Origin of the sequence: Arcicella sp. BE140 (assembly GCF_031456255.1) — a bacterium.
Lineage (GTDB): Bacteria > Bacteroidota > Bacteroidia > Cytophagales > Spirosomataceae > Arcicella > Arcicella aquatica.
The window spans coordinates 1-57,671 of sequence record NZ_JAVDUE010000024.1; the positions used below are offsets into that span (position 1 = coordinate 1).

A 57,671-nucleotide genomic window follows, 5' to 3' on the forward strand; every position below is an offset into this window, starting at 1 on the left:
AATAAATCACCTTAGGTGAAATGAAAAATCCACCCAGAATATGAGTGGATTTTATTCTAAATCAATATCTAAAAATAATTTTCAAGGAAAGCCTAGATAGAATACTTGTTAGAAGAATATAAAAAATGCCCTTATCAATAAGATAAGGGCATTTTTGTTTTAATATTTTTGATAATCATTATTTACCAGTCATAAATGTTACTTCTTTAAACGATTGATTACCTAAATAATCAGTACCTGTTATCTTAACAGTGTATTTAGTATTGGCTTTGAAGCCACCAATCGTATTAAGATAGATTTTTGGTGCTTGTCCATTAATACTGTAAGTAATCGATTTTAAACCAGCCAATACATCGGTTCCTGCTAGCGTAAAGCCCACTGTTGATGGATAAATATCAATACCTTGTTTATTCGTATTAATACTACCAACTGTCCAGAAAGTGAAAAGCTCAGGGCCTTCAATATCACTTACAAAGACGAATGAAGCAAAGTTTCTATTGTTTACATTATCGTATCCATAGTAATCAAACTTATGAACACCTTTTTCAGTCATCTTGATTGGTTTAGTATAATCATTCTCAATTAACTTGCCATCAAAATTATACGTAATTTTTTGTAAACCAGACTCTGGGTCGTTTGCTTTTAACTGGATAAAATTATTAGGGCCAAGTAGCATCGTATCTCTTCTTGTAACAATATCACCAATGATTTCATGTTGAAGATTTGGCCCTGTTAAATCTACATACACTTTGCTGATATTATGTTTAAATTCTTCATAACCCGCTCCGTTTAAGCTTGTAGTTTGATTATTTAAATTATCAACAGAGTAATATCTGATATTATGCATACCAGAAATACTTGGTAAATAGAAAGGGTTAGTATAATTAACAAACGGTTGGTTATCAATTGAGTATTTTACTTCCTTAATACCAACTTTGTTGTCTATGGCTGTTAGTTTCAATTTTGTTTTACCAGAAAAATAAACAGTATTATTGGCAATAAATCTATCTCCTAATATATCTGTAGCCATCAAAGGAGAGCTTTTATCTAGGAAGAAATCGAATTTTTTTTCTTTTTCTTGATTGTTTACATTATCCGTTGAATAGTAATACAAAGTATGTTTCCCTTCTGAAAGAACAGCGAAAGGAATACTTTTTCCATCATAAGGCTGTATCGCTCCATCATCGAATTTATAATAAGTACCTTTCAACCCAGAAATACTATCCTCAGTATTGAAATATAATTTACTTGTAAATGAAATAACTTTATCATCAGTAACACCATTTACTGTCAAGTTTGTAAAAGGAGGTGTATTATCAACCGTAAACGTTTCTTGTTGCATTGTACTAGCATTCCCTACATTATCAGTTGCGTAGTATTTCAACACATAGTTGCCTTGTGTGGCTATTTTCTTTTCAGATTTGTATGCTTCAAAGGAAGAGTTGTTGATGGCATAAAAGACTGTTTCTACACCACTTGTTTTATCGTTAGCTGATAAGCTAAAGTTTACAAATGGTCCATAAAAAATCTTTCCTTCAGTATTAACATACTTCTTAGAACCATTGAATAAAGAAATACCCGTTTCAGGTGCAATTCCATCAGCATAGATTTCTAGTCTTACTTCCTGTGGAGGCTCAACAACTGCTCTTGTTTCTGGATCAATTGCATTTTTTGAACGGATATAATTTACCCCTTCAGTATCTAAATAGAAAGGAAATGAATATTTTTGATTAGGAGATTTGTTCAATAACTTCTCCGCATGGTCGGGAGTGGTGGATACCCAGATATAAACTGGTAACTTCTTATTCCAATACAATTTACCTGAAGTACTATCAGTATAATGTTTAGGCTTGCTAGTCTGAGCAACGGCAGCAAAAGCCATTACTATCAAAATAATTGTGTTTAGTATTATGTGTTTACGCATCTTTTGTTTTATTCAAGGTTACGGTAATAGTGGTTCCTACATTTAATTCGCTTTCAACTTTAAGTTTACCTCCACAAATTTTAATAAAGTCATTGCAGAGCACTAAACCTAAGCCAGTACCTTTTTCTTTGTTAGTTCCATAGGTTGATTTATTACTTTTAAGATTAAATAATGTTTTTAGCTTGTCTTCATTCATGCCTACGCCACTATCAATTACTACGATTTCTGCGTTTTCACCGCTATACTTAGCTTGTATTTTAATAGTACCTCTTGCTTTTGTGAATTTGATGGCATTTTGAATCAAATTGCGCATAACAATTTTGGTCATTTCAATATCGGAACTAGCCTTTAATTCAACGGGTACTTCATTGATAAGAACAATCTCTTTTACTTCAGCAATGCGTTGAAGCAAGTTAATGTTTTCTTCAACTATATTATGAATATTTACTGTCTGAATCTTTGGTTTAAGTTCAGCCATTTGTGTTTTTGCCCAGTTCAAAAGATTATCTAAAATTGTTGAAACCTGAGCATTATCGGTTTTTAACTGATTTAAAATTTCTTTCAAATCTTCAGGAATATCGTCATAATAATCTTCTTCTATAATCACAAAGAAGCTTTGTAAAGAGGCAATCGGTCCACGAAGGTCATGAGCGATGATAGAGAAAATCTTATTCTTTACATCGTTTGAAATCGTCAATTGCTCTTTTTGTTCAGCTATTTCTTGGTTTTGCTTAGATAGCTGTTCATTTTGTTTTTTAATCTTTATATTATTCAAATAAACAATTGTAGCAATAGCAAGGACAAATAAAATGATAATACTGGTAATGATAAAAATGTATTTATTCTCTTTTTCCAGTACTGTATTTTGGGCTTGGGCTACTTCGGCATTTGCCTTTTCTATTAATAAATCTCTTTTTTGCAATCCAACAATCATTTCAGCATTGGTAAGATCCTGATAAAGATTGATATTTTTTTGTTTAGCAGTCAGAAGTTGCTTGCCACTTTCTTTGAGCTTAATCTCGTTTTTCTCTAGTTCTAATTCTTTCGTTTTAGCCATAGACTCTGCTAATTGTTTTTTCAAACTTTCGGCTTCTAAGTCACTGGCTAGTTTGGTTACTTCCTTTTTTTGTAATTGGTCATGAAAGGATTTATAAAGACTGAAATACTTGAGGGATTCATCTACATTACCTGCTTTTTCATAAGTTTCGCTCAACATGGCATAAGTACTCGCCATTTGTTTAATATCGTTCAACTCCCTCGCTAAATTCAGTGCTTCGTCTAGGTCATTCAGTGCAAGATTATATTTTTTTATATTGTTATAAACAACAGAACGGTTGATTAATGATGAGATAATGCTGTAAGGTTCTTTCTGAACTCGTCGGGCAGCCAGTGTTTGGGTAAAATGGTACAACGCTTTGTCATATTCTTCGGCATCAGCATACAGCATACCCAAGTTGTTATGAATCATAGCACTACCATTTTTGTTTTCAATTTTTATATTTAGATTTAAGCTTTTTTCATAGAAAGGAATGGCTCGTTTATATTGGTTATAATTCCAATAAATGAACCCTATTTCATTCATCATTCTTGATGCTTCTTTGTAGTTATTTACATCAATAAAATTTTCGTATTGTGCTTGAAATTGTATAACACGCCCAGAATCAGAACGGCTTAAAGGCAATACCTGCGCCTTCAATTGAAAACCAAAAGAAACAAGTATAATTAAAAAGAGGCTACAATATATTTTTATTGGATACATACTCGAACAAAAAGTCAATAATAGGAAGTTAAAATAAACAACGCCCTTTAATACAGTAAACAAAGAGTATTAAGTCATTCAGTTTTTATTAGTTTCGATAAATTACCTTTTAGATAATTAGTGCAATAAACGTTATTTATATCAATTTGACGATGCTTAATCTCTTGAAAATCAAAGTGTAAAACCTTAAATTAGCTGGTTGGTGAAATTTTCATAACTGCAAAGATAATGTAAATTAATTCAAATAATCATGCTGTTTTTTTGAATTAAAAATAACATAAGTTAACGACAATACTATAATTGTTTATACGTTGAAATAAACAGCAAATTTTATGCCATAAGTATTGATGATAGCAACTAAAATGAAAATAGAGGAGCGTTTAAAAGGATGCCTATTATTGTTTGAAATAGCTCTTCCAGACAATAATAGGCACTAAAGAAGGATGTTATTTTTCAGTAATTTCTAAAATCATTGGGCTATTTGGGGCAATGTTCAAGCTATTATTTACTTCAATAGTTTGATTATTAATAATATCTTTTGCTTGGAATGTTGGCTGAATGATTTCTTTGAATTTACTCATGTCTAATGTCTTGGCTTCATTATTATTGTTCAGAATAATCATGATTTTTTGCTTATCATTATACCTGAATTGCACATAAAATCCATTTTCAGGAGCGAAGTGCTTCAATTTCCCTGAATGTATCACAGGCGTGTTTTTACGCCATTTTAATAAAGTGCTGACAAAGTTTTTAGCATTTGTTTCGACAGTACTCATATTCGTATTGGTGAATACATTTTTTTTGTCACCATCCCAACCACCAGGCATGTCACTTCTGATTTCTCCGTGTTCATCACTTTTCGGATTGGTCATTAATATTTCTGTCCCATAATAAATCTGAGGGATTCCTCTAGTAGTCAGCAGAAATACCATTCCATTTTTGAATTTATTATAATCTTCGTGAAGTTGGGTGAAGAAACGACTCATATCATGATTGTCAGGGAAAATTACTAAATCATTCGGGTTAGCATATACAAAATCATTAGCGATAGCCTGATAGAGTCTCACTAAACCTTGATTCCAAACTTTTTCGTCCGTATTCAAGGCTTCAATCAAAGCCGCATTCGTTGGGAAGTCCATCAAACTTCTTAGATACGATACATATCCATTTTTGTTGATTTTACCTTTTTGCCATGCTGATACAATACTTGGATTCAATGACCATTCTTCACCCACAATATTAAAATTTGGATATTCTTCGCCCATTCTTTTACTCCAAACACTCATAAAATTCTTGTCTGGATAAGGCCAAGTATCCATTCTGATACCACCCAAGTCCGCATACTCTACCCACCAAATTGAGTTTTGGATTAAGTAAGTTGCCATAAATGGATTTCGTTGATTCAAGTCAGGCATGGTTGAGTCAAACCAACCGTCGCTGTGCGCGGTAATGTCATATTGAGAAGCATAAGGGTCATGAAGACTTTCACGTCGATGGCTCGAATAAATTACCTTTGGTGAGTCTTGAAAATTTACCCAATCTTTCGCAGGAAAGTCTTTCATCCACCAATGCTCAGACCCACAATGATTCAATACCATATCCATTACTAACTTAATGCCATGTTTTTTGGCTTCTTTTGATAGACGAACATAATCCTCATTTGTCCCGAATCGGGCATCTATTTTGCTGAAATTAGTAATGGCATAGCCATGATATGAAGTTTTCGGTTGGTTATTCTCCACCAATGGATTTATCCAAAGGGCAGTCATCCCTAAGTTTTGAATATAGTCTAAATGCTGAATAATTCCCTCAATATCACCACCATGTCTGCCTGTTAAATTTTTGCGATTAAGGCTGTCTTTGAATAAAGGCATATTATCATTCAGCGGATTTCCATTAGCAAATCTATCAGGGGTAATCATGTACATCACATCACTACTATTAAACCCTATTCTTTCAGCAGACTTACTCTGTCTCTTCAACAATTGGTAGTTATACGTAAATGATTCTTTTTTACTGTTTTTAAAAACGATTTTTACGTTGCCTGCTACTGTCTCAGGGGCAATCAAAAGGTCGATAAATAGATAATTTGGATTTTCTACTTTGTTGACTTTTTTAATAGTTACCCCTTTGTAATTGATGTGAGGTGTAAATTCAGCCATGTTTTTTCCATGAACTAATAATTGTAAAGCAGGATTTTTCATGCCTACCCACCAGTTCAAGGGTTCGATATGTTGAATTTTTTCTTGTGCAAAAAGTCCGTTTTGCATCAAGCATAAACAAAGAAATAGTTGGAATGTCTTTTTCATCGTATTTGTATGATTTAATAGCTAAAAAAAATCTGCATGAGCAAAGCTATGCAGATTTAAGTATTAAATTTATTATGAATTATTTTACTTTAGTTGCCTTATAAGTAGGATTTGCAGCATCTTTCAGATTGAGCTCAAAATCATAAGTACCAGCCACTGCAATAAAATTCTCTCCACCCGATTTTAAAGCACCGCTTGTGCCAATTAATTGAGCCGCCGCCGCTGTAGTACCATAGTTTGTACCCCAATCATCATTTAACCTGAATTTGAATTGGTCAGCCTTCAATACTACGCCTTTCAATACCCACGTTTCAGTACTTAAATCGTACGTGAATTTCTGGTCTGGTTTATCGCCCCAGCCTGTAGACGTAGCAGCACCCACAATTCCCCAAGGAGCATATTTCGTAATAGTATAAGTGAGTTTTTTGAAATCAACCGTAATAAGGTAAGTACCTTTTTTCACTGCGATGTTATCACCGCCTTCTTTCAAAACGCCACCTGCACCACCATAATTTGTTCCCCAGTCGTTGTCCTTACGGATTTTAATTTCTCCGTCAATCAAATTAACAATGCCCGTCCAAAGGTCAACAGTTGGGTCATAACTTAATGGTAAATCTGGTTTTGCACCCCAGTCATTGGCTGCACTTCCTACAATTCCCCAAGCATATTTCTCGATTTTATAAGTAAGGGCTGTTGGGTTTAATGTTATTTTATAAGTACCGGCTTTTACGGCAATATTGTCGCCACCTGCACTCAAAACACCCGCACTTCCACCTAAGTTAACAGTCCAGTCGTTATTCTGACGGAACTTAATTTCTCCATCAGTCAAAGTAACATACGCTACTAAAACATTAGCTACATCTGTTTTGTAGAAAGGCAAATCTGGTGTTGCCCCCCAATTGTTAGCAGCACTACCTACAACGCCCCAAGTAGTACTCAAGTCAAGCTTAGCAGAGTAGGGGGTAGCTTTTAAGCTACCAGTAGTAGAACTCAATACTGTAGATGCTCCTAATGACGACTGCACTTTAATGTCAATGTCACTAGCCGCTCCTGGCAAAAAGCCAAAGCCCAATAATATGGCATTTAATTCAGAAGCCTTGAATACTTTTTTCAAAGCAGTTCCTGTTACTAACGAAACAGCTTTTGTAAAGTCGCCACCCTTTTTATCAATTAATATGGTGTAAGATGGAGCCGCTTTAAAGCCATAGTTGGGATTAGCCCACGAAACAGTTAATACTTCGGTATCTGCTTTATCTTTATCCAAGACAAGATTGCTTGATGATAAAGTGACAACGGGAATAGCATTGGCATCTAATACCGCTATTTCTTCGTCTTTTTTACATCCCCAAGCCAGTACAAAAACAAGGCTCATCAGGAATAATTTTTGTATCGTTTTCATCGTTTGATGTTATTAGTCTAAATGTTGTGCTTTATAGGCAGTAAACGACAATCTATAAACTTTGTTAATTTGCTTATAGCCTATAGCCTACTGCTTATAGCTTTTTAATATCCAGTATTTTGCTTTAAAGTTGGGTTAGCAATAATATCGCCAGAAGCCAAAGGAAATAGAGTACGGAACGCCTCTACATCTTTACCTTCTTTTACACCACCTTTCCATGCCCAGTTATACCCAGAAGTGAATTTTCCAAAACGAATTAAATCTGTACGACGGTGTCCTTCCCAGAATAATTCACGACCTCTTTCATTCAATAAGTCATTTATTGTCAATGTTGAAAGATTCCCTGCACCAGCACGTTTACGAAGTTCGTTCACTAAATTCAATGCCAATGAGTTATCGCCCGTTCCTCCACGCGTAACAGCCTCTGCATACATTAAATAAGCATCTGCCAAGCGGAACAATGGGAAATCTGTATCTGCATATAACGCATTTTTACCTTTTACACCTGTACTTGTTAAGTTTGAAAACTTCACTACCGCATAACCATTTTCAAAAGTACTGAACTCATCGATTTCCAATTGTTGTCCATTTGTGTAGAAAAGTGCTCTTTTGTCGGCTTTGTCATCGAATAGATTCACCAATTGTTTGGTAGTACGGAAACCTGCCCATTTTTGTTCAGTTCCATAGTCAGCAGGATTCATTGCTCCACCTATCGAACCATTAATCGCCAAAGTAGTTACGCCATACGTTTGTGTTTCGTTACCATCAAAATTGATACTGAAAATAATCTCTTTAGAAGTATTATTATCTGCCAAGAAATTAGTTCTGTAATTACTAGCAAGCGTATAACCCGCATCAATTACTTTTTTGGCAACAGCCGCAGCCTCTGTATATTTCTTTTGACCAATATATACTTCAGCATTCAAATATAATTTTGCTAGGGTCATCCATGCAGCAGCTTTGTCGGCTCTACCATATTCGTTGGTTTTTGGGGCAGGTAATTCGGCATCCAAAGCCAATAATTCTGATTCCAAATATGCAAACAATTCAGCACGGGTAGCTTGTTTTGGTAACGTAGCACCTACTTGCTCGTTTTCGGTAATCAATGGTACGTTGCCGTATAAATCAATCGCATGAGAATAAGCCAACGCACGAAGGAAACGAGCTTCAGCACGGTAGTTCTTAATATCTTGCGTATTAGTTACGCCACGGCTACTCAATTTTGCATCTGTTGTTTCACGCAAGAATTCATTAGAAACGGCTACTTGAAACAAAATACGAGAATAGAAAGCCGCTGAAAAAGAGTTGGCTGCCGTCCAGTTCATAGCATGTAAATCAGGTACGCCTGGGTCATTCCATCTACAAACCAATTCGTCAGTCGTAAATTCCTGTAAATACCAATAGGCACGCATATAACTTTGCGAACCGCCGTCATATCCTTTTAAATCAACATCGTTATCGCCATTTTTCAACCCTGATGCCGCTAAACCAGCGTACATTTTAGCTAAGATAAGTTTATAGTTGGCAGGGTCTTTATATACTAATTCTGATACCTGTCCTACATACGGCACAGTATCCAACTCTTTGCAAGAATTCAATGAAAAACAAAGAATTGCTGCGGTTAATACGTTTTTAAATATATGTTTCATGATGATTTTCTAATTAAAAATTAACATTTAAGCCCAAAGAATAAGTACGCGGTCTTGGATATACTTGGTTGCCAATTCCGTCTCTTAATTCTGGATCCAATCCTTTGTAATTTGTAATAACAAATACATTTTGTACAATAAATGATAATTGCGCTCTTACATTTTTGATTTTGATAATATCACTTAAATTGTAACCCAAGTTGATATTATCCATTCTCAAGAATGAAGCATTTTGAATGTAATAATCAGACATACGGGTTTCTACCGTACCAGTCTTAAAGCCAGTTTCTAACACATTGGTAGATAAATTGCTATTGAAACCAGTGTTGAAAAGGTTAGAATAGATACCTCTGTTTGAGAAAATGTTATTGTAAGCATAATTGCCCACATTCGAACGTAGCACAAATCCAAAGCTTGCTTTTTTGTAGGTCATCTGCGATGTAAAGCCAAATAAATAGTTTGGCGCAGCTCCTTTATAACGATAACGGTCTAAATCTGTGATTTTACCATCTCCGTTTAAATCTTCAAAAACGCCTTCTAATGGTTTTCCACTAGCATCATATACTTGTTTGTAAACAAAGAAAGCATTTGGCACATAACCAGTAGAGTGTACTTGTATGGTATTTCCTGTACCGCCTTCAATGCCACCTACTAATACACCTACATAACTAGGGTTATCCACTTTAGTCAAAGCAGTGATTTTTCTTTGATTATAAGTAAAGTTGGCACTAATATCCCAATTGAAATTCTCCGTCAAAACAGGCGTATAGTTTAAAATTACTTCAATCCCTTTGGTTTCTAATGAACCAACGTTGGTCACTACTTTATTACTAAAGTTGGTTCCAGCCGCTACGTCAATTTCATTAATCAAATCAGAAGTAACTTTTTTGTATAAATCAATGCTACCAGAAAGACGTGATTTTTTCAAGCCAAAATCTAACCCAACGTTGGTTGATTCTGTTTGTTCCCATTTGATATTAGGGTCATAAGCATTCGGGCGTAGCAAGGTATAAAAAGTATTACCCAATTGATATTGAATACCCTGACTTGGCGTATAAGCATTTAAGTACGGATAGTCGCCCGAAGAAATATCTTGCTGACCCGTAATACCCCAGCCTAAACGAAGTTTTAAGTCTGTAAAGGTTTGGCTGTCTTTAAATTCGTTATTGATTTTCCAAGCCAAAGCAGCCGACGGGAATGTACCCCAACGGTTATTTTCCGCAAAACGAGATGAACCATCACGACGAAGTGTAAACGTTGCTAAATACTTGTTAGCCAAAGCATAATTCAAACGACCGAAGTATGATAACAAGGCATAATCCGTTTTGAAATATGATTTCGTGCTTGTTACATCAGGGTTTCCGAATGTTGTACCATTTTCTTCTTCTCTTACAAAACCTTGGTTTTCAACCCCTGCCATTACGTTGACAGTCTGGTTTGTAAACTCTTTCACATAGTTTAAATAAAACTGGTTAGTGAAATTATTACGACTCTGCGTATAATATCCTGTCGAACCTCTGTTAGTATATAAGTTGGCTGACACCAAGTTTGATGCAGATTCTTTACCATCCGTATTCGAGCGGTCTAAGCCTAAGTTCCAGTTAGCTTTTAATGCTGGTAAGAATGGGAATTTATAGTCAAACTGGATGTTGGCAATGATACGATTTACCGTAGCTTTATTACTTTTTAAATTTAATAAAGACAATGGGTTAGAAGGTGCCAACGACACAATATTACCATTGCTTTCTAACCAGTTAAAATAGCCACCATACTTCTGATTTTCAACATAAGCAGGTTGGGTAGGGTCAAAGCCAATCGCCGAACCGATTGCACCTTCATCAGCGAAATTGCTTTTTGTTGACGAGGCCTTTACGTTTACATCGATTTTCAAACTATTGTTGAACAACATCGGGCTGATACCAAATGAACCTGAAGTTCTTTCTAAACCAGAAGTCAATAAAATACCGTTTTGGTTGGTATGACCAACTGATACTCGGTAAGGAATGTCTTTCAAAACACCTGTAATACTTAAATTATTATCGTTGCTTAATGCAGTGCGATAGATTAAATCTTGCCAGTTAGTATTGGCTGTTCCTAGTAAAGCTTTCTGAGATTCCGTACCTCGGGCATTCACCACTTCTCTGAACTGATCGGCAGTAAGTACGTCTACATTTTTAGTTTTTACCCCCGCCGAGAACATCGAACTGAAATTCACATTGAATTTATCTTTCTTCGTTCCCTTTTTGGTAGTAATGATAATTACACCGTTTGAAGCACGTGAACCATAAATAGCAGTAGCTGACGCATCTTTCAATACGTTGAATGATTCAATATCGTTTGGATTGATAAAACTCAATGGGTTGGCTGAACCTTTTACTTCGGCATTGTCTAACGGTACTCCATCAATTACAATCAATGGGTCGTTACTAGCACTTAGAGAGGAACCTCCACGAATACGAATCTGACTGGCTGAACCGGGTGCTCCACCATTGGATGTAATCTGTACACCTGCCAATTTACCTGTAATTAATTGTTCAGGAGTAGCAATGTTCCCTTTTACAAAATCAGCGGAAGTAATGCTGGTGATTGAACCTGTTAAATCCTTTTTCTTTTGACTACCATAACCCACTACCACTACTTCTGTCAATGTTTTTAAGTCTTCTTTCAAGGTAACATTGATAGCGGTTTTGTTGCCAACGGTGATTTCTTGGGGTAAAAAACCGATAAAACTTACTACCAAAACAGCTTGCTCGTTTGGAACGGTGATACTAAACTCTCCATTCGTATTAGTGGTTACACCTCTGGTTGTACCTTTAATGGCCACAGATGCTCCTGGAAGCGGACTACCTTTGTCATCTGCTACTTTGCCTGTAACTGTTTGTTCGGCCGTAGCAGATAGATTTACTTCTGAAATGGAATTGTTCTCTTTTAAATCATTCCCTTCCATATTAGAAGATAGATTTTTTTCATTTGAAGCGATTTTTGTCTGCGTACTGCCCTCTGACTTTTTTCCAAAAATCAAGTAAGTATTTTTGCGAACTTTTTTGAAAGCTAAACCATTTGGTGCTAATAAAGCTTCCAATGATTGCTCCAGACTTTTACTAGTACGTACATTTTCTTGCAGAACGGAAATGCCCGAAAGTGTTTTTTCTTCAAAAAGAATATCAACATTAAATTGATTCTTTAGAGAAAGAATAGCATCACGTAGTTTCATTGTTGACGAAGTCTCAGGGCTTCTTTCAACTTTAGGCTTGTTTTGGGCGTATGCCAAAGCTTGCGCAGATAACGGATGGGGTAGGTAACTAAATGCAGTTACCATTCCTCCGATTATCACTAATCGAAATACTCGTTTTTTCATGTGTTTTTAAAAATGTTGGTTAATGGAAATTACTTTTTTTAAGATTGTTTTTATTTTAGTTGTGAATGAGTGAGTTGTGAATTAGTGATTGATTTCTAGTTGTGAATGAGTGAATTGTGATTTAGTGATTGTTTTTTTATCTAATCCACAATTCAATAATTTTGATTTTTGTTTATGTTCTTTTAAAATTCTTTTAAATCTTTTGTCTTTTTTTACCCGCTGATTTATGGAGATTTAATACGCTGATTTTCGCTGATTTTTATAAAATATCTTTTATATCTTAAAGTCCTCTAGTCTAAAATCTAGCGTCTAAAGTCTAAAAATCTTATGTCTTAAAATCTTCCAGTCCTAAAGTCCTCTAATCTCCCTTCACTCATCAATCTCAGAAAGGACCACCGTTCCGTCGCTATTTTTCTGATATTGTAAATTGAGTAATTCTTGTAGAATAGAGATTAAATCATCCGCCTTGTCCGCACTAAAAGTGCCTGTTACCGTACGATTCGCTAATTCTTGCGAGTTTATTTTAATTTGTACACCAAACATTTCAGCGATTTGATAAGAGATTTCCTCCAAAGAAGTATCATCAAAAACAAAGCGGTGAACTTTCCAAGCAGTATAAGAATTGACATTTTTTACAGCCTTGATTTCCGACTTCCCCATTTTATCTAATGACACCAAGTCGCCTGGCTTCATCATGATATAACGTTTTTCAGTGCCATTCAAAAAATTTACCTTTACTTTACCTTTGCTCAAAACCACTTTTGAACCACGATTCCTAGCAAAAACACTAAATTCTGTTCCTAGTACCTCTACTTCTAATTTTTGAGAAGTCCTTACGATAAACTTCTGATTATTAATAGTATGTTTTACCGAAAACTCAGCTTCACCGTCTAGAAACACTTCTCTGATAGCCTCATTGCCAAAGCCGAATCGCTTTAGTTTTAAAGTTGAATTAGCATTTAATGTAACATTACTGCCATCAGGCAAACTAATAGATTGCGTTTCACCATAAGCAGTACGATACTCTTGATAAATCAGATGGTCACGTTGGAAATATAAAGTCAAGCCCGAAAACATTAAAATCACGGCAGCACTTGCCCATTTAAACCAAGCCATTTGCCAAATACTTTTTTCTTCTATCGCATCATATTCGCTTTCTAGAGCTTCTTGAACATCAATGTCTGATTCACTATATATTTTTTGAAAAAAAAATGCCTTAGCCTTGTCTTTATCAGCCAGTATTTGTGGGTATTCGTTTTCGTATTCTTCTAACCATTTATAATACACCTCTTTATTTTCAGGATTGTTAAGCCAATCTGCAATCATTTTCTTTTGCAAAGGACTTGTTCTTCCTGCGAAGTGTTCAAATAAAATATTTTTGCTAAGCGTCGTCATATCGTTGATGATTTGTAAGGTAGTGTTTGAGGCTCTTAGATAAAAAATGTCAGAATCAGTCCGAATAAAGAAGGATTATTCAGGACAACATCTCTTAAATGTACAAGCGCTTTGTTGATATGTGCCTCAATGGTCTTCGTAGCCAATTGTAGTTCATCAGCAATTTCTTTATACTTTTTGCCTTCAAAACGGTTCATCAAAAATACTTTTTGGCATTGTGGCGGTAATTGGGCGATGGCTTGCTCAATTTGTTTTTGCAAGTCATCATAAAAGAGCATTTGGTCTGGCGAGACGTTCGACTCTGGAAGTTGTAAATCGGAATTATCAAAGGCAAAAGATTTATTGCCTTGTTCTTGTTGTAAATATAAAAAACAGCGATTTCTAACGGCTGTAAACAAATAGGCACGGAAAGAAGTAGTGATGTGTAAGAAAACTTGGTTTTTCCAGATGTTGTAAAAGATTTCTGCAATAATATCTTCCGCCACATCTTTTGAATAAACAAACCTTACAGCATGACTACAAAGAGGCTTATAATAACGATTGTATAACAACTCAAACCCCTTTTTAGGGTCTTGGTTGAAAGTTTGTTTGATAAAGAATTCATCATCCATAATTTTCCCAGTCTCAGGTGCTTGAAAAGCCTGAGTTTTGAGAAAATTATTTGTTGATTCAGATGATATATTTTCTAGCATAATTTTAAAAGGAAATTTCCTTGAGATTGTTGATGAAGTGTATTTTAATTGTATAATATTCTATTAAAATAATTCAATTAAGAGCATAGACAAAAAAAAGGGTTGATACCCTTAGTTAAATTCAAAAAAAAATCAATATTCTTCAAATATATCATTTTATTGTACTTAATTTGTTGAAAATCAGCCAAATAAAATATCCGATAATTCCTCCAATTCCATCAGCTACCGTATCAAACCAATCAAAGCTTCGATTAAATTCTTTTGGTAAAATAGCTTGCCAAAACTCAATTAGAATTCCATAAAGAAATCCTAAAAGAATAATTTTCCAAGCTTGTTTGCTATGAAAAAGCCAAAGAAAAGTAAACCCAGCAAAAGCGATGAAATGATTCGCTTTATCGTTTACCATGACAACATCTGTCGGAATGTTTTTACTTGGTAAAGAGCAAAGTATTAAAATGATTATTGTCCAGATAATGGCCAAAGGTTTATAATGCAGGAGTGTTGTGATAGTTTTCATGCACAAATTTACAAAAACTATCGTTTGCGGTCTTTTTAGGAGAGCTATTTAAAATTTAAAAAATCCTTTCCATTAGCTGGTGACTTAAGTCACCAGCTAATGGAAAGGATTAAAAAAAAGTAATATTTTTCATTAAATCGGAAATATATTACATTTTTAATAAAATAATTAATCAATTAGCCTATAAGAGCTTTTATTTTTGTCATTTTTTACTTTACTTTTGAAAGGAAAAATGGTTTTTAATATTTACTCATAAAATTTAATAATGAAAAAACTCTTTATTTATCTGTCGCTTTTGACTTTCTCATTGACGACTTTTGCCCAAAATCAGTACAATATCATTCCTGTTCCTCAAAAGCTAATTCCTCAAACAGGAGAGTTTGTAGTAGGCAAAAATACAAGTATTGTTTCAACTTCTGAATTCAAAGATGTCGCTAATTTCTTGAATGAGCAATTGAATTTGGTGGCTGGTTCTAATAAGAAAGTAGTTATTAAAGAAAATGGGTTAGCTAGCTCGGCTATTCAATTTGTGAAAAATGCCCAATTAGGGGATGAAGCATATACTTTAAAGGCTAGCTCGAAACAGGTAATCATTGCAGCAAAAACCGCTAAAGGTGCCTTTTATGGTGTACAAACTTTATTACAATTATTACCAACACAAGTGTTCAGTGAAGCAAAGGTTGAAGGAATAAAATTAACCGTTCCAAACTGTACAATTGAAGATGCTCCACGTTATGTTTATCGTGGGTTGCATTTAGACGTAGGTCGTCATTTTTTCCCTGTTTCTTTTGTGAAAAAATACATTGATTTAATTGCTTTGCACAAATTCAATACATTCCACTGGCACTTAACAGAAGACCAAGGTTGGAGAATTGAAATAAAAAAATACCCTAAATTAACACAAATTGGTTCGATTAGAAAACAAACGTTAGTGGGCCGTTATGGTTCTGGTAAATATGATGGCAAACCTTATGGCGGGTTTTACACACAAGATGAAATAAAAGAAGTAGTAGCTTATGCCAAAACGAAGTATGTTAACATAGTGCCTGAAATTGAAATGCCGGGTCATGCACAAGCTGCTTTGGCTGCTTATCCAGAACTAGGCTGTAACCCAGATAAAATTTATCAGGTACACACCACTTGGGGTGTTTCTGAAGATGTTTTTGCACCAAGAGAAGAAACTTTTACTTTCTTAGAAAATGTGCTTACAGAAGTAATGGCACTCTTCCCTGGTCAGTATATTCACATAGGGGGTGATGAATGCCCAAAAGAACAATGGAAAGTGAGTCGCTTTTGTCAGGATTTAATGAAGCGTGAAGGCTTGAAAGATGAGCATGAATTACAAAGTTATTTCATCCGCAGAATTGATAAATTCATTACTTCAAAAGGTAGAAAGATGATTGGTTGGGATGAAATTCTGGAAGGTGGTTTGTCGCCAAATGCTACAGTAATGTCTTGGAGAGGCGAAGAAGGGGGAATTGCTGCTGCAAAAGAAAATCATGATGTAATTATGACGCCTGGCTCTTATTTATACTTAGATCATTATCAGGCTGACCCTAAAACAGAACCATTGGCGATTGGTGGTTTCTTGCCATTAGAAAAAGTATATAGTTATGAACCAGCACCAAAAGAATTAACAGCAGAACAGCAAAAATTTATTTTGGGTATTCAGGCAAACGTTTGGACGGAGTACATGGAAACATCTAATTATATTGAATATATGGTTTTCCCAAGAGCTTGCGCTGTAGCAGAAGTCGCATGGTCGCCAAGTGCTTCAAAAAATTATGCTGACTTTACAAAACGTTTGAAAACACACGTTGAACGCCTTGATAAACTAAAAGTAAATTATGCTAAAGGCTTTTTGAGTGTAAAATAGCTTTCGGACATTGGATTTCAGATGTCGGATTTGCCGTTTAGGTTTTTGAATAGAAAACAATAATAGAGAGTATATTATCCAATTTTATTTATCATAGATTATTACTAATCCGATTGTTATTAGCCTTGGCTTTTAACAATCGGATTTATTTTTGCAAATCGATTTGAAATGATAGTCGATAGCTGAAGCGCGAAAGCTCTTATTCACATCCAAAATCCGCTCGCTAAAATTAGTACGCCCATTGCTATTTTTATAACTTTGCGAACTTAAATGATAAATATAGATATTTATTGTACGTTTATTTTTTAATAATCTATAAACCAATGTTTTAGATTAATCTGGCGTTAGCATTTGATGAAATTCTGCTGTTTGAGCGAAGCGAGTCTGTTCGCCAATGCGATTGAAATTTCTTTAATTTCTTTTGAAGTCCACCGTTTCGGTTACTTTTCTTGTGTCTGACGGGCACGCCTAGTGAAGAAAAGTAAGGTCTTTCTAAAGAAAAATACTATTTAGCAAACAAGCTATTTTTGCAATTACTCTTATTTAAAGTTTTATAATATTATAAAACGGCAATGAACGTTTTAGTTCACTCGATACAAATTTTATGAGCAAACCATTCAAAAGAACCACCGTTACAGCAGCGTTGATTTATGCTAACGGCCCTATTCATATCGGACACATCGCTGGTTGCTATCTGCCAGCAGATATTTATGTACGTTATTTACGTGCTACTGGACAAGACGTAAAGTTTATCTCAGGAACAGATGAGCATGGAGTACCCATTACGATTAAAGCCAAAAAAGAAGGTGTTACCCCTCAGGAAGTAGTAGATAAATACTATGGAATCATCAAAGATTCTTTTGAAGAATTTGGGATTTCGTTCGATATTTATTCTAGAACTTCCAACAAAGTACACCATGATATGTCGCAAGATATTTTTAAAAATATCTATGATAAAGGGCAGTTCGTGGAGGAAACTACTGAACAGTATTATGATGAAAAAGCACAGACTTTTTTAGCTGACCGTTATATCATTGGTACTTGTCCTAAATGTGGAAACGAAAATGCTTATGGTGACCAATGTGAACGTTGCGGTTCAACGCTTTCGCCTACAGAATTAATCAATCCTCGTTCGGCATTAAGTGGTGAAAAACCCGTCATGAAAGAAACAAAAAACTGGTATTTGCCATTAGATGTTATGCAACCTGCTTTAGAAAAGTATGTTGAAAGTCATCCAGAATGGAAAACCAATGTAATGGGACAAGTAAAGTCGTGGTTAAATGATGGTTTAAAGCCACGTGCCATGACGCGTGATTTGGATTGGGGCATTAAAGTACCTCTGCCCGATACCGAAGGTAAAGTAATGTACGTTTGGTTTGATGCTCCGATAGGTTATATTTCCATGACCAAAGAATTGACAGAAGATTGGGAGAAATATTGGAAAGACGAAGACACTCGCTTAGTGCATTTCATCGGGAAAGATAATATCGTTTTCCACTGTTTGATTTTCCCTGCTATGTGTATGGCTGATGGTAGATTTATTTTAGCAGACAATGTACCTGCAAATGAATTTATGAACCTAGAAGGTGATAAAATCTCGACATCACGCAACTGGGCAGTTTGGTTACATGAATATTTGCGTGAGTTTGAAGGTAAACAAGATATTCTTCGTTATGTATTGGCGGCGTCTGCACCAGAAACTAAAGATTCAGATTTTACTTGGAGCGATTTCCAAATTCGTAATAATTCTGAATTAGTAGGTATTTTTGGGAACTTCATCAACCGTGCGGTAGTACTTACCGAAAAGAATTTTGAAGGTAAAGTACCCAAGCAAGGAGCGTTGAACGATTACGATAAACAAGTATTAGCTACTTTAGCAGATATGCCTGCAAAGATTGGTGATTCTATTGCTAATTATCGTTTCCGTGAGGCTTTGGCTTTGATGATGGATGTAGCGCGTTTAGGAAACAAATACTTGGCAGATACAGAACCTTGGAAAGTAATTAAAACTGATGTTGAACGTACTGGTACTATCCTAAATATTGGTTTGCAGATTGCGGCCAATCTTTCTATTGTAGCTGAGCCTTTCTTGCCATTCACTGCTGAAAAAATTCGTACGATTTTAAATACTGAAGCCTTCGGTTGGAGTGAAGCTGGTCGTGCAGATTTATTGGCGGAAGGACAAGCTGTAACAAACGTAGGTCTTTTGTTTGAGAAAGTAGAAGATGCTACGGTAGCAGCACAAGTGCAAAAATTAGAAGATGCTAAACAACTGAATCTTTTAGCAGGTAAAGAAGTAACACCCTTGAAAGAGGAAATTCAATATGATGATTTTGCCAAAATGGATATTCGTATCGGCACCATCATTGAAGCAGAAAAAGTAGCTAAAAGCAAAAAGTTATTGAAATTGAAAATTGAAGATGGTATTAAGCAAAGAACTATTTTGAGTGGTATCGGCGAGCATTTTCAACCAGAAAACATCATTGGTCAGCAAGTGAGCTTTTTGGCAAACCTTGCCCCTAGAAAAATGATGGGGATGGAATCTGAAGGAATGATTCTGATGGCAGAAGACAAAGATGGTTCTTTGGCTTTTGTTCAGCCTAGTAAAAAAGTTTGGGATGGAGGAACAGTAGCCTAACCCCAAATTTATACCTTAGTATTACTAGCCTCGGTTCTTGAATCGGGGCTATTTTTTTGAAGAGGGATTAAGTATAGTATCGTAAAATAATAGAGAAATATACTCACTTAATCTTCTTTAAATTTAAAATAAATTTAGGAAATACTTAAAAATAAAATAAGGACAGGAGAAACCCCCGCCCTTATCTGTTTAACCTCTAAACCTATTTAACTATGAAAATTAATACAAATATAAGCTAAATTCTGGTTATTTAAACATTAAATGTCCCATGAATTTTTACTATTTTTTGACAAAAAAGCATTTTAAGTGATAAAACTTGGAAAATGATGTATATACAGACATTTTTCTAAATTAAGTATTCACTTTTTAATGTATCAAAATGATAATTTCTATTTTAAAGCCTCACGATTGATAACAGTTGCTGATGCTTGAGCTACTGGAAACAAAGTAATATCTGCCATTACTACGTGTGCAGGTCGAGTTACAGCAAAGGCAATAATATCAGCAATGTCTTCGGCCTTTAAAGGTTCAAACCCTTTATAAATAGCATCTGCTTTTTGTTCATCTCCTTTAAAACGGACCATAGAAAATTCAGTTTCAACAGCCCCCGGCGCTACGTTGGTTACTTTAATACCAAATGGATTTAAGTCCAGACGCATCCCTTCAGAGATGGCCTCTACTGCTGCTTTAGAAGCGCAATATACATTCCCGTTTGGATAAGTACTTTTGCCCGCAATAGAGCTTAGATTAACGATGTGTCCTTGCTTTCTAGCTTTCATCCAAGGCATAATTACTCTCGAAACATATAGTAATCCTTTTACATTGCCATCAATCATAGCATCCCAGTCGTCTGTTGAACCATCTTGAATAGGACCCATGCCATGCGCATTGCCAGCATTGTTCACTAAAATATCTATGTTCTTTGCTGTTTCTGAAAGCGAGTTCAATGCACTTTCTACTTGCTCTTTGTCTCTAACATCAAAAGTTAGTATTTGTACGTCAACTTTTCCTGAAAGACTTTCTTTTAAAGCTTCCAGCTTTTCAATACGCCTTCCACATATAATTAAATTGATTCCTAATTCAGCAAACGCTTCGGCAGTTGCTTTACCAATACCAGAGCTTGCGCCAGTAATAAGGGCTAATTTTGACATTTTATCTATTTTAATGAAATAAAGTCGATGATTATTTCAGAGGAGAAAATTCTACAGGGGTTAAATACTCAGAAGTAACAGTTACCGTTAAGGAGCCTCCTCCCTTTTCTTCTGATGCTTTGCGAACCGCTATCCATTCAGGGTCATCTCTGAAGGACTTAAATGAGGCTATGCCAGCTTCTTGGCTTTTATGAGCTAAAAAGTAAATTAATGTGTTATCGGCTCCCTGTTCTTTGTCAGTTGGTGTCCAGTAAATAATATTTGTCATACCATGTCTTTCAAACAATTTTAGGGTATGGCTTCTGAATCTTTCTAACAAGAGGGGTAAATTATTGGGCGTAGCTTTATATGTTCTCATCTCAAAAACTCTGTCACCAACACTTTTTAAGTTGTTTGGTGAAAAATCAGTAGTTTTCAAGAAAGTACTTTCTACTTTAGCTACTATTTCACCGTTGGCATTCGTTTCTTTCGCTACTTTTATCCAACCCTTATCGTTTGAAAAGTCTTTCCATGATTTTTCACGAGCTTCACGTGATGGATACGATAACACATAGACCATTTTATGGTCTTTATTATCCAAAGGCAACCAAAAGCCTTCTAAGCGCATTTTATGTTTTTTAAAATAGTGTAAAGTATGTTCTTTAAACCTATTCATCAGAACATCAAATTTGCCCTCACTTGCATAATATACTCTTAATTCATACACACGGCTGTTAGCATCGTCAGTTTTGTTGATAGCTAATATGGAAAAACTTGTCAACATACATACAAGGAAGGCTAAAATTGGGCTTTTCATAGTTTTTTAAAATGGTTAATTTTTATATCCTGTAATTTATGAATTTTAAAGATACATAGCATGAGTAAGTTACTAAAACTTATAAAATTGTCAGTTCTACTCGTCTATTTCTCTTTTTGTTTTCTTCAGAATCATTCGGAAAAAGAGGTCTGTTGCTTCCATAACCTTTGTAATGCAATCTTCTTTCTTCAATTCCTTTACTTACTAAATAATTATAAACTACGCGAGCTCTGTTTTCTGAAAGAGCAAGGTTTAGTCTTGTATCTCCAATATTATCAGTATGGCCACTAATTTCAATCTTGACTTGTGGGGCACTCTTCAATAGTTCAGCTATCTTGTTCAGCTCTTCGTAGGAAATAGATTGCAAAACAAAACTACTTTGTTCAAAATACACATTATCAAGCGTAATTGCTTGCCCAATTTCTATATTTGCCAAATCTTTAATTTTTGAACTTTCAATAGGGGCTTTAGCGGTAGCTACGCTAGGAGGTGGGGAATTTTTTGAATTATTTAACGAAGGTACCTTTTTCAATAAAACAGTATAGAAAACGGCTTTTTTAGAAGACGCATATTTTACTTGTTCTACTTTCAGCTCATAATCTTTTGCAAAGGTCTCAATCTGATAAAGGTCTTTGTCCGCTAAAGCTAAATAATATTCTGAAATATCATCTGAAGTATTTACAGTGAAAGATTTTTTAGTTTTGTTAGCGGTCACCTTAAAAGTGGCACGCAATACTTTCCCACTTGTAGAATCAATTGCCGATAATACTAAGCCCTTGATTTTTTGTTTAGGCATTAAAAAACACTCTAAGTCGGTTTGTTTAATTTTTGATAACTCCTGTTGATACTTTTCAAACCCATTTGTATTGATTTCTAACTGATAAGTATCGTCAGGAGCCAAGCTTACTAGAGCATCTCCATTTTTAAGTCGTTCTATTTTGGGATGATTTGCTTTATTACTAAGATTTGTTACTTCTACTTTGTCAGCAATAACTACTTCACCGTTGAGCTTATTTTTTGCTTTAATGGTTAAGTGTAACAAGCTTTTTTCTAATCGAATGGTGTAATTATACTTCTTGGTAGGGTTAAAATCTGCCATATTAAAAGTACTTTGCTTCGCAATATAGTGTTCGGCAGCAGTTTCAATCGTAAAAATCTCTTGAGTTGTTACCCTAACACTTGCTTTGGCTTCATTTCTAAATACTATATTCCTTTTTAATCGTTCAAGTTTAATATTAATAAATGATTTGACGGGCTTTTCTGTTTCAGCATCTACTACCTCAAAATTTACAGGAAGGCTATTTTTATACAATAAAAAGTTGACAGAATTTCCCTGAGGAGCTTTTACTACTTTCTCTTTTAGTTCAATATAATCTTCGGCATTGATGATAAACTCATACTTGCTTAAAAGTTTTAAATTGGCAGCATACTCCTCTGAATTTGCCTTTTTTGAAGCATTCTTAATTTCGGAGGCATCCAAATCAACAATTTTCACTTGAGCATTTTTGATAGACTCTTTGGTATCTGCATCCAATACTTTAATAGATAGCGGATAACGTTCAAAGACTAGAGGGATAGCAAAATCATGATGCGATGTGGTAGTAAAGTCCTTGATTGAGATATTAGAATGAGCATCAGCATAGCCATCAGCGCGTACCACTACTGACAAGTTGTCTTGTTGCGATAATGAAAAAGAGAAAAAAGGGTTCTTATTGTCAGTGCTACCCTTAAAAACCTCTCCCGTTCTTTCAGAAGTAACTATAAAGTCTGCAAGAATACTTTCTTTCGTAGCTTTATTGATAGCAGTGAAATTTATTGTAATATTTTTAAGTGGAATGCTTGACTTATTTGTCTGATTTTGAGGTAATTGTGTTTTTGTTGAATTATTTTTTAGCGTATCTATTAACTTTTTTTCAATAAAATTCGTAGATATTAAAGGATAGGCACGATTTTTATTACTTAATAAGTTAGGTAAATAATTCTTTGAAGTTGAGTATTTATAATTAATTCCATTTATATCTGTCGATGTCAATAAATTAGTTGAATTTAACAGAGTAGGATAAGTGCTTGGGTCTTTCGAAAAGGCGGATTCCTTTATCAAGCATAATGTTAATGCGAGGAGGGCTGGACTTATCCTAATAGTAGCTTTGTTTTTCATGATTGGATACATACTATACAAAATTACTTAATTTTGATGATTGATTCATGAAAAAAAGAATACAAAGTTAATTTCAAATATATTTTACAGATGAAATACCTAATTGTTGGTCTCGGAAATATTGGACCAGAATATTTGCTTACAAGACATAATGTTGGTTTTATGGTGTTAGATAAGCTTGCGGCGAGTGTAGATGCGAAATTTTCAATGGAGCGATTGGCCTATCACACCGAAATAAAACACAAAGGGAAACAAATTCATTTAATAAAGCCCACCACCTATATGAATTTAAGTGGAAAGGCAGTTAATTATTGGATGAAGGAGTTGAAAATTGAAAAAGAGAATATATTAATCATCACGGATGATATCGCTTTACCTTACGGCAAACTAAGAACAAAAAGTAAAGGTTCGCACGGAGGACACAACGGATTGAGAAATATTGAGGAGGTATTGGGTAGTTCGCAATACGGTCGTTTAAGGTTTGGCGTTGGAGATGATTTTGGTAAAGGAAGACAAGTAGAATATGTTTTAGGAAAATTTGATGGAAGTCAGTTTGCTGAATTGCCAGAGCATCTCGATCGTGCCATAGACATTATTTTTAGTTTTTGTTTACAGGGAATAGACAAGACGATGAACTCGTTCAACCAGTAGTTGTATTATTCTAATATTTTGAAAATAAATTAAAATAATTTACAACAAAATATTTGCAATGTTTTTATTATGCATGCAGAATAATATTCTGATTATTTTTACTTTTGTTTTGCAATTAAGTGTTTTTTGATTGATTTTTAGGTAGTTACTACTAAAATTTGTGCAAGGAATAGGCAATGATATTTGTATATTTATATAATATTGCACAACTTTGCAACGTTATTTATAAAAATGAGTCTTTGTACAAAACCACGAATTATTTTTTTATTAATTTTTAAAAATAATTTCAAAAAGAAACTTTTTTGGCAGAAAATTTGTAGTAGTAATAACAATACAATGATAAAGCTAGTTAATAGATTATCCTTCAATAAGAAAATTATTAGTTGCTCATAAGATTAAATTACATAGCAACAATTAGTATATATAATTAAAAATTTTTCATAGTTAAATAGGTTTAGAGGTAAGATGGAAAGGGCGTTTCTTTTAGAGGCGCCACTTTTTAAAAAGCTAAGTTTTTTGTGAGGTTGAATAAAGAGTTGAAAAAATTTAGTTTATTGATTTGAATAGTTATTTTTCATAGTTAAATAGGTTTAGAGGTAAGACGGGAAAGGGCGTTTCTTTTAGAGACGCCTCTTTTTAAAAAACAATTAGAGAATCGAGGTAGTGAGTGAGATTGAGTAGTATTCTACTAATTTTTTACATTTAAAGTGCAGTTATTTTTCATAGTTAAATAGGTTTAGAGGTAAGACAATAAAGGATATAGCCATTGGTCATGTCCTTTTTTATTTAAAAAGCCCTTTGTAGATGATACAAAGGGCTTTCTTATTTACACTTATGTTGTTTCTGAAGCTTAGTTTATCCCAAACGCTTACGAATAGCTTCATAAAGAATCACTCCTGTAGCTACGGATACATTTAAAGAACCCACACGCCCTACCAAAGGAATCGTAGCCAATTCATCTACAGAGCGCATTAAATCATCTGAAATACCGTCTTCCTCAGACCCCATGATGATGGCTGTAGGAACGGAAAAATCAATGTCATAGATATTTTTTGATACTTTTTCAGAACAAGCTACTACTTGAATACCAGAATTTTGTAAATACCTTACGGTGTGAAATAAATTTTCTTCTCTGCAAACAGGTAAAAAGTTTAATGCACCAGATGATGTTTTCATCGCATCAGCATTAATCTGAGCAGCACCTTTTGTTGGAATAACGATAGCATGCACCCCAGTACATTCGGCAGTACGAGCAATCGCCCCGAAGTTTCTTACATCAGTAATTCTATCTAATACTAAAATTAAGGGTACTTCACCTTTCTCATACACATCTGCTACTATATTTTCAAGTTTAGCATAATTAATAGCCGAGACAAAGGCAATAACGCCTTGGTGATTTTTACGCGTAATTCTATCTAGTTTTTCACTTGGTACTTTTTGAACAGGAATTCCTTTCAAACGCGCAAACTCTAATACTTCTAAACTGCCTAATTCTCTTTGGACCAATAGTTTGTCAATTTCCTTCCCAGAACGAATCGTTTCTAAAACTGATTGAATACCAAATACTATATCTTTATTTTCAGGTTTTGCTTGGTTGAAATATTTGAAGGGCTTTTTTTGTCCATCTGAATGGTTTTCCATTGTTGTTGTATTTAATTGATTATTAATTCTTATCGAACGATAGTTTCTTTTATTTTTTGTAAAGTTCGGAAACTTTTCATTCTATTTTTAATTTTTGATAAAGAAACACAATAAGTGACTCTTTTTTTACGTAAATAAGTACAGTTTCGGATAAAGCTTTTTAAGCGTTTTTACGACCTAAAAATAAGTTTCTGCCTATGCCTTGAATCTAGCAGTAGATTTGCTTATTTATTAAACGGTAGTATTTTTCCAAAAAAATGTTTTATCTTTGCATTGTATCTGTGGAAATATACAAAATCGTTCTTTGAATTCACATTAATATAATCCTTTCTTTAACTACTGTACTTCAGTAGCTTACTTATCATTATTTCATTATCCTGATAAATACCAGGAAACAATTTCCACAGAAAAATCCTAATTACTTAAATATTCAAACATTATTTTTTTTTGTTAAAGTTTCGTCTTTTTTTTCGAGTCGCTCTTTAATTATTGTTCACGTAAGCCAAAAGAGGTTTACCTAAATCCCAAATCAAGGATATGAAAAAATTGATTAAATCAACAGTAACCGTTCTTTTACTGAGTTCAGTACTTTATGCTTGTAAGGTGAAACAGCAACAGAGTAGCCTTTCACACGAGATTCAACAAGCTGTACTACCCCACAAAAGCAATGCCTTACTTACAGCAATGTTAGCTAAAAGTTGGATAATAAATGTAGTGAATTACCAAGCTGATGCTCGTAGAAATGTATTATACGAACGAGGAGTAGCCGCTAATTTACATGATTATTCAAAAGAGGCTTTCAGATTAACAAGTGATGAAGAAGTAGATTATACGGATGGCGCTGGTAAAATTCACCATGGTACTTGGACATTGAAGGATGATGATTCTAAACTATTGATGTCTTTTGAAGATGGAGAAGAAATACAATGGGATATCGTTACGACTGATAAAAACCATTTGGATTTACATCTTGCCATTGATGCCAAAAAAGTAAAATGGAATATTCAAGACTTAAGTCAAATTGATATTCAAACTGCGGTTGTCTTTGCTGGCTTTTATGCTGGAATTGTAGATGAAGATACCCAGAAAGTAAATGTAACCTATCGGATGATGCCGAGAAGCTAAAACATGAGTTATCCCAAATTTTCTTTAAAAATAGTGAGTTTTAGATGATTTTTGAGTTTTTGTAATTTATTCTCGTCCTTACTTTTTGCCTTGATGCAAAAAGTAACAAAAAAATCAAGAATTCCTAAACTCGCTATCGCTCAAACAGTAGGAATTCGTTGTTCATCAATCATAAAAAAGCGGTCGAAAAACTAATTTCGACCGCTTTTTTATGATTTTAAAATTCGGGATGACTCATGTTTATAATAATTCTTTTGTAGGAGACCAGAAGAGTTCTTTAAAATGTTGAATCTTATCGTTTTTCACAATAATTCCTTCTGCTTCAAGTAATTCTTGCATTTTGTTGCCACCAAAGAAAGCTTTGCCAGTTAATACACCATTACGATTTACCACTCTGTGTGCTGGTATTGAATCGTCAGTATGAGAGGCATTCATTGCCCAACCAACCATTCTAGCACCACCCTTTCCACCCAAGTATTCAGCGATAGCGCCATAAGAACTTACTCTGCCGAATGGAATCAGCTTGACTACTTCATAGATATCCTCAAAATTGTTTTTCATCTTACAACTGCTCCCTGTCTCTTGCTTCGTTCAAAAGCTCTTGATACCAAGCTTCGCCATATTTTCTGATTAAAGGTTCTTTTAGAAATTTATATAGCTCAACGCCCAGTTGCTCGCCATGAGAACAAGCATCAGAACAAATGTGCCAACGGTCGTAATTAAGGGCTTCATAATGCTCGTACTTAGTAATCCTGATAGGGTAGAGATGACAAGAAATTGGTTTTCGCCAAGTAATTTTTCCATCAAAATAAGCTTGTTCTATCCCACACTTCAAGGTATTTCTATCATCATAAATAGCATAGGCACATTCCCTGCCTTTGATTACAGGTGTTGAATAATCACCTTCCCAATCTTTTACATAAATGCCTTCTTCCTCAATCGTTTTAATTCCTTCTTGAGAAAGATAAGGCTTTACTTCCTGATAAACCTGATTCATAATAGATAGCTCATCATCATTAAGCGGAGCTCCTAGGTCACCTTCCACACAACAAGCACCCTTACATTTGATAAGATCACAAACGAAGAACTTTTCGATAATGTCGTCGCTAATGACGGTGTCTTCTATCAATATCATAATAAATTTTTATTTTCGTTTATATCTTGGGATGCATTTAGCACCTTAGATAATGAAGCTGTTTAAACTTTCCCTTTCGGGTTAAACTAAGTCTTTTAGAATAGCTTGTTCCAAAATTTACTCAACGTAGCGATGCTATACTTCGTAAATTTTGAAAAAATCAATTCAAAAATACAATACTTTCACCTAAGAAACGGAAAGTTTAAATAGCTTCAATGCAAAATTACAGTAAAATTTAATGTAATGACTGAAATTAGCATAATTAACCCTTCATACTCCACTAATTTAAGAAAAGGTATTTTTTCATATCTTTATTGAGATAATTAAATATTGAAGGTTTAATGTTACTTTAGGTAAATTTTTTATCTTCATTATTTTAATAATAAGCTATTAATCTTTATTAGATTACAACTCAAGAAAATAAATTAATTATGTGGTAAATAGGATGAGAGCTTACTCTTTTCATTTTATTTCTCTTAGAATTTCTAAATTATGAACAAGTATTTTTTGGTAGTTTTAATGCTTTTTTCTTATACTTTATCTAGAGCTCAGTCTTTGCCTCGTAGTATTAAAGTTGGTTCTATCAATGTAAAATATGATAGTTATGCTAAGGGTATTATTGAAAAAGAAATACAGAGTTTGAACAACAATCGTAAATACCTTGATGTACTGGTGGATAAAATGGCACTACATTTTCCAGTCATAGAAAAGATTTTAGCAGATGCTGGCATTCCCGATGAAATAAAGTATTTGTGTGTGCAAGAAAGTGTTTTTGATCCAGATGCTATTTCGATTTCTGGAGCAGTTGGCTACTGGCAGTTTAAAAGCGAAACAGCTAAAGAAATAGGCTTGAGGGTAGATGGAATCGTGGATGAAAGAAAACATCTTGCGGCATCTACCAAAGCAGCAGCGGTTTATCTGAACCGAAGCAATTCGTTGTTAAACAATTGGATGACTACAGTACTTTCTTACCGTATTGGACAAGGGGCTATCAAAAACCATCCTGCTACAGACTGGGCAAATAAAAAAGAAATTACGGTTACAAACACTACAGATTGGTATTTACTTCGTTTTTTGGCTCATCGTTATCTATTAGAGATTGAATACAACAAAGTAAAAAATAATGCTAAAAGTGACTTTTTATATGAATACAGTAATAGTAGAGGCAAGAGCATTACTGAAATAGCGAATGAATTATCGGTAGCTCCTTCGGTGATAGCAGTGAATAATGTTTGGTTAAAAAGTACATCAGTACCTAAAGACAAAGACTATATTGTGTATGTACCGATGACTACACAGAAGTATAAAGAATTGAGTCAGAATAATGCCAATCAGAAGAACGATGGTAATAAAAATAGTACGAATGATTTAGGTTTTCCTGTATTGGTGCGCCTCACGCAAGGGAATAGTAAAACTGAACCTATTTATTTTGAGATTAATGGTAAGAAAGGCATAATGGCTATCGAAGGGGATACGCCAGAAAGTATAGCAAACCGAGCAGATATCAATTTACATAGGTTTTTGAAATACAATGATTTAGATATTGATAGCAGAATTATTCCTAACGAAGTGTATTACCTAAAGAAAAAAGACCATAAAGCAATGGTGGCTTATCATACTGTTCAGGATACTGAAACACTTTGGGCTATTTCACAGATGTATGGCATTTATCTTGAAGACTTAATGGCAAAAAATAGAATAGCTTCCTTACAGCGTTTGCAAAAAGGAAGATTACTATGGTTGATTGATACAAGGCCAGATACACCGATTCAATATGTGGAAATGCCTAAAGTAAACCCTGTTGAAAAAACTGTTATCATATCGACACCTCCCAAACAAGTAGATACTACTAAGTCTGTCGTAATTCTTGATAAACCAAAGGAGGAGAAGCCAACCGAGGTTGTAACTAAAGATAATAAACCTTCAGGGACGGGAGTGGTTGACAATAAAGTTACGACTAAGGAAAGTTCTGTACCCGTAACAAAAGATAATACTCAAGTCATTGATAAAACAAGACCAGTTTTTACAGACCCTGCAGGCCCTCCGAAAATTATTATAGAAGAAAAAATAGTAACTAAAGAATTGAAAAATCATACAGTATTGGCAAAAGATACTTATTTCTCAATAGCCCAACTATATGATATGAAGATAGGCGAACTTTTAACCTTGAATGATTTAAGGCTTGATGAAAAACTACGTGTAGGACAAGTTATCAAAGTGTATAAAGTGAGGATTACGCCCATTTCTGGAGCTTATGAGAGTGAAAAGAAATTGGATGGTAAAAAGGATGAGAAAGTTGCGGATGTAAAGGTTAAAGAAACGCCTGATAAAACGCCAACTATTATCAATAATCCTAGCAAAGTCCTGACAAAAGATGACCCTGCAAATGCTAAGGCAGAAATCCCTAGAATAATTACGAAAGAAGAAGTTGACCGAAAAAATATGGAAGCTATTAAGAGTGCTTCTAGAAATATCCATACTGTAAATGCTGGCGAGACGCTTTATAGCATCGCTAAACTACATGGAGTAACTGTGGCTGACCTTAAAGCGTGGAATAATTTAACTACTAATACTGTAGAAATAGACCAGCAATTATGGTTTTCTAAAAATAGTGGCAAATTGGTTGAAACGAGTGATTACGAAACTGTTACGCCTAAACCTATTAAGAATGTAGTGAAACCTGTTGAAAACAATATATACCATATCATGAAAGTAGGTGAAACAGTGTTCAAGGTTTCACAAATATATGGGGTTACTGTAGAGCAAATTGTTAAATGGAATAATCTCAAGAATTTCTCAGTAAGCGTAGGGCAGAGGATATTGATTAAAAAATAAGGAGACTTTAGGACTGGAGGACTTTAGGACTCTGGACTTTAAGACGCTAGATATAAGACTTTGAGACGTTAGACTTTAACACGGTTTACTTTAAGATGTTAGAGATAAGATATAATCTGCAAGCACATCTTTTGTCTAGCGTCTTAAGTCTAAAAATCCTAAAGTCCTCTAGTCCTAAAGTCTTCTCATTTCTTTCTACAAACCATCAATCCATCTCTAATAGGCATCAGGATATTTTCAGTTCTTGGGTCTTCATGACACATCTTATTGAAATCCAACAAGTTTTGGGTATCCTTGTCAATCTTTTTATTAGGCTCAATGTTAGCGACCTTACCACTCCAAAGTACATTATCAGAGATGATATAACCGCCCTTTCGTACTTTATCAAATACCAAATCATAATATTTTTGATAGCTCATTTTATCTGCATCAATAAATACAAGGTCAAATGTTTCATCAAGCATCGGAATGATTTCAGCGGCATCCCCAATTCTATAATCTATTTTTGCTGCATAGTCAGAGGCTAAGAAAAATTGTTTTGTAAAACTCTCCAATTCTTCATTGATATCAATCGTTATAATTTTTCCTCCCTCAACTAATCCTTCAGCCAAACATAATGCAGAATAACCTGTATAAGTACCAATCTCTAAGATAGTTTTAGCTTGCATCATATGGGAAAACATCGATAAAACTCGTCCCTGTAAATGCCCTGAAAGCATTCTTGATTGAAGAATTTTAGCGTGTGTTTCTCTGTTGAGATTAGCTAATAATTCACTTTCTGGGGAAGTATGGTTTTCCGAATAATCATTGATATTTTTAGGTAAAAAGTCCATTGTAATAATTTAAAAAGATTGTTATGATAAAACACGCTGATAAAGTGATTGTAATTGCAAGGCTATGTTTTCAGCCGAAAATTGGGCGATGTGTTGTTGTCCATCTAAAACCATTTGTTTTTGCATTTTTTTGTTGGATAACACTTGCAAAATCTTGCTCGACAAGTCATTTACATCTGTTGGGTTTGCATATAAAGCACCTTTCCCCCCCGCTTCTTCCAAGCATGAACCCGTAGCCCCAATGACAGGAACCCCCGAATGGAGTGCTTCTAGAATTGGAATACCAAAGCCTTCGAACATCGAAGGATAAACAAACAAAGATGCCCCTTGATACAAAGCTGGTAAGTCTGCAAAAGGAACTTTGTTGAATATTTTAACATTTGTAAGTGAATATTCCGAAATATAATCCTCAAGCTGTTGTTGATAGGCTGATTTTCCTCCTACCAATATTAACTCATAGTCTGAAAGATGTAATTTATGGAATGCTTTTACGAGTAATAATTGGTTTTTTCGTTCAGTAATAGTAGCTACACAGAGGAGGTATTTTTTATGAATATTGTATTTAGCTTTACTTGCTTCAATATCTTCCTCACTAAGCTTTTCCTTGAAAACATTATCCGAATCTTGATAGACTACGGCAATCTTTTCTGGATTAATTTGATAGTATTCAATAATATCCCGTTTGGTTTGTTCACTAACAGCGATAACCAAATCTGCATATTGACAAGCTTTCTTGAATTTTAATTTGTAAATAAACCTATCAAAGGCGGGGTATAAATTGGGATAACGCTCAAAGATTAAGTCGTGGATGGTAACGATGGCCTTGATATTGTTTCTTTTTAAACCAATAGGTAGTTCATTACTAAGCCCATGAAACACTTCAATACCATCTTTTTTTAAGTCAGCGGTAATTAAAAAACTTCTCCAAAAAGATTTCAGTTTTTTGAAAGTTGGCATTCTGATAGTGAAATTAAGGGAGGGAGTCTTCAGGTATTTTTCTGTAAAGGGAGCTGTGTTTACCTTAGGCGTGTAGGCAAAATAAGTATCTTCAGCGTTATATTTTAATAGAGCATCAATGATAAATCGGCTATAATTTCCTAAACCCGTATTATTGTTGAAAGCTCTTTTAGCATCAAAACCGATTTTCATTTTATTAAATAATTGGTGGATAGTGATTTGTTTTAACTTTTGAATCAAATGAAAATAAATTTCATAGATTTCTGCACAAAATTACCTTGAATTGGGTTAAATAAAAATGAGAATGATTTGTTTCGTAAATAATAGCTATATCTCACTAGCATACCATGCTATGAACGAATATTTTAACACTATTTGTTTTATGATATAACAAGGCTTAAAATTACTTAACTTTGTATTTAAATTAGATTATATTTTATAAAAAACGAGCAATATATTATTTATAAAATTGCTCGTAAATGATACGCATGTTAGAAATACAAGAATATAGATTATCGAATGGCATTAGAGTAGTACATCGACAAGTAACGCATACAGCAATTTCTCACATTGGAATCATGTTAGATATGGGGAGCCGTGATGAGAAAGCTCATCAACAAGGCTTGGCTCACTTTTGGGAACACATGGCTTTTAAAGGTACTAAAAAGCGTACTTCATTACAGATTATCAACCGATTAGAAATAGTTGGAGGAGAGTTGAATGCCTATACAACGAAAGAGAAAATCTGTTTTCATGCTTCTATTCTGACGCCTCATTATGAACGTGCGTTAGAATTATTAGCAGATATTACCTTTAATGCTAGTTTTCCAGATAAACAAGTAGAGCGTGAGCGAGGCGTTATTTTAGAAGAAATGGCAATGTATTATGATTCACCAGAAGATGCTATTCAAGATGATTTTGATGAAATTGTCTTTGCTAATCACCAATTGGGGAAAAATACGTTGGGGAATCAAGAAAGCGTTTCAAATTTCAATAAAAAAGATTTATTCGACTTTATCGCTGAAAACTTGGATACTGAACGCGTTATTTTTTCGTCTATCGGTAATTTGCCTTTTAAAAAAGTAATACAGTTGGTTGAGAAGTTTTTAAAAGATATTCCTGCTAAATCTTCCAATTTAATCAGGATTCCTCCAGCAGATTATAAACCTCAGAATATCAGCATTACAAGAAGTATTACGCAAGCCCACGTTGCCATCGGACGAACATCATTTGCCTTGGCTGACGATAAGCGATTGCCTTTCTTTATGTTGGTCAATTTATTAGGAGGGTTTGGGATGAATTCAAGGTTGAATCTAGCTATACGCGAACGCAATGGGTTGGTTTATGCCATTGATGCTGGCTATACGCCTTTTATTGATACAGGATATTGGGGGATTTATTTTGCTACCGAAGTAAAACGATTGAATAAAGTAAACGATTTGATTTTGAAAGAGTTGAAAAAGTTGAGAGATATTACCTTAACAAAAACGCAACTACAAAATACCAAAGACCAATTGATGGGGCAAATGGCGATGTCGGAAGAAGGGAATATGAGTTTCATGCTGATGATGGCCAAAAGCCTTTTAGACATTGATAGAATAGATAGTCTTGATTATTTATTTGAGCAAATAAAGAAAGTATCGGCTAGTCAATTGCAAGATTTAGCCAACGAAATGTTTCAAGAAAAAGACTTGAGCTATTTAACCTTTTTGCCAGAGTAATTAATGAAGCTGTTTAAACTTTCCGTTTCTAAGGTGAAAGTAATGTATTTTTGAATTGATTTTTTCAAAATTTGGGAAGCATAGCATTGCTACGTTGAGTAAATTTTGGAACAAGCTATTCTAAAAGACTTAGTTTAACCCGAAAGGGAAAGTTTAAACAGCTTCAATATTATATAAAAATTTAATTGCCTTAAAGTTGTTATCTTTAAAGCTGTAGACACTTGCATTTATATATCCACATTCCTTTTTGCCGACAAGCTTGTCATTATTGTGATTTTCATTTTAGCACTTCGTTAAAGTTAAAAAGGGAAATCATCATAGCGATTTGCCAAGAAATAAAACTTCAAAGAGATTATCTTCAACATAAACAATTAGACACTATTTACTTCGGTGGAGGAACACCTTCATTGTTGGATGAGCATGATTTAGCCTTGATTTTCGAAACGATTTATCAATGTTTTAGCGTAAATGAGGGAGCAGAGATTACTTTAGAGGCCAATCCTGATGATTTGACAAAAGATAAAATAATGCTTTTTCAGCAATTTGGGATTAACCGACTGAGTATTGGGATTCAATCATTTAATGAAAATCATCTAAAGAAAATCAATAGGATTCATACTGCTCAAGAAGCAGAAACTTGTGTTAAGTTGTCTCAAGATAGCGGTATTCATAATTTGACCGTCGATTTAATCTATGCTATTCCATCAGAAAGTCATGCTATTTTTGAAAATGATTTGCTGAAAGCTACTAACCTAGGGCTTAATCATATTTCTGCCTATTGCTTGACAATAGAACCTAAAACTGTTTTTGGGAAATGGCTAAAACAAGGAAAGATTGAAGTAATCAATGATGAATTTGCTAGTCAACAATTCGAAATATTAGTCAAACATTTAGCTGATAATGGTTTTGAGCAATATGAGATTTCTAATTTCGCCCGGAATAATCAATATGCAAGGCATAATACTAGTTATTGGAAACAAGAAGAATATTTAGGAGTTGGCCCTTCGGCTCATAGTTTCAACCATCAAAGTCGCCAATATAATATTTCTAATAATGCTCAATATTTAAAATCGTTAGAGAAAGGTCTTGTTCCAACCACCATCGAGTTGCTGACTAACGAAGATAGAATCAATGAATATTTACTCACAGGACTGAGAACGAAGTGGGGATGTGATGTAGAAAAGCTCAATCAATTGTTAGGAAATAATTTTCTTGATTATCAAAAAGATATACTTGCAGGTCAGTTTGTAGAAAAACTAATTTATCTTAAAGATGATACGCTGTTGATTACGGAAAAAGGGAAATTGTTTGTAGATAGAATTGCCTCAGATTTATTTATTGCTTAAATTTTAAACTCTTTTTTATTAATCAGAAATACGTTTCTACGAAACATCGTAAATTTGTATTATAATCCTTTCTACCTACTGCTTATTGATGGATAAATAGAAAGGAATAGATCGTTAATAAAAATTAATCGTGATATTACATGGCAAAAAATACGTTCAGAACTCCTCCGCCAGAAGAGAACTCAAATTTAAACCCCAATTTATTTCAATCTTCCTGGAAGACCTTTGGGATATTTAATAGACGCCATCCCATTTTTCAATATATAGCTTCCCTTTTTATTAAATTCGTGATTTACTTTATCTCCATTACTTTAGCATGGGTATTGGTATTAAAGTTTGTTCCTATTTGGGTAACACCCACTATGATAGACCGTAAAGTAACGGCCTTGTTTAACGGAAGAGATTCGGAAATTCATTCAGATTGGGAACCTTATGAAAATATATCTAAAGAGGCAGCCTTGGCTGTAGTAGCTTCTGAAGACCAGCTATTTCCTCAGCATTTTGGTTTTGATTTCAACGCGATGTGGGGCGCTTTTCGCTACAATTTAAAAGGAAAAAAAATAAAAGGAGCAAGTACTATTTCGCAACAAGTTGCTAAAAACGTTTTTCTTTGGCAAGGACGTAGCTATGTCAGAAAAGTATTAGAAGTGTATTTTACATTTTTAATAGAAATCGTGTGGGGCAAACAAAGAATTTTAGAAGTTTATTTGAATGTGGCTGAAATGGGGAAAATGACTTTTGGGGTTGAAGCCGCATCCTTGCGCTATTATGGGCACAGTGCTAAATCAATCACTAGAACAGAAGCTGCGAGAATCGCAGCCGTTTTGCCAAGTCCTAATAAATTTTCAATTACGAATCCTTCAAAGTATGTTCAACGAAGAACCAGCTTTATCACACGCCAAATGAGAGGGCTAGGAGGGAAAGCTTATATCGCTGATTTATAGACAAACTGATTAGTTTAGAGCGTAGATTATTAAAACACGCTCTAAATTAATCATAAGCGATTAAATTATATTTATCAACTAACTTCATCACTCTATCGGCATAATACTTACCACCTTTATGAGAATACCCTTTCTCGCCAATTGAATAAACAAAAGTATATGCTGCTGAATATTTTTCTACCCCTGCTTCTAATTGTCCTCTATAAAATTTAGGAATATCGCTATAATCACGTTTCCATTGCCCTGTTTTGTGCATGAAAATTTCTTCTACCAAAAAAGTCATACAATCTCTTCTCGAATTAAAGCGTTTGTACCAGTTATCAGGACGATTTTCTTCATCATAAATATATTGTCCATTGTCAGTAACTCTTATAATACCTACTTTTCCTTGGTGTTCATCAGGCTGTCCTTTCAACTGATAGGCATTAGAAGGATTACCCCACCATTGTTTGATGCCAAGGAAGTTATTAGCGTATATTGCATTTCGACTAAAGCCATAACCGCTTTCTAAGGCAGACATTGCAATGATTATGCTGGCAGGAACTTGATACTTTTGAGATAAATACTGAGCATCTTGACTTATGTCCAAAATGAAATTACGAGCTTCGTCAGCCGTAGGGTGTCCAATGGCTGTTGTATAAACATTTTGGTTAGTTCCCAGAATAGGGTCTTCATTTGGAGTAGGAGGGAACTTGAAGGAAGTAGTAAAATTATCTGAATATTGATAACTCGGTAGCATTCTATCACGAGATAGATTATCATCAATAGATGCAGATAGCTTATTATTCCTACCTGTATTATTGCGTTCAAGAATTGTGACGTTATTATCAAATGTTTTCCCAGACACTACGATTTGTCCGTATGATACATTGACAGTATCATGTCTAGCAGATATTCCAACAAATTTTAATTGTTTGACACCCGGATAACTGAAAAGGAACCTGAATACGGCCTTGTTCGATTCGACCATAGCTGTGCCTAAACTTTTATTATCAGAATATACTTTTACTCTATGCACATTATCTCCGACACGGAAGATAAAGCTTACATCATCGCCAACTTGTACTTTTTTTTCATAGTCTACATTAAATACAAATCGATTAATTTTATTTGATGGCGTAAATGCAAATAAAATAAAACCCAATAATAAGATGCCTATTACTTGGTTAAAAAAACTGGTTTTGACCATTGATAATTAATTTGTTAGATTTTTGGATTTTAACTCAGCGGCGGATAAGAATAATCCTTTTGTTAATCTTAACAAAAAAGAATTGTGCCTAATTTTTTATATCATTAAGCACAATGCAATATAGAACTTTTTTTTACAAATTTTATTTAGTTGCTATATAAAAAAAATCAAAACATTCCTCTGCATCATCAGATAAAAAATAATCTTGGTACGTAATTCCTGTTACTAGTTGATTATCTGATTGTTGGATAAGATTTCTACTCATTCTGTTCGCAATATCATAAGGTATCTGCAACATCCATCTAGGCAAACGATACTGTAAATTAAAAATATCAAATCGGGTAATTTTTTCTACAGAGCGTTTATTTTCTTCATAATAGCTCATCACCTTCTCATTACCATGCACCCCTTGTGTTTTGATACTGGCAAAATGCTTGATAATAAGATTTTTAAGTTCCGAAGCTAGGTATTCTCTTACATGCCAAGGGTTTCTTGAAAGCGAGTACTTCTTATTAACGGTTGTCAAAATAAGCTTTCCACCCGGTTTTAATACTCTATGAGCCTCTTTGATGAATTCATTATCGTCTTCTATGTGTTCGATTACCTGAAAAGTAACTATATAATCAAAAGTATTATCGGCCAATCCTTTCAATGGAGGTAAAAACATATCGATAAATTTGAACGCAGGGTATTGAGCCGTCAATTGATTCATCAAAGGCTCATTTTTATCAACGCCTGTATAGTTTGAAACAGACGGAGCCAAAACAGCCACTCCTCTTCCTGTTCCACAGCCAATTTCTAATAAGTTTCCAGAAACAATTTTAGCGGCTTCAATGTAAGGGAATAATAATCGTTGATGAACAGGATTATCTGAAATAATTTCTGAAGAAGCAATCTCGGTTGTTTTATACATGATATTGAGTAAAAAAGAATGTTGTACTTTAAAATCTTTGAATTTTTTATGTTTCAGTAATAATAAGCTCGTAATCAATCCTTTATAAAGCCTACTATTAGCTTTTAGTTAATTACTTTTCCGATTGGAAATATTTTAAATAAAAATAATTTTTAATTTTATTCCAAATTTAAGGCATTTGCTTGACATCAGGAAAATACTTGTTAAATTGAATTCGTTATAAACTCAAAACTTCGTTATAGCATCTAATTAATTGACGTTTTTATTTGTGTCAACATTTCTAATATTTATCAATGCAATTAGCGCACAAGCTAGTAGCTATTCATTTAAACTGATGAAAAAAATACTTCTTATTATACCGATTATAATGTTTTTAGCAGGTTGTAGCCCCACTTCACCTAAAAAAGGCAAAGAACAAAGTGATAACAAAGTGCTTTTACAAAGATTTTTAAGTAAAAGTAGATTTTTAGATAATGGTACGTCAGTAAGGGTTTTTTTAAGTATTGATATTGATAGAACATTTACGTTGGCAGAAGCAACCAAAGATTTTGCAATTGCCTATAATCTTTATCCAGATTATAATTCAAAACAAACAAGTTTGGGGAACGGTAATGTAGCTATTACTACCGAAAATGCTAGTCAGGAAGGAGGATTATTAACTGTTTGGTTTGATATTCCTAAACCCAAAGATTTACTAACAGGTTTGGCTCTTACTGAAATAAGAGATTTAAGGACAGGAAATAAAATCTTAAATGATTGTTTCCTCAGATTCCAATCGGGTAAATCAAGCGATTATTTTATGTTTTTCAGTAAAAACGGAAAAACACCCATTGCACGAAATTATTTCACGGTGCAAGACACTGTTATGTTAAAAAGCCTTTCAGGCAAAGAGCAGACGTTTAAAGTGTTTAAATATCGCTATGAATTTGAAGCGGCTATTTCGCCGATGTCGACTACGCCAAGAGCGGCTACAAAAAGCCTTTATGTAGATTCTTCTTTTACGGTGGTAACTAATCAGCCCATTACCCTAAAGAGTGATGCACTTTATTATTTTACAAGAGATACCACAGAATCTTATGGGATAGGGATGGTAGTGGCAGATAAGCGATTCCCGAAAATTACCCGTCCAGAGAAACTTGTAAGACCTTTGATTTATGTAAGTACAAATGCTGAAACAAGCGATTTGTATAATTCTAAAGACCCTAAGCGCTCGTTAGATAATTATTGGCTCAATATCATGCAAGGAAACCAAGGAACGGCAAAAAGGACAATCAAGTCTTTCTATCAAAGAGTAGAACAAGCTAACAGGCTTTTTACAAGCTATAAAGAAGGCTGGAAAACTGATAAAGGAATGGTATATATCGTAATGGGCGACCCAACCAGAATTACACGGACTAAAGACAAAGAAGTATGGACATATACACGTAACAGCCAATATTCAGAAGTGAATTTTACTTTTACCAAAAGGTCTAATCAATTTGCAGAAGACCATTATGAACTTCAACGTTATGCCGAATACCAATCCATCTGGTTTCCAACAGTTGAACAATGGCGAAATGGCGATAAAATTTAAACATATGAACACTTTAGCGATTGTTCAATGTTAAAGCTATACTGTGTTTCAACTGAAATACTATTATGAACCCACCTAAGTTTGTTTCTTGGGTGGGTTTGTTATTTCTATCTCCCTGTTTATCCTATATTCTTTTAATTTACCCACCCTATTTTTCTTTTTTTTATTTATTCTTCCAGATATTAAGAGGAATAAATACGCTGCTTATATTTTATAATTATTAACAGTAATGATAGAAATTCATTTTCTAAATCATTTTTTTTAGCTTGCCATTATAGTTTCACTTTCCTAGAAAGGAATCTTGAAGAAGTACAATTTTCGAAAATATTAATAAGGCTATTTAATATCAAGAATAATGCAATTGTGAAAAGATGTCATCTAAATGGATGTTTTAAAAGAAATAGTTTATGTTTTATACAAAATCTAATGAATACCTTTTGTATAGTTGATTACTTTATTAAAGGTATTTTGAATAAAGGCAATGAATAAGTTTTGTTTTAAATAGGAAATAACGAATAATATTTTGAATAGAACTATTTTGGTGCGTTATAGATAATATTTATATTACTATTTTGATATTGAATAATATATTTCAGATAAAATATACCGCTTAATAATTTTTTTATATGAAAATCGAAAATTGTTCTTACTTTTGACTTAGAAGAATGCAAAAATTCTAAGTTTCATCTAATTACTTGAGATTTTAATTCTTTAATATGTCTAAACGCTATCTAACTTTCATGCTATTTCTTTTTGCATTTTATCTATGCAGGAGTGAAGGTGTTTATGCGATATACGACTCAACAAACGTTCATAAACATAATGTTTCAATAGGATTATCAGTAGGTACAATTGGTCCTAGTATTGAAGTAGCTACTAACATTTCAAAAAATAATCGTTTTTTTTGTAGACTTGGTACTAGTTACTTACAATACCATAATCGTTTCAAAGTAGATCTTAATAGTAAATCAACTATTAATGTTGAACCTGATTTAAAATTCAACCAAATTTTCTTAGCTGCTGACTATTACCCTTTTAAAAAGAGTAGTTTCCATCTATTGTTTGGAACTAGCTACATATACAACTTTAATGTATCGTCTTTTATAGATACTGACACGGGTATAAACATTGAAGGAGTAGAAGTAAATGCAGAGGATTTTGGAGAAATTAATTTAAAAATCAATTGGAATAAAGTTGTACCGTTTGTAGGATTAGGCATTGGTAGGGTTGTTCCTCGAAGAAGAGTTGGCTTCAACTTTGAATTAGGTTGTTACTACATGGGAAAACCAAAAATCGTTAGTAAGTATTTTGGTGTTCTTGATACGACTAATGCTGATGAACTTATTCCAATTATCGAAAGAAATATAAAAGACTATTCATTTTTACCATTTATTAACTTTAAGTTAAAGTACAGAATTACTAAGACTAAACAATAGATTAACAGATTTTATAATTTAAAGCATCTTATTCATCTTTATTGTAGTAGTAACAAAGTCCTAAAATCAAAAATGAAATTCTTTGGATATTCCATAATGTTGATTTTTATTATAAGCTCCTTATATGCTTGTAATAATCCTTTGGAAGACGTGTCTATTAAGATAAAAGATCCGCTTACTTCATCTGCTATTAATTTAACGTATAAAAATGCTGTAGCAAATGATACCACACTAGTACCGAAGCAAATAAAATTCACCTTTTTAGGGGAAGATGCAGAAGGAATTGTGAGCTCGGTGGGCAATAAAAAAATTAATATTAGTCGCGAAGGTTTATTAGGTATAGCTATTGCCCCTGATTACGTAAAACGACCAGCTAATATAAAAGTAGTTGCTAGCTTAGAAGGTTATCTAACCGATATTAATTATATAACCTTGACTAATACGGCTAATATTAACAAAACGATTAGAATGTTCAACATCAGTAACTTACCTAAAGGGATGAGTGTCGATGTTAAAAAAATAGAAAGTACAAATGTTGAATCTACTACCACTACGTTAAAGACAAATGGGAAAAATGAACAGGTTAGTATTGTTTTAAATGCAGGAACAAATTTGTTAGCCCCCAATACTGAAAAGTTATCAGGGCAATTCTCATACATATTAACACATTTTGAAAATATAGCAAGAGATTTTGTTCCTTCTAATTATACTATCTATCAGGCAGTTGGTGTAGATAATAAAGAAATACCACCTTTTGAATTAGTACCTTATGGCTTTTTTTCCTTAAAAGCCATGAACGATAAGTTTGATGAGGGAAGCAACCTTTCAAAGAGTACTAGCGTAAGTATTGAGATTAGTAATAATAGTTATCATACAAATGGACAAATTCTAAAAGAAGGAGATGCCATACCATTCTGGGGTTATATCAATAATGTTTGGAAAATGTTAGGTAATCCAATCATTAAAAAAAATAGCAATGGTAAATTATATGTAAGTTCAAACATCACTGCACTAACATACTATGCTTTAGGGGAAATGATTCCAGTATGTGTGAAAGGACCAATAATTAAAGTTACTAGCCAAAATAATGGATTAGATATTTATCATTATTGTCGTTTAGTAGAAGTTAGCTCAGGTAGAAATGTTGGAGATTTATATATTAGCTTGAATAATGGAGCTTTGTATTCTTTAGCCGGTAGAAGAAAGAATACTGTATATTTGCAAGTATATAATTTTAATAATCAATTTGGTGGAGATTTATCAAAACCAATTTTTCAATCTCAACCATTTGATTTGTGTGACGAGAAAACAATACCGGTTAACATTGTTGCTCCTCCGCCACAACCAGTAAATGTAGAATTGATTATAGAATGCCCTAAAGGACAAGTAGTAAATGAACCAGCAGTACCAGTGAAAATTGATATTCAATTTCAACCCAAAGGGGCTGCTGCGAGCGATTGGAGAGATTTAATGACTTTAACCAGAACACAACGCTCTGGAAGTACCTATAAATTAAAAGTAGGCAGTACTTATTCAATCAGAGCCTCGCCAAACCCAGCACAAGGCTGGATATTTTACAAAAGAGATACTTTGATTAAAGATGTAAACTATCGTTTTTATATTGATAGTAAAGATTTTTGTAAGTAGCTATCAATGTCTATACTAGATAATTTGATTGAAAATAAAAATATATGTACTTGATTTTATCTAATGTAATAATTTGTTTTATTAAAAGAGGTTTTGCAAATTGTTAATTGAATAGAGTAATACGTATTTTTACATTAAAAAGAGTTTAATCAAGGTTAATTTAGCTTATAAAAATTCTTTTAGAATACTAAAAATATCCGATTTGATGAAAATATTTACTAAACTGTCAATTTTCTGGTTATTACTATTCTGTTTTACTTTTCAAGTAAAATCACAAATAGTATATGAGCCTACTTATAAAACAGTTTATAGCTATTTATCTAGATTAGCTCAGAAAGGTGTAATAGACTTAAACGATGTTACACTTCCTTTGTCAAGAACTTACATTAGTGGTAAGTTAGATTCCCTAGATAATCATCATGACTTATTAACAAGTTTAGAAAAGGAAGAATTAGTATTTTATCTTAAAGAATATACTATTGAACGAAATCTGACTAAAGAAATATCAGTAGACAAACCCTTTAAAAGCTTTTTCCATACTAACGAGCAAGATAGATTTAGAATTGTAACTTATCAAGACAAACAATTCTCATTTAATCTTCAACCTGTAATAGGCTATCAATTAGAAAATATTAATAGCACTACTATTAACCAGCGTTGGATAGGAGCTTGGGTGTATGGTTATTTAGGAAAAAGCATTGGATATAGTGTTGATTTTCGTAATAATCAGTTAAATAATTTATTCCCAGGCTATGATTATCTAAGAAACTTTAATGCAGAACCCGGTAGAATAGGCGATTTGTTAGTTGGAGGTAAAAGATTTGATTATAGTACCATTAATGCATCAGTAACAGCAAAATGGAAATGGGGAAGTGCTACATTAGGTAAAAATGCTTTAGACTATGGATACGGAGCAGGTGGGAAGATAATTTTGTCGGATAAAGCTCCAACTTACCCTCAAGTTCGATTAGATATTAATCCTGCAAAATGGGTTAGCTTTACATATGTACATGCTTGGTTAAATTCTAATCTAATAGACTCTTCATCTATTTATAAAACATCCCTTAAGTCAGTCAATCAATTTGGCTATCGTGGTAAATACTTAGCTTTCCATGCTTTTACACTTAAGCCAACGAAAGGATTAAGCATTTCACTAGGGGAATCTGCTATTTATAATGATAATATTAAAATTGCTTATTTGATACCAATTGCGCTGTTTTCAGGAATGAATCACTACCTAGGCGAAGCAACAAGCGGGCAAAATGCAACGAATACCATATCTAATTCGCAGTTTTTTTTACAGCTTAGTTCAAGAAATCATATTCCTAAAACACATCTATATGCTAGTTTATTTGTTGATGAAATGGAACTTTCATTAACTGGTGGCAATGCAATCGAGCGTAATAATAGAAATCATACAGCTTATCAAGTAGGAGCAAGTATATCAGATTTTCCAATTAATAATTTACATCTAACGCTTGAATATTCTAAAATACAGCCTTTTACGTATATCCACTTTATACAAGCCCAGACTTTTGAAAATAGTAATTATAACCTAGGGCATTGGATTGGGCCTAATGCTGACCAGCTTTTTGCTCAATTACATTATAGAGTTATTAGAGGACTAGACGTTAAATTTATATACAATTATATAAGAAAAGGAGCGATAGGTTCAGGAGCCCAGCAGACAGATTTTACTACTAGTTATCCATTTTTATGGGGGACAAATAATAAATATAGTTATGTACAAGCACAGATTCAATATGAATTTATACATGATTTGTTTTTTAGAGTAAATTACCAAAGTGATAATAACCCGAGTGTGACCACAACTGAAAAAAATAGTAGTATATCAATGGCAATAAATTATAGTTTCTAACACAAGTCCCATTAAACAATCTTAATAATAATTTTCAAAATATCATCTTCACTATCAATTCAATGATGAATATGTTTATTAAAACAAACAAAGTTAAAATCTTTAGACTACTCTTAGTAGCAGTTGGCTTTACGTTATTTTTTGCTTCTTGTGTTTCCACAAAGAACATTACCTATTTTCAAGGGTCTGATCCGCTGGATTCAGTACGCTATTCAACATTGAAAAACATTTCGCCTTTAATTCCTAAAATTCAACCCGATGATATTTTAGCAATTACAATTAGTTCATTAAGTGCGGAATCAAACGAAGTCTTCAACTTTCAAAATGTTACGCCATTGATTACTTCTAACTTCCCAGGAGGTCTTAGTAATGGTATGGCTAGAAATCAGCCATTAGGTTATCTTGTAGATCCAGCAGGAAATATAGAAATGCCTTTAATTGGAAAAATACACGTTGCAGATTTGCCCTTAGAAGAAGCAGGCGTAAAAATAAAGAATGAATTGACGAAGTATCTGAAAGAGCCCACAGCAAGCGTTAGATATTTAAGTCAAAAGTTTACGATTATAGGTGAAGTAAACCGTCCGGGTATTTACAACCTTTTAGATAATCATACATCATTACCTGAAGCAATTGGGGTGGCTGGTGATTTAACTATTTATGGTAGAAGAGACAATGTAATGTTAATGCGTACAACTGATGGTAAAAGAGAAATCATTAAACTAGATTTGACGAAACGTGATGTTTTAGAAACACCATATTTCTATCTCAGAAGTGGTGATGTATTGTATGTGGAAGCAACTAAGGGTAAAATTACTTCATCAGACAGAACTTTGCAGTTAATTCCAATTGCTACTGGGGTAACAACTTCACTAGTGTTGTTATTAAATTTATTGTTTAAATAATAGGATATTTTTTAATAAGGATAATTAAAGTTTTGAAATTATGATGGATAATTCAAATGATTTTATTGAGAGTAATGAAAGCAGTTTCGATGTAAGAAAGTTCTTTTTAATGTACATCAGGTATTGGTATTGGTTTATATTTTCTTGCTTAATCGCATTAGCTGGTGCATATTTTTATCTTCGTTATACTGTACCCATTTACAGAGTTGGTGCAGTGTTGTTGATTAAAGATGAGAAAAAAGGGATAGGAGGCAATGATATGCTAAAGGAGCTAGAAATGTTTTCTGGCAACAAAATCGTTGAAAACGAAATGGAGGTTTTAAAATCTCGTACGCTTATTGAAAAAGTAGTTGATGATTTAAATCTAACAGTAGCTTACTATCAAAAAGGAGAGATAAGACCTTACGATCAAATTTTTAAAAATTCTCCATTATGGGTACAGCATGGCGAGTTGACTAAACTAGCTTATCAAGAGCCTTTGTTTATTAAAATACTTAATAGACAAAAGTTTGAGTTGCAAAATAAGACAGGAGAACCAATAGGAACATTTGCTTATAGTCAAAATATTAGAAGTAAGTATGGTGCTTTTCGAGTTTTCTTAAATGATTCTCTTTATCGTACTGATAATGATTTAATCAAAATTAATTTTTATGATAAAAATTACTTGGTTGAACAATATCAGAACAATATCAAGGTAGAGTTATTGAATTTAAAAAGTACAGTATTAAAGTTATCATTGGAAGATGCCTCACCGACCAAAGGAAAGGCAGTATTGTCAAAACTAATTGAAGCATATACCTTCTCAGCGTTGGCTGATAAGAATATGGAAGCTACTGCTACTTTACAGTTTATCGACCAAAGATTAAGATTAATTACTGGAGAATTAGGAGATGTTGAGAAAGATGTTGAGACTTACAAAAGTTCACAAGGTATCACTGACTTGAGTGTGGAGGCTAATTTGTTTTTAGAGAAAGTGAAAGAGAATGATACTAAAATGAATGAAGTAGATATTCAATTAAAAGTATTAGACGGTGTTGAAAACTATTTAAGAAGTAGCCAAAGTGGTGCTGCACCAGCAACATTGATGGTAAACGACCCTGTATTGATTGGATTACTTGGTAAGTTGAATGAATTAGAAATTCAGAGAGAAAAATATGCAAGAACTACAGAAGCAGCCAACCCTTTATTAGGAACTATTAATACTCAGATTGCTAATACTAAAGCTGCAATTAGAGAAAGTATTTCTAACCAGAAACAAGGATTGTTGGTTACTCGTACTAGTTTGAAAGGATTAAATAATCGCTTTGAGTCTTCTATCCGCACAATTCCTAAAAAAGAAAGAGAGTTTGTAAACATTAAAAGACAGCAAGGTATTAAAGAAAGTCTTTTCTTGATGCTTTTACAAAAGAAAGAAGAGACTGCTATTTCTTATGCATCAACTGTAACGGATAGCCGTTTAGTAGACGAACCTTATAGTGACCCAAGACCAATAAAACCAAAAGGTAATTTTATATACCTGATTGCATTATTGATAGGTATCATCATACCAGCAGGTGCTATTAACCTAAAAGAATCATTTAATGATAAGATTCAGTCGAAAGGTGAGATTGAAAGTACTACTGGAATTTCAGTTTTTGGTGAAATTGGTAAGAAACCAAAAGAAATGAAAGATAATATTGTTGATATGAAGAGTACGAGTTTCTTAGCAGAACAATTCAGAACGCTTCGTACTAATTTACAATATGCAGCTGGGGGTGTTAATATTGATGGCAGGGGGAAAGCAATATTATTGACTTCATCAATTGGTGGAGAAGGTAAATCTTTTGTGAGTATTAACCTATCTTCAAGTATTGCCTTACTAGATAAAAAGGTTATTGTGCTTGAACTAGATTTACGTAAACCAAAAGTTTCTGAGTATTTAGGAGTATCACGTGAAGTAGGTATCTCAAACTATCTGATTGGGCAGGCTAATATTGAAGATATTATAAAGCAAAGTTCATTACATCCAAATATGTTTGTATTGCCTTCAGGACCTATTCCTCCTAACCCTTCAGAATTATTGTCAAATGGGAAAATGGCAATCTTGATTGAAGAACTTCGTAAAAAGTTTGATTATGTAGTATTGGATACTCCTCCAGTAGGTTTAGTAACAGATTCTACCATATTGGCAGAATATGTAGATGCAGTATTCTATTTGATGAGATACCAGCATACTCCTAAATCATATCTAAGAGTATTAAAAGACTTAAAAGATAAAGGTAAGTTCAAATCATTAAACATTATCTTTAATGGTGTTGACTATCGTAACTCTAAAGAATATGGTTATGGCTACGGCTATGGTTATGGCTATGGTTATGGTTACGGTTATGGCTATCATGGAGATACAAAAAAACCAACGTTCTGGGCTAGATTTAAAGATAGCTTCAAAAGCTAAGGTTTATTGAAAATATTAAAATAAGGAACACACACAATATGAAGATAACTGCTGTAATACCAATTAGAAAAGGGTCTGAGAGAGTAAAAGATAAGAATGTTAAACCATTTGGAGATACGTCTTTACTTGAGTTTAAAATAAATGCGCTAAAACAAGTTAAGGAAATAGATGAAATAATAGTGAACACTGATTCAGAGGCTGCTATTGAAATGGCCATCAAACATGGTGTCGGTTTTCATCAAAGAGAAGCATTTTATGCCTCATCAGAATGTCCTGCTAATGACTATTTCTGGTACTTAGGGGAGCATACTGAATGTGATATTGTTGCATATACGCCTGTTACATCTCCATTTATTAAACCAGAGACTTTTAGTAAATGTATCAATCAATTTGATGATGCTCCTGATAGAAGTATCGTTACGGCTAGTATTGTAAAAGAATTTTTATGGAGAGGAGATAAGCCTTTGAATTTTTCTCTTGATAAACATCCTAAGAGCCAAGAATTGACAGATGTTCAAGCTATTAATTTTGGGTTGTGCTTACTTCGTAGAGAAACGCTTGTAAAATACAGAACTATAATCGGACCGAACCCTCAAATATATACTGTTTCTCATGTAGAGGGTTTAGATATTGATACGCCGCTTGATTTTTTCATTGCGGAACAGGTTTATAGTAAAATGAAGGAAGATTCAACGTTGTTTTAACAACCAATTTTAAAAGCAGATGATAATACGCTCAAAAGCTCCTCTAAGATTAGGACTTGCTGGAGGAGGAACAGATGTTTCTCCATTTAGTGACTTGCATGGTGGATTAATACTGAATGCTACAATTAATTTATATGCATTTTGTACCATTGAAGAGATCGAAGGGAATGAAATTATTTTAAATGCCCCCGATATTAATCAGGAAGCACACTATCCAGTGGCATCACTTCTACCAATTAATGGAGACTTAGATTTAATAAAAGGAGTCTTTAATAGATTAGTAAAAGATTATAACGTTCAACCTGTTGCTTGCAAAATTACTACTTATTCAGATGCACCTCCAGGAAGCGGTTTGGGTTCATCATCTACAATGGTTGTAGCCATACTTAAAGCATTTGTTGAGTGGCAAAGTTTGCCTTTAGGTGAGTACGAAATTGGCCGTTTAGCCTATGAGATAGAGAGAATTGACTTAGGATTAAGTGGAGGAAAGCAAGACCAGTACGCTGCAGCATTTGGTGGTTTTAATTTTATGGAATTCTACAAAGATGAAAAAGTAATAGTTAATCCGTTAAGAATAAAACGCTGGATAATCGATGAGTTAGAGGCATCAATGATTCTTTACTATACAGGAGCATCACGTTCATCTGCTAAAATTATTGACGAGCAAAAAAAGAACACTACAGATGGAAATGTAGCAGCAATCGAAGCTATGCATAAAATCAAGAGTAGTGCGATTGACATGAAAGAGGCTTTGTTGAAGGGAGAAATAAAAAAATATTCGGAAATTTTAGGGAGTTCATGGGAGAATAAAAAGAAAATGGCAAGTTCAATCTCAAATAATGAAATAGATAAGATATTTGAGATTGCTATTGATGCTGGAGCTATTACTGGAAAAGTTTCGGGAGCTGGTGGTGGCGGTTTTATTATGTTTGTTGTTGATCCAGAGAAACGAGTTAATGTAATAAATGCATTAAATAAACTAGAAGGAAAAATCGTGAGTTTTAATTTTAGTGAAGGAGGATGTCATGGATGGAAAATTTTTAATAAATAACTAACTAATCAGAATAAATATAACTGAAACTATGAATTTGAATCTAATTAAATCCCAAATTGAAGGATCTATTTCTACAAAACAAGCATTATTATCTGATGCACAATTAACAGGTTTAATTGATGAGGTTGCCTCTGTAGTTGTTGCAGCATATAAATCTGGCAATAAAACAATTTTAGCTGGAAATGGAGGTAGTGCCGCTGATGCCCAACATATTGCAGGCGAATTTGTTAGTAGATTTTATTTTGATAGACCTGGTTTAGCTTCTATTGCTTTAACAACAGATACTTCGGTTTTAACAGCTATTGGAAATGATTATGGCTATGAAAAACTATTTTCTAGACAAGTACAAGCTCAAGGTAAGCCTGGAGATATTTTTATTGGTATATCAACTTCTGGAAATTCACCAAATGTAATTAAAGCACTAGAGACATGCAAAGAGATGGGCATAATATCAATAGGATTAACAGGTGAGAAAGGAGGAGCAATGGCTGATTTATGTGATTATTGTATTAAAGTTCCATCTAACGAAACCCCTAGGATTCAAGAAGTACATATTTTAATTGGACATATTATTTGTTGTATAGTTGAAGAAGAAATATTTGCAGAATACAAACCTAAAAAATAAGTAATATGGATGTAGTGGTATTAGCAGGGGGGTTAGGAACACGGTTGAGAGGGGTGATAAAAGATATGCCCAAACCAATGGCTATGGTGAAGGATAAACCCTTTTTAGAGCACCTTTTAAACTGGGTAACTAAATACCCGATAAATAAAATAATATTAGCTACTGGATATAAGTCAGAAATAATTGAATCATATTTTGGGGATTTTTTCAACGGTATTCCATTAGAATATTCAATTGAAGATACACCTTTAGGTACTGGGGGAGCAATTATCAAGTCTCTTTCAGTTTGTTCTTCCCAAAAAGTATTAATTATTAATGGAGATTCTTATTTCCCGATTGATATAAATCAAATGAATGAGTTTTTTAGCTCTCATAATTCTAAATTTACGATAGCATTGAAAAGAATGTTTGAATTTGAGAGATATGGATCGGTAACAATCGATACTGAGAGTTGTGATATTATACAATTCAATGAGAAAAAATATTGCTCTGAGGGTTTAATTAATGCGGGGATTTATCTAATTGATAAAGAATTTTTACTTAAGAATTCTTATCCTGAGAAGTTTTCATTTGAAACTGAAGTTCTTGAAGTAGAATCTAAATTAGGTAATTTAAAAGGACAAATTTTTAGTGTTGATTTTATAGATATTGGCATTCCTGAAGATTATAAACGTGCTGGAGATTTTATAGTATAGTTATTATTTAAAATAGAGTTATGGTAAAAGCACTTTTTTTGGATAGAGATGGCGTAATTAATGTAGATAAAAACTATGTTTATAAAATTGAAGATTTTGAGTTCAAAGATGATATTTTCGATATCTGCTTAAAATATCAATCTCAAGGTTTTTTGATTTTTGTAGTTACTAATCAAGCAGGAATTGCTCGGGGTTATTATTCAGAGAATGATTTTTGGATTTTGACAAATTGGATGTGTGATAGGTTCCAAGAAAAAGGTATTAATATAAAGAAAGTTTATTTTTGTCCTCATCACCCTGAATTTACGGGTGAATGTTCATGTAGAAAGCCTAACCCAGGAATGCTACTTAAAGCTATAGAAGAATTCGATATTGATGTAAATAGCTCTATCATGATTGGTGATAAACAAACAGATATTGATGCTGCTAAGAATGCAGGAATAAAAAATACTATATTGGTTTTATAGGTTGAATATTAAAATAAGCAATATAACACACCAATAGTTTCCATAATAATAATAATAATAATAGTAGTTGGTACTATATAACTTGAGAAATACTAAGTTTGCGACGTTTGTTAATAGATTTATTATCAAGTATTTATAATACGCAACTTACATTAATTAACTTCTTATAAAAAGAAAGTATGATAATCGAAGAAATAAAAAACTTAATTAAAGTCCATTTAAATGAGATAATAAGCCTTAGAAATACTAAGACATTAAAGGATGATGGTAGTTATGTATCTCAAGGTGACTTATTGTGTGAAAACTTAGTGAAGCAATATATTAAGGAGAATTTCCCAGATTATGCACTTGTATCCGAAGAATCTCCAGAAGAAAATGCTATTAACTGGCGAAAAGACAAAGTCATTATTCTTGACCCAATTGATGGCACTGAGAATTTTGTTTCGGGTCTTAAAGAATGGGGAGTAGCAATTTGTGTATATGAAAATGGAATCCATAAAGAATCTATGCTTGCGTTACCAGAACTGGACTGTTATCTTAAGACAGGAGATACTTTTGAGCGATTTGAATCAAGAATCTGTGGAATTTCTTCTAGTCTGACCAAAGAAGATATATTAAAACTTGAGCCAGGCTTTGAATATAGAATTATTGGATGTGCTGTTTACAATATGTATAATGTAGTAACAGGCTCGTTTTTTAGTTTTGAAAATCCTAAAGGAGCAAAAGTTTGGGATATTATTCCCGGCTTGAACTTAGCCTTAGAAAATGGCTTATCGGTAGTAGTTAATAACGAAGAATATAAAGGTGAACTTCTTAGTCCAAACGAGAAATATAAATTCAAAATCTTAAACAAAAAATAGGAATATAAACTACCTATCCATTTAAAAAAGGATATACAGTAGCGTATTACCAAGATAGTTTACACAAATGTGTGAATATAGATTTTAATTGATAAAGAGGTTTGATACAGAAGATACTGCTTACAAATATTAATAATTAGCACACTATTATGAAAAAAAGGTTAGACTTAATTCAAGTTTTTAGGGGCTTGGCTTCAATGTTAGTTGTATTATATCACTTAGTTTCTACGGGTGAAAAATATTTTTCTACGAAGCCTTTTAATGGTTTCTTTGAATTTGGTTGGGTTGGAGTTGATTTTTTTTTTGTGTTAAGCGGGTTTATTATCATGTTTATTCACTACGGTGATATTGTTAACAAAGGAAATTGGCGTCTTTTTCTAAAGAAACGAGCTATTAGAGTTTACCCAATTTATTGGATAGTAGCTACAATAACCTTTGCCATGTATATGATTTTAATGCATGGGAATATGAGAGATGAATTTATCTTCAATATTCATTCCATTGACCACTGGATATATTTAGTTAAACAATATTTATTGGTTTATCAAGAAACGTATTTTGTTTCTGTTGCTTGGTCATTGACTTATGAAATATTATTCTATTTAATATTTGCCTTATGTATTTTTGTAGGCCTTAGAATAGCTAAATATATTGTCGCAATATGGATTGTAATGATTGCTTTAAAATCTATCACACATGCACCCATATTCTCTAGTTTTGTATTTGCACCGGGTAATTATGAATTTTTGTTAGGTTGTTTGGTAGGATACCTTTTTTATAAAAAACAGTTTATAAGTATCACAAAAGCCTTAATATCGTTTAGCTTGATTTTAATACTATTCGTTATTTATTTAAACTATTTTGATTTGACCTCTAATATGTTGATAGCAAAATTGTTTTTTGGGTCATTATCAGCATTAATAATTTGGGCATGTGCATCTATAGATTACCAAAAGGTATACAATGCAGCTAAAATTAAATTGTTAGTAATTATAGGCGATGCTTCTTACTCACTATATTTAATACATCCAATTGTACTTTCTACCCTATGCAGAGTGTTTGCAAAAATTAAATTTCAAACAGCGTTTTCATCTGCAATTAATAATATGTTGTTTTTGATTATTTTTATTTTAACAGTTCTGGCAGGTTTCTTATTCCATTTTTTTGTAGAAAAAAAGGTATTAGCATATTTTTCAAAGAAATAAACTATAGAATAGTATAAATATCGATAAAAATTTATTTTCAAATTATGGTATTAATTTTGCTAGAGATATACAAAACTAATTGTGTATCAATTAATTAACATTCATTTTGTAACTGTTTTTTTTTTTAATAGGTAAGATTTTTATTACTTCTCTACCTAAGATTCAATCATAAGAATTGCTAATAAGAAATTGACTCGACTTGGCAAAAGAAGTAATAGACATACGATATAACACATTATAATAAATTATAAATTCTTCAAAAAGTAAAATTATGGAGGCATTCTCGACCCAAATCAGAAATATATTTTCAAAATCTAAGACCGATAGAGTTTATGTACTTGGTAAAGGAGCAAGTTTAGGGAAAATTGCTAAATCTCAATTAGAAGATGGAGTTGTTATCAATATTAATGATTCAGAGCGCTTTTATGCAGGAGATATTGCTTTAGTACATAGTTTGTGGGCTTATCAAAGTATCAAAGAAAATGGCTTCAAGGCTTCTTATTATATCTCTGATAAGCAAATGCCAGATTCAGTTCCTAGTATGCAAGTATCATATTTCCCAGATACTTATGAAACGACTGAAAGCTATTTATTTTCAGCACATGGTGAAGAACTTTTTATTTCAGATTTTTTGTTTCTTTCAGCTATCCGTCTAGGAGTTGTTATGGCCAAAGAATTAAATAAAAAACTTGACATATATTTTCTAGGTTTCGATTTTGGCAGTGATTCTAACACAACTTTAATTGAAGATTATTCAGGACATAGTCAACAATTCAGAGATGCAGTTCTTCGTACACAAGAAGATACTTTTATCAGAATCAAATCTTATATAGAAACTGACGTTCCTTCAATCAACCTTCTTCATGTTGGTAGAAAACCTTATAGTGATATTTCTGTAGGATTGTTTAACCAAGGGAACTTTAGTGATTTTGCTGAGCATAAAAGTAACAATGACCTTTATTTAGGCGTAAAAGAAAAGATTTTTGCGGGTATTCCAATGGTTGTGGCAGAGCTTACTAATAATCACATTGGTGATGAGAAGCGTCTGAGAACAATGATTAGAATGGCGAAGGATGAAGGAGCTGATATTATTAAAGTACAAAGAAGAGATGTTGATTCATTTTACAGCGAAGCTGAATTAGCAAAACCTTATAAATCTCCATTTGGTAATACCTTAGGTCATTATCGTAGATCAGTTGAGCTAACAGATGATTTATTTAAAGTACTGATTGATGAATGTAGGAAAAATGAAATTTTCTGGTTTACATCAGTTTTAGATAAAAACTCTTACGAATACATATTGCAGTATAATCTTCCACTAATCAAGCTTCCAAGTACAATTTCTAATCATAGAAATTATCTTAAGCATGTGGCAGATACTTTTGATGGTGATATTGTTGTATCAACAGGTTTTACAGATAAAGAATATGAAGAATTTGTATTAAATGAATTTACTACAAACAACAGGTTGCTTTATCTTTTACAATGTACATCATCGTACCCTGCGCCACCAGATGCATGTAATATTGCGGTAATTCGTCACTATAACGAAATACGCCACGAACGTTTCCCTAACATTATTCCAGGTTATTCTAGTCATGACGTAGGGGCATTAGCTTCACAGATGGCAATAAGTGCTGGAGCTTTGATGATTGAAAAGCACGTTAAATTAGGTAACCTTGATTGGGTACACTTTGACAGTGTTGCGTTGGATATCACTAAAGGAGAGCTAAGACAATTTGTTGATGATGTTAAAAAAGCGACGATAATATGTGGTGAAAAAGAAAAGAAAGTTCATGCTAAAGAACACCACAAATATGTTCCTAATGATAAAAGTAATTAAACTTAAAGAGGGTTCTCTTTAATTAAATAAAATAGATGTATAGGTTGTGACCAATCTATACATTTATTAATCTTACTAACTGCTAATTAAAAATTATATATGAAATTATTATTTATAATCTTAACCAGTGCTTTATTACTAAGCTGTACTGAAGACTTATTACTAAGTCAATCTCTTTTAGATACTAAGGTGGAACCAAGTATGGCTATCTACATTGGTAATGAACTAATCAAAAGTCAAAAGACAATTTCAAAAATTGACGCAGAGGTATATGCCCATGATTCAAAACTTTTGATTCACAACGGAATAGGTTATTGTGCTTATTACAGTAATCATACAAGTACTAATGAGGGAGCAGGCGGACAATCCGTTAGACTATCTGTTTTTGATATCAATAACCCTGTTGCTTCCAAAAAAATATATGATGTTTTTGAAGAAAGCCACGTATATAGTACTGTAAAACTAGATAAAAATACACCATGTTATACGCCTGTTTTATTTAAAACAGCAGATGGCAAGATTCGTATTTTATCTAAAATATATGTTAATCATGTTCAGAAATATTATTACAGAGATTTTAATCCAGAAACTGCAACTTTTACAGAACCTCAGGTTTGTAAAATAGGTAATAGTAATTCTAAAGAAGTGAGTGATTTTGATTTATCTAATGTCAAAGGACAAATAAAAAGTTCATTTAATAATAATTATAAGTTGAGTACAGATTACATGTTTGCTACAACAGATCCTGTCATTACTGATGACGGAACGTATATAGGCTTAACATTAGGTAAATTTACAGAAGACTGGAAAACAGATGAAGGCACTACTGTTATTATGAGAACTAAAGACGCTGGTAAATCATTTGAATTCATAGGAACACCATATCCTATTAATATAGTACCGAAATATAATAAGCAAACTGTTGAAGGTGCATTTCTATTTAATAATAGTAATGAAGTATTGATGCTCGGTAGAAATAGTATTGGAGGAATATTTTTAACAAAAAGTATCGATGGCGGAAATACTTTCTCTACGCCATTTAGTCTTAATGATAGTTGTTCTTTTAATAGCGTAGGTAGTAAAATGAGTTTTGTTAAGATTAAAGATGGTTTTTTATCTGCTTGGAATACCAGTGAGAATTTTGGAAAGTACAATGTAAGAACAGTCCTTGAAATTCGATATGGCAAAAACAGTAACGTATGTGGTAATGAAGCCAAAATTATCATTAAAAATGAATTTGGTTGTCATTATCCATCAATTTATAAATATGGAGATAGCTATTACATTACCTATACAACAGATACACGTCGTTTAAATAAAAATAGTACTGGTGAGATTGTATTTGCCAAACTTCCATTTTAAATAATTTGGATTTCATTATGAAAAAAATTAAAAATTTAATTCCTTCAAGCATCAAGCAAGCTTTATACCTTTGG

42 protein-coding genes are annotated in these 57,671 nt (G+C 33.3%); 23 read left to right on the forward strand and 19 right to left on the reverse strand.

Translation table 11 applies throughout. The features are described from left to right. Window positions 1-178: 178 nt before the first annotated feature. From J2Y60_RS23285 to J2Y60_RS23325, 9 genes are all read right to left on the reverse strand, one after another. A complete protein-coding gene (locus tag J2Y60_RS23285; RefSeq protein WP_309924271.1) occupies window positions 179-1,924 on the reverse strand; it encodes an OmpL47-type beta-barrel domain-containing protein in 1,746 nt (581 codons plus the stop codon). Next, window positions 1,917-3,683, reverse strand: a complete 1,767-nt coding sequence (locus tag J2Y60_RS23290) for a tetratricopeptide repeat-containing sensor histidine kinase (protein WP_309924275.1) — start codon at window positions 3,681-3,683, stop codon at window positions 1,917-1,919. The genes J2Y60_RS23285 and J2Y60_RS23290 overlap by 8 nt, the downstream gene beginning before the upstream one ends. A gap of 446 nt (window positions 3,684-4,129) precedes the next feature. Then, window positions 4,130-5,992 carry a glycoside hydrolase family 13 protein gene (locus tag J2Y60_RS23295; RefSeq protein ID WP_309924277.1) on the reverse strand — a complete coding sequence of 621 codons (1,863 nt, stop codon included), beginning with the start codon at window positions 5,990-5,992 and terminating at the stop codon, window positions 4,130-4,132. A 79-nt stretch (window positions 5,993-6,071) separates the two neighbouring features. Continuing rightward, a complete protein-coding gene (locus tag J2Y60_RS23300; RefSeq protein ID WP_309924279.1) occupies window positions 6,072-7,391 on the reverse strand; it encodes a SusE domain-containing protein in 1,320 nt (439 codons plus the stop codon). 104 nt (window positions 7,392-7,495) lie between these two features. Next, complete coding sequence (locus tag J2Y60_RS23305; RefSeq protein ID WP_309924282.1) at window positions 7,496-9,040, reverse strand: RagB/SusD family nutrient uptake outer membrane protein; 1,545 nt, start codon at window positions 9,038-9,040, stop codon at window positions 7,496-7,498. Window positions 9,041-9,053: 13 nt separating this feature from the next. Then, complete coding sequence (locus J2Y60_RS23310) at window positions 9,054-12,398, reverse strand: SusC/RagA family TonB-linked outer membrane protein (protein ID WP_309924289.1); 3,345 nt, start codon at window positions 12,396-12,398, stop codon at window positions 9,054-9,056. A 369-nt stretch (window positions 12,399-12,767) separates the two neighbouring features. Further along, the gene (locus J2Y60_RS23315) at window positions 12,768-13,793 is read right to left on the reverse strand and encodes a FecR domain-containing protein (RefSeq protein ID WP_309924291.1); all 1,026 of its coding nucleotides are present in this window, start codon (window positions 13,791-13,793) and stop codon (window positions 12,768-12,770) included. A 35-nt stretch (window positions 13,794-13,828) separates the two neighbouring features. Continuing rightward, window positions 13,829-14,485, reverse strand: coding sequence for an RNA polymerase sigma-70 factor (locus tag J2Y60_RS23320; protein ID WP_309924293.1), 657 nt, complete (start codon window positions 14,483-14,485; stop codon window positions 13,829-13,831). Between the two features lie 151 nt (window positions 14,486-14,636). Then, the gene (locus tag J2Y60_RS23325) at window positions 14,637-15,002 is read right to left on the reverse strand and encodes a VanZ family protein (protein WP_309924296.1); all 366 of its coding nucleotides are present in this window, start codon (window positions 15,000-15,002) and stop codon (window positions 14,637-14,639) included. Between the two features lie 265 nt (window positions 15,003-15,267). Between J2Y60_RS23325 and J2Y60_RS23330 the strand changes: the two genes are divergently transcribed. Together J2Y60_RS23330 and metG are read left to right on the forward strand one after the other, a co-directional pair. After that, window positions 15,268-16,878: a beta-N-acetylhexosaminidase gene (locus J2Y60_RS23330; RefSeq protein ID WP_309924299.1), complete on the forward strand. Its 1,611-nt coding sequence runs from the start codon at window positions 15,268-15,270 to the stop codon at window positions 16,876-16,878. Window positions 16,879-17,482: 604 nt separating this feature from the next. Beyond that, the gene (metG, locus tag J2Y60_RS23335; RefSeq protein ID WP_309924301.1) at window positions 17,483-19,516 is read left to right on the forward strand and encodes a methionine--tRNA ligase; all 2,034 of its coding nucleotides are present in this window, start codon (window positions 17,483-17,485) and stop codon (window positions 19,514-19,516) included. A 389-nt stretch (window positions 19,517-19,905) separates the two neighbouring features. On the opposite strand, the gene J2Y60_RS23340 is transcribed toward metG, so the two are convergent. The 3 genes from J2Y60_RS23340 to J2Y60_RS23350 all read right to left on the reverse strand — a co-directional run bounded on the left by J2Y60_RS23340 (window position 19,906) and on the right by J2Y60_RS23350 (window position 23,621). Then, a complete protein-coding gene (locus J2Y60_RS23340) occupies window positions 19,906-20,667 on the reverse strand; it encodes an SDR family NAD(P)-dependent oxidoreductase (protein WP_309924305.1) in 762 nt (253 codons plus the stop codon). Window positions 20,668-20,698: 31 nt separating this feature from the next. Continuing rightward, complete coding sequence (locus J2Y60_RS23345) at window positions 20,699-21,463, reverse strand: NIPSNAP family protein (RefSeq protein ID WP_309924308.1); 765 nt, start codon at window positions 21,461-21,463, stop codon at window positions 20,699-20,701. A 79-nt stretch (window positions 21,464-21,542) separates the two neighbouring features. Then, window positions 21,543-23,621: an OmpA family protein gene (locus J2Y60_RS23350; RefSeq protein ID WP_309924309.1), complete on the reverse strand. Its 2,079-nt coding sequence runs from the start codon at window positions 23,619-23,621 to the stop codon at window positions 21,543-21,545. Between the two features lie 90 nt (window positions 23,622-23,711). Between J2Y60_RS23350 and pth the strand changes: the two genes are divergently transcribed. After that, window positions 23,712-24,272 (forward strand): aminoacyl-tRNA hydrolase, encoded by a 561-nt coding sequence (gene pth, locus J2Y60_RS23355; RefSeq protein WP_309924311.1) that lies wholly within the window; start codon window positions 23,712-23,714, stop codon window positions 24,270-24,272. Between the two features lie 855 nt (window positions 24,273-25,127). On the opposite strand, the gene rlmB is transcribed toward pth, so the two are convergent. After that, window positions 25,128-25,913, reverse strand: a complete 786-nt coding sequence (rlmB, locus tag J2Y60_RS23360) for a 23S rRNA (guanosine(2251)-2'-O)-methyltransferase RlmB (RefSeq protein ID WP_309924313.1) — start codon at window positions 25,911-25,913, stop codon at window positions 25,128-25,130. A 537-nt stretch (window positions 25,914-26,450) separates the two neighbouring features. On the opposite strand from rlmB, the gene J2Y60_RS23365 reads away from it, so the two are divergent. After that, window positions 26,451-27,038 carry a lipocalin family protein gene (locus J2Y60_RS23365; protein WP_309924316.1) on the forward strand — a complete coding sequence of 196 codons (588 nt, stop codon included), beginning with the start codon at window positions 26,451-26,453 and terminating at the stop codon, window positions 27,036-27,038. A 240-nt stretch (window positions 27,039-27,278) separates the two neighbouring features. Here J2Y60_RS23365 and J2Y60_RS23370 read toward each other — a convergent pair whose 3' ends face one another. Beyond that, window positions 27,279-27,599 carry an MGMT family protein gene (locus J2Y60_RS23370; protein WP_309924320.1) on the reverse strand — a complete coding sequence of 107 codons (321 nt, stop codon included), beginning with the start codon at window positions 27,597-27,599 and terminating at the stop codon, window positions 27,279-27,281. A 1-nt stretch (window position 27,600) separates the two neighbouring features. Beyond that, window positions 27,601-28,173 (reverse strand): DUF3109 family protein, encoded by a 573-nt coding sequence (locus J2Y60_RS23375; RefSeq protein ID WP_309924323.1) that lies wholly within the window; start codon window positions 28,171-28,173, stop codon window positions 27,601-27,603. Window positions 28,174-28,665: 492 nt separating this feature from the next. On the opposite strand from J2Y60_RS23375, the gene J2Y60_RS23380 reads away from it, so the two are divergent. Continuing rightward, entirely contained in the window at window positions 28,666-31,008 is a 2,343-nt protein-coding gene (locus J2Y60_RS23380; protein WP_309924325.1) for a LysM peptidoglycan-binding domain-containing protein, read from the forward strand. Between the two features lie 185 nt (window positions 31,009-31,193). On the opposite strand, the gene J2Y60_RS23385 is transcribed toward J2Y60_RS23380, so the two are convergent. Both J2Y60_RS23385 and J2Y60_RS23390 read right to left on the reverse strand, forming a co-directional pair. Further along, a complete protein-coding gene (locus J2Y60_RS23385; RefSeq protein WP_309924328.1) occupies window positions 31,194-31,841 on the reverse strand; it encodes a class I SAM-dependent methyltransferase in 648 nt (215 codons plus the stop codon). A 21-nt stretch (window positions 31,842-31,862) separates the two neighbouring features. Continuing rightward, window positions 31,863-32,990 carry a glycosyltransferase family 1 protein gene (locus J2Y60_RS23390; protein ID WP_309924329.1) on the reverse strand — a complete coding sequence of 376 codons (1,128 nt, stop codon included), beginning with the start codon at window positions 32,988-32,990 and terminating at the stop codon, window positions 31,863-31,865. Window positions 32,991-33,286: 296 nt separating this feature from the next. Between J2Y60_RS23390 and J2Y60_RS23395 the strand changes: the two genes are divergently transcribed. From J2Y60_RS23395 to mtgA, 3 genes are all read left to right on the forward strand, one after another. Continuing rightward, window positions 33,287-34,519: a pitrilysin family protein gene (locus J2Y60_RS23395; RefSeq protein WP_309924423.1), complete on the forward strand. Its 1,233-nt coding sequence runs from the start codon at window positions 33,287-33,289 to the stop codon at window positions 34,517-34,519. Between the two features lie 221 nt (window positions 34,520-34,740). Then, window positions 34,741-35,865: a radical SAM family heme chaperone HemW gene (gene hemW / locus J2Y60_RS23400; RefSeq protein ID WP_309924332.1), complete on the forward strand. Its 1,125-nt coding sequence runs from the start codon at window positions 34,741-34,743 to the stop codon at window positions 35,863-35,865. A 140-nt stretch (window positions 35,866-36,005) separates the two neighbouring features. Then, a complete protein-coding gene (mtgA, locus tag J2Y60_RS23405; RefSeq protein WP_309924335.1) occupies window positions 36,006-36,809 on the forward strand; it encodes a monofunctional biosynthetic peptidoglycan transglycosylase in 804 nt (267 codons plus the stop codon). 46 nt (window positions 36,810-36,855) lie between these two features. On the opposite strand, the gene J2Y60_RS23410 is transcribed toward mtgA, so the two are convergent. Both J2Y60_RS23410 and J2Y60_RS23415 read right to left on the reverse strand, forming a co-directional pair. Then, window positions 36,856-37,998 carry a glucosaminidase domain-containing protein gene (locus tag J2Y60_RS23410; protein WP_309924337.1) on the reverse strand — a complete coding sequence of 381 codons (1,143 nt, stop codon included), beginning with the start codon at window positions 37,996-37,998 and terminating at the stop codon, window positions 36,856-36,858. Between the two features lie 142 nt (window positions 37,999-38,140). After that, on the reverse strand, window positions 38,141-38,911 hold the full coding sequence (locus J2Y60_RS23415; protein WP_309924340.1) for a methyltransferase domain-containing protein: 771 nt from the start codon (window positions 38,909-38,911) through the stop codon (window positions 38,141-38,143). A gap of 334 nt (window positions 38,912-39,245) precedes the next feature. On the opposite strand from J2Y60_RS23415, the gene J2Y60_RS23420 reads away from it, so the two are divergent. The 15 genes from J2Y60_RS23420 to J2Y60_RS23490 all read left to right on the forward strand — a co-directional run bounded on the left by J2Y60_RS23420 (window position 39,246) and on the right by J2Y60_RS23490 (window position 57,597). Next, window positions 39,246-40,484 (forward strand): GWxTD domain-containing protein, encoded by a 1,239-nt coding sequence (locus J2Y60_RS23420; RefSeq protein ID WP_309924342.1) that lies wholly within the window; start codon window positions 39,246-39,248, stop codon window positions 40,482-40,484. 716 nt (window positions 40,485-41,200) lie between these two features. Then, entirely contained in the window at window positions 41,201-41,920 is a 720-nt protein-coding gene (locus J2Y60_RS23425) for a hypothetical protein (RefSeq protein WP_309924344.1), read from the forward strand. A gap of 96 nt (window positions 41,921-42,016) precedes the next feature. Continuing rightward, a complete protein-coding gene (locus J2Y60_RS23430; RefSeq protein ID WP_309994769.1) occupies window positions 42,017-43,567 on the forward strand; it encodes a hypothetical protein in 1,551 nt (516 codons plus the stop codon). A 205-nt stretch (window positions 43,568-43,772) separates the two neighbouring features. After that, window positions 43,773-45,446 (forward strand): capsule assembly Wzi family protein, encoded by a 1,674-nt coding sequence (locus J2Y60_RS23435; protein ID WP_309924350.1) that lies wholly within the window; start codon window positions 43,773-43,775, stop codon window positions 45,444-45,446. 71 nt (window positions 45,447-45,517) lie between these two features. Beyond that, a complete protein-coding gene (locus J2Y60_RS23440; RefSeq protein ID WP_309924352.1) occupies window positions 45,518-46,348 on the forward strand; it encodes a polysaccharide biosynthesis/export family protein in 831 nt (276 codons plus the stop codon). Window positions 46,349-46,388: 40 nt separating this feature from the next. Continuing rightward, a complete protein-coding gene (locus J2Y60_RS23445; RefSeq protein WP_309924355.1) occupies window positions 46,389-48,782 on the forward strand; it encodes a polysaccharide biosynthesis tyrosine autokinase in 2,394 nt (797 codons plus the stop codon). Window positions 48,783-48,820: 38 nt separating this feature from the next. Then, window positions 48,821-49,486 (forward strand): cytidylyltransferase domain-containing protein, encoded by a 666-nt coding sequence (locus J2Y60_RS23450; protein WP_309924358.1) that lies wholly within the window; start codon window positions 48,821-48,823, stop codon window positions 49,484-49,486. 19 nt (window positions 49,487-49,505) lie between these two features. Continuing rightward, window positions 49,506-50,537, forward strand: a complete 1,032-nt coding sequence (locus tag J2Y60_RS23455) for a dehydrogenase (protein ID WP_309924361.1) — start codon at window positions 49,506-49,508, stop codon at window positions 50,535-50,537. 31 nt (window positions 50,538-50,568) lie between these two features. Then, window positions 50,569-51,165, forward strand: coding sequence for a D-sedoheptulose 7-phosphate isomerase (locus J2Y60_RS23460; protein ID WP_309924363.1), 597 nt, complete (start codon window positions 50,569-50,571; stop codon window positions 51,163-51,165). Between the two features lie 5 nt (window positions 51,166-51,170). Then, the gene (locus J2Y60_RS23465) at window positions 51,171-51,860 is read left to right on the forward strand and encodes a nucleotidyltransferase family protein (protein WP_309924365.1); all 690 of its coding nucleotides are present in this window, start codon (window positions 51,171-51,173) and stop codon (window positions 51,858-51,860) included. 20 nt (window positions 51,861-51,880) lie between these two features. Further along, window positions 51,881-52,327, forward strand: coding sequence for a D-glycero-beta-D-manno-heptose 1,7-bisphosphate 7-phosphatase (gene gmhB, locus J2Y60_RS23470; RefSeq protein WP_309924367.1), 447 nt, complete (start codon window positions 51,881-51,883; stop codon window positions 52,325-52,327). A 179-nt stretch (window positions 52,328-52,506) separates the two neighbouring features. Further along, window positions 52,507-53,187 carry an inositol monophosphatase family protein gene (locus J2Y60_RS23475; protein WP_309924370.1) on the forward strand — a complete coding sequence of 227 codons (681 nt, stop codon included), beginning with the start codon at window positions 52,507-52,509 and terminating at the stop codon, window positions 53,185-53,187. 149 nt (window positions 53,188-53,336) lie between these two features. Then, a complete protein-coding gene (locus J2Y60_RS23480; protein ID WP_309924372.1) occupies window positions 53,337-54,392 on the forward strand; it encodes an acyltransferase in 1,056 nt (351 codons plus the stop codon). Window positions 54,393-54,663: 271 nt separating this feature from the next. Next, on the forward strand, window positions 54,664-56,235 hold the full coding sequence (locus tag J2Y60_RS23485) for an N-acetylneuraminate synthase family protein (RefSeq protein WP_309924375.1): 1,572 nt from the start codon (window positions 54,664-54,666) through the stop codon (window positions 56,233-56,235). A gap of 201 nt (window positions 56,236-56,436) precedes the next feature. Further along, complete coding sequence (locus J2Y60_RS23490) at window positions 56,437-57,597, forward strand: sialidase family protein (protein WP_309924378.1); 1,161 nt, start codon at window positions 56,437-56,439, stop codon at window positions 57,595-57,597. Window positions 57,598-57,671: the final 74 nt, after the last annotated feature.

Coding starts and splice junctions, on each gene's coding strand:
- J2Y60_RS23285 (WP_309924271.1), bottom strand. CDS start 1,924: ATGCGTAAACACATAATACTAAACACAATTATTTTGATAGTAATGGCT.
- J2Y60_RS23290 (WP_309924275.1), bottom strand. CDS start 3,683: ATGTATCCAATAAAAATATATTGTAGCCTCTTTTTAATTATACTTGTT.
- J2Y60_RS23295 (WP_309924277.1), bottom strand. CDS start 5,992: ATGAAAAAGACATTCCAACTATTTCTTTGTTTATGCTTGATGCAAAAC.
- J2Y60_RS23300 (WP_309924279.1), bottom strand. CDS start 7,391: ATGAAAACGATACAAAAATTATTCCTGATGAGCCTTGTTTTTGTACTG.
- J2Y60_RS23305 (WP_309924282.1), bottom strand. CDS start 9,040: ATGAAACATATATTTAAAAACGTATTAACCGCAGCAATTCTTTGTTTT.
- J2Y60_RS23310 (WP_309924289.1), bottom strand. CDS start 12,398: ATGAAAAAACGAGTATTTCGATTAGTGATAATCGGAGGAATGGTAACT.
- J2Y60_RS23315 (WP_309924291.1), bottom strand. CDS start 13,793: ATGACGACGCTTAGCAAAAATATTTTATTTGAACACTTCGCAGGAAGA.
- J2Y60_RS23320 (WP_309924293.1), bottom strand. CDS start 14,485: ATGCTAGAAAATATATCATCTGAATCAACAAATAATTTTCTCAAAACT.
- J2Y60_RS23325 (WP_309924296.1), bottom strand. CDS start 15,002: ATGAAAACTATCACAACACTCCTGCATTATAAACCTTTGGCCATTATC.
- J2Y60_RS23330 (WP_309924299.1), top strand. CDS start 15,268: ATGAAAAAACTCTTTATTTATCTGTCGCTTTTGACTTTCTCATTGACG.
- metG (WP_309924301.1), top strand. CDS start 17,483: ATGAGCAAACCATTCAAAAGAACCACCGTTACAGCAGCGTTGATTTAT.
- J2Y60_RS23340 (WP_309924305.1), bottom strand. CDS start 20,667: ATGTCAAAATTAGCCCTTATTACTGGCGCAAGCTCTGGTATTGGTAAA.
- J2Y60_RS23345 (WP_309924308.1), bottom strand. CDS start 21,463: ATGAAAAGCCCAATTTTAGCCTTCCTTGTATGTATGTTGACAAGTTTT.
- J2Y60_RS23350 (WP_309924309.1), bottom strand. CDS start 23,621: ATGAAAAACAAAGCTACTATTAGGATAAGTCCAGCCCTCCTCGCATTA.
- pth (WP_309924311.1), top strand. CDS start 23,712: ATGAAATACCTAATTGTTGGTCTCGGAAATATTGGACCAGAATATTTG.
- rlmB (WP_309924313.1), bottom strand. CDS start 25,913: ATGGAAAACCATTCAGATGGACAAAAAAAGCCCTTCAAATATTTCAAC.
- J2Y60_RS23365 (WP_309924316.1), top strand. CDS start 26,451: ATGAAAAAATTGATTAAATCAACAGTAACCGTTCTTTTACTGAGTTCA.
- J2Y60_RS23370 (WP_309924320.1), bottom strand. CDS start 27,599: ATGAAAAACAATTTTGAGGATATCTATGAAGTAGTCAAGCTGATTCCA.
- J2Y60_RS23375 (WP_309924323.1), bottom strand. CDS start 28,173: ATGATATTGATAGAAGACACCGTCATTAGCGACGACATTATCGAAAAG.
- J2Y60_RS23380 (WP_309924325.1), top strand. CDS start 28,666: ATGAACAAGTATTTTTTGGTAGTTTTAATGCTTTTTTCTTATACTTTA.
- J2Y60_RS23385 (WP_309924328.1), bottom strand. CDS start 31,841: ATGGACTTTTTACCTAAAAATATCAATGATTATTCGGAAAACCATACT.
- J2Y60_RS23390 (WP_309924329.1), bottom strand. CDS start 32,990: ATGAAAATCGGTTTTGATGCTAAAAGAGCTTTCAACAATAATACGGGT.
- J2Y60_RS23395 (WP_309924423.1), top strand. CDS start 33,287: ATGTTAGAAATACAAGAATATAGATTATCGAATGGCATTAGAGTAGTA.
- mtgA (WP_309924335.1), top strand. CDS start 36,006: ATGGCAAAAAATACGTTCAGAACTCCTCCGCCAGAAGAGAACTCAAAT.
- J2Y60_RS23410 (WP_309924337.1), bottom strand. CDS start 37,998: ATGGTCAAAACCAGTTTTTTTAACCAAGTAATAGGCATCTTATTATTG.
- J2Y60_RS23415 (WP_309924340.1), bottom strand. CDS start 38,911: ATGTATAAAACAACCGAGATTGCTTCTTCAGAAATTATTTCAGATAAT.
- J2Y60_RS23420 (WP_309924342.1), top strand. CDS start 39,246: ATGAAAAAAATACTTCTTATTATACCGATTATAATGTTTTTAGCAGGT.
- J2Y60_RS23425 (WP_309924344.1), top strand. CDS start 41,201: ATGTCTAAACGCTATCTAACTTTCATGCTATTTCTTTTTGCATTTTAT.
- J2Y60_RS23430 (WP_309994769.1), top strand. CDS start 42,017: ATGTTGATTTTTATTATAAGCTCCTTATATGCTTGTAATAATCCTTTG.
- J2Y60_RS23435 (WP_309924350.1), top strand. CDS start 43,773: ATGAAAATATTTACTAAACTGTCAATTTTCTGGTTATTACTATTCTGT.
- J2Y60_RS23440 (WP_309924352.1), top strand. CDS start 45,518: ATGTTTATTAAAACAAACAAAGTTAAAATCTTTAGACTACTCTTAGTA.
- J2Y60_RS23445 (WP_309924355.1), top strand. CDS start 46,389: ATGATGGATAATTCAAATGATTTTATTGAGAGTAATGAAAGCAGTTTC.
- J2Y60_RS23450 (WP_309924358.1), top strand. CDS start 48,821: ATGAAGATAACTGCTGTAATACCAATTAGAAAAGGGTCTGAGAGAGTA.
- J2Y60_RS23455 (WP_309924361.1), top strand. CDS start 49,506: ATGATAATACGCTCAAAAGCTCCTCTAAGATTAGGACTTGCTGGAGGA.
- J2Y60_RS23460 (WP_309924363.1), top strand. CDS start 50,569: ATGAATTTGAATCTAATTAAATCCCAAATTGAAGGATCTATTTCTACA.
- J2Y60_RS23465 (WP_309924365.1), top strand. CDS start 51,171: ATGGATGTAGTGGTATTAGCAGGGGGGTTAGGAACACGGTTGAGAGGG.
- gmhB (WP_309924367.1), top strand. CDS start 51,881: ATGGTAAAAGCACTTTTTTTGGATAGAGATGGCGTAATTAATGTAGAT.
- J2Y60_RS23475 (WP_309924370.1), top strand. CDS start 52,507: ATGATAATCGAAGAAATAAAAAACTTAATTAAAGTCCATTTAAATGAG.
- J2Y60_RS23480 (WP_309924372.1), top strand. CDS start 53,337: ATGAAAAAAAGGTTAGACTTAATTCAAGTTTTTAGGGGCTTGGCTTCA.
- J2Y60_RS23485 (WP_309924375.1), top strand. CDS start 54,664: ATGGAGGCATTCTCGACCCAAATCAGAAATATATTTTCAAAATCTAAG.
- J2Y60_RS23490 (WP_309924378.1), top strand. CDS start 56,437: ATGGCTATCTACATTGGTAATGAACTAATCAAAAGTCAAAAGACAATT.